Source organism: Clostridium sp. MB05 (assembly GCF_046581255.1).
GTDB lineage: Bacteria > Bacillota > Clostridia > Clostridiales > Clostridiaceae > Clostridium.
In genome coordinates this window covers 823,186-880,856 of sequence record NZ_CP174370.1, presented here as the reverse complement: position 1 = coordinate 880,856, position 57,671 = coordinate 823,186, and the positions used below count along the sequence as shown (strand labels likewise).

The following is a 57,671-nucleotide window of genomic DNA, read 5'->3' as shown; positions in this document are numbered from 1 at the left end:
ATATAGTTCTTGTTGTCTATTGAAATATCTCCATATTCTTTACTAGTTGTATTAAAAGGTTCTATAGTGTTACCATTTAACAGCAATCTACTTTCACTTGCCCTTATAGCATCTCTAGCTTCATCTGTTCTTGCTGTGTAGGTTTCACTTAGAAGTCTAATTATAACTTCACTATTAGTCTTTACATTTATATCTAATTCTATAACTTTAGGATCTAAATTTGCTAAGTCTTTTAGTTCATCTATACTTGGAAGAGAATCTCCTATAAACACTGATTTGTTTCCTAGTGAAAATAAGTGATTAGCAGCATCCCTTACCCCTACTCCTCTATGATCTTCAAGAGTTGGTAAGCCATCTTTTAATGGACTTCTTTTTCTATTATTTGACTGTACAAATGCACAAGGTTTTATTCCTCTTTTGCTAAGAATACTATTCTTATCTACCATACACTCTTCAGAAATGCCTGTTCCAATTCTTGGATAAAAGTTATGCAATGCATCTACATTACTGTAATTTGGAGAATATTTATCAAGTTCATAAAAAAATTCTTCAGTTATAGTTGATGCATTTAATTGAATTTTAATTCCATATTTATTATTACTCATTTTAGCTATTTCTTCTTCACTGTAGCCAAAGTCTATCCTTATAGTTTTAACTCCCAGACCCCTTAGTCCTTTTAAGTCCATATCTTCCAAATCTAAAAATTTAAAAGTGTTAGGTGATATATCACTTATTATATCCATGTCATAGTTTTTAGCTATATCGAAAAATTCTTTAACTTCTTTTTTTAAAACCTCATAATTAGCTTCTGGTATATGAAGAGATGTAAATATTCTAGTAAATCCAAGTTCATGTGCATCTTTTAATAATTGAATATTTTCTTCTTTAGTATTATCAAGTCCAAAATAAACTGAAAATCCATAACTCATATTAATCCTCTCCTTAATTAACTTATTTTTATAATTAATGTTATTTTTTAATGTAAATATCTCTTAAAATTAACTTATAAAAAATCAGGCATATTAAGAAACCTATCCTAATATGCCTACTATTTTATATAAATACAAACATTTTATTTATTAAAATTATTGCTTATATCCTTTAGCACTTTAGGATACATTTCTCGCCATGTTGGCCAAGAGTGAGTTCCTTGATTTTGTAGCTCATATTTAACATCAAATCCAGAATCTCTAGCATAAGAAACAAAATTTTCAATATTATCATAAGATATTACTTGATCATCTTCTCCATGATATAAAAAAATATTTATATCCTTTGATTCAACTTCTCTAATTAAGTTTTTATAAGAATTTTCATAATACTTTTCTACTAATGGACTTCCATAAATGATATTATTTTCTTCTATAGTATCCCAAATAGCTGGTGACATTAATCCAACTGAATCAAATTTATTACTATTGCTTAATGCTATATTTAATGATCCAAAACCTCCCATAGAAATCCCAGCTATCGCTCTATTACTCTTATTATTTAACGTTCTATATTTAGAATCTATTAATGGAATTAAATCATTGACTATTGCACTTTTCATTTTGAATGTTGGCCCATCTACATAAAAACTATTAAATCCATCTACAAACACAACTATCATAGGTTTAATCTCTTTATTAGTTATTAAATTATCTAATATTGATTTTGAATCTATTCTAGTTTCATCAATTGTATTAGTAACATTTCCACCCCATCCATGTAAAACATAAAGTACAGGATACTTTTTATCTAAATTTTCCACATATTCTTCAGGAAGGTAAACTCCATAGTTCCAATGTACTTTCATTGTATTAGACCATTGAGTATCTGCTATTACCTGAGATGTCTTATCCTCAACTTTTATTTGATCTGCTTCTTTTACTTGTTCTTCGGCTTTTAGATTATTATTCATTTCACACCTTCCTTTTCACTTTTCTTAAAGTAAAGTGTAGAAATTAAGTAATACCCAATTACCCTTAGTAACTAAGACTCACATAATATCTACACTTATTGTTTAATTATTTATATATTATTCTACTGGATCTTCAAACCCAAGCATTTCTGTAAATAAATATCCTGCTACATATGATGTAATTACTCCAATTAAGAATACAAACATTTTTCCATCTGCTATTAATAATGCTAGAGGTAATCCTGATACTCCCATAGCCACTGCTCCAACCTTGAAGATTGCCATTACTGCTCCACCAACTCCAGCTCCTAAACAAGCTCCTAAGAATGGTTTTCCTAGTGGTAATGTTACACCATATATTAATGGTTCCCCAATTCCTAAGAATCCTGGAACTAGTCCATTTTTAGCAGTTTTCTTTAATCTTTCATTTTTTGTTCTTCTAAGAACTGCTATAGTTGCTCCAACTTGAGCCATACCTGCTGTTGCTAATATAGGAAGTAATACTGTATATCCTGCAGTAGCTATTAAATCTGCATGTATTGGAGTTAATGCTTGGTGCATTCCTGTCATAACTAATGGTAAGAATAATGCCCCTGAAACTGCTCCTGAAATAACTGAAACAAATGTATTATCTGATGCTATTGTTTGTGCAACTACCATACCAATTGTATCTGAAATAAATCCACCTACTGGTTGAAGTATAAATAATGCTGCTAACACTGATAATGTTAAAGTTACTAAAGGTGTTACAAATAAATCTAATACATCTGGTACAACCTTTCTACAAGCTTTTTCAATGAAAACAGCTAGTAAAACTACTAATATAACTGAAATAACTCCTCCACGACCTGGTGTTAAAGCTTTTCCAAATAAATTAATATTTGCTAGTGCTCCTGATGAAAGAATACCACCTAGTACTCCACCCATCATAGGCATTTGTGAGCCAAATTCTTTAGCTGCATTTACACCAACTAAAACTGATAATACTGAGAATACTCCACCACCTATAAGTCCAATTATTTGAGATGCTGTAGTTGTTTTATAAACATCACCAAAATAAACATTACAAATATTATTAACTGCAAGAACTAAACCGCATGCTACGAATAAAGGTATTAATGGAATAAATATATTTCCAAGCTTTCTAAGCCCATTTTTAAAACCTGTATTATTTTTTTCTTTTAATTTTGCTTTTGTAGCTTTAAGTGCATCTTCGCCTAAAAGTATAGGCTTTCCAACAATTTTACTTACTTCATCAGTTACTTTATTAACTTTTCCTGGTCCATATATTACTTGTAGTTGACCGTCTGCTTTAACTACTCCTAAAGATCCTTCTAACTTTTTAATTTTTTCTATATCAGCCTTTGAATAATCTTTAAGTTCTAATCTACAACGAGTCATACAATTAGCTACAGACTGTATATTGTCTTTTCCACCTACTAATTCTACCAAATTTTGAGCAATTTCTTGATTTGTCATTCTCAATTCCTCCCACATTTTTTAATTTTAACTTATTCTTCTAAATACCCTTTAATTGTTGTTCTAAATACCCTTTAATTATTGCTTTAAATACCCTTTAATGCTTCAGCTATATATCCGTTTTTATCATCCAATATATTCTTAGCTTGGTTTTTATCAAGCTTTGATAATATCATAAATATTGAAAGTTTAACATCAAAATCCGTTTCATTTAATATTTTTTCTACTGCTTCCCTATCTTCCCCAGTAGCTTCACAAACTATTCTCTTTGATCTTTCAACTAGTTTTTCATTAGTAGCTTTTACATCTACCATTAAGTTACCGTAAACTTTTCCAAGTTTTATCATGGCTCCTGTAGATAACATATTTAAAACTAACTTTTGAGCTGTTCCAGATTTTAATCTAGTTGAACCTGTAATTACTTCAGGTCCTACTACTGGTGCTATTGAAATCTTAGCTGCTTTTGAAACTTCTGAATTTGCATTACATGTAACTGATACTGTTAAAGCACCTATTTCATTTGCATAATTTAATCCACCTATTACATAAGGTGTTCTACCTGATGCAGCTAGTCCAACTACTGTATCATTTTCGTTTAGTTTCTTTAACTTTAAATCCTCAACAGCTAATTCCTTAGAATCTTCTGCTCCTTCTTTTGCTCTAAATATAGCTTCTGTTCCCCCTGCTATAATCCCTTGAACTACTTCTTCTGAAACTCCATATGTTGGAGGACATTCAGACGCATCTAATATTCCAAGTCTTCCTGAGGTTCCAGCTCCTATATAAATTAATCTTCCTCCTTTATGCATTCCTTCTACTATTCCATTTATAGCTTCTGCTATTTTAGGTAATTCCTTTTCAACAGCTTCTGCAACTTTTTTATCTTCATCGTTAATCTTTTTAAGCATTTCTAAGGTTGAAACCTTGTCTATGTCTATGGTATTTGGGTTTCTACTCTCTGTTGTTAAATTTTCTAAGTCTATTTTATTCATATAAATACCTCCAAAATAAAGTATGCCTACCAGTCCATTTGACTACGTTTTCACTTTAATATTATATTACCATATTTGAAACAATATTTCAACGCCTTTATTCAAATTCCTTATTTCATTTCATTGGATTTGTTTTATTCTTATTAGTTATTTCATTAATTCAATATTTCTATGTTAAATTTATAACTTATTACTTTATATCTTTAATTTGCAAATAATTTTGAACAGTAAAAGAGACTGTTCAAAATCAACTAACCAAGTCAATTTTATAACAGTCTCTTTTATTCTTATTATAAAATTTAAATATCTATTCTTTTACTACATAAGTATCTGCAATAGTACACTTGCTACTATTAACATCAAAGCTCCACATATACGAGTTGCTATTTGTGCAAATGGTATTAATTCCATTCTATTAGCTGCTGATAGTACTGCTACGTCTCCTGTACCTCCCATATTAGTTGTACAAAGACCTGCAGTTAGTGATGATTCTATTGGATAGAATCCAACTAGCTTTCCACCTACTCCTGCTCCTATAGTTACACCTGCAATAACTACAAATACAAGAACTAAATATAAAGGACTTATTGATTCAGCAACAGCTTTTAAATCTATCATTGAAATACCTATTCCAACTAGAAGAGCACTTGTTAAATTTGTCATTACAAATTGTCCCCATTGCTGAGCTGCTTGCTCAAATTTCTTTGGCAATATTCCAAGTATCTTAGCTGCCGCAACACCTATTATCATCCAAGCATATGCATGAATTGAAGGAATTAACTTACCAACCATTGTACCAAAAGTAAAGAAAGTCATTGCTAATAATAATCCCATTCCTAACATTTTAAGATCTAGTTTATTCTCTGTCTTTTCTTCTAAATCTCCTGAATCACTTTTCATTAGTTTTCCATTACCAGTCCAATTTGGTTTTACTGTAGCTACTCTTCCTAATACACCAGCCATTATTATAGCCATAACATTTCCTAATGTTGATGCAGGTATCATTACAGAAAGCATCTGTGAAACATCAGTTCCTAATGCTTGTGAATACATATTAGATAAAGGTATAACACCAGCACCCATTCCGCCACCCATCATAGGTATTGCAATAAACATTATAGCTTCTTTAAATCCATATCCTAAAAGTGCTCCAGCTGTTCCAACTAATAATAATGCAACTGTTATAGAAGCTACTGCTACTGGTAAGAATCTAACAGATGCCTTTATTAATAGTTTTCTTCCCATTCCTAATATACTACCTGTTATTAAGGCAGCTATATAAAAATTTAAAAATCCAAAATCATTCATAAAACTGTTTACATTTGATATAACGCTTTCAGGTATTAGGTTAAAAGTTACTAATGCAGCTGATGCAAATATAGCAACTATTGCACCTCCACCTAAATAAGTCCTAACAATAGGAGTCCTATTTCCTATTTCATTGAATAGAGCACCTAAAACCATCATTATAGATAGAGCTCCAACTATTCCACTTGGTAAGTACCCCATAACTGTAGCCCCTAGTATTACTGTTGCTACCCCTAAAAATGCTAGTAATGGCATTCCCATTATTTCTATTTTCTTTTTTTCAGTAGCTTGACTTGAGTTTTTATTTAATATGCCTTGCATAATATATCCCCCTAATTGTTGTTATATTCTAGCTATTCCTGTTTCTTTAGCAACTCTAGCAACCTCTTTTGCCACAACTTCAGCTACTCTACTATCAAAAGCTCCTGGAATTATATACTCTTCATTTAGCTCTTCATCAGTTATAATGCTTGCTATAGCCTTTGCAGCTGCTATTTTCATTTCTTCTGTTATATCTGTAGCTCTAACATCTAAAGCTCCTCTAAATATTCCTGGAAATACAAGAACATTATTAATTTGATTAGGGAAATCTGATCTTCCTGTTGCTATTACTCTAGCTCCACCTTTTTTAGCTTCTTCTGGCATAATTTCTGGAATTGGATTTGCCATAGCAAATACTATTGCATCTTTATTCATTGTTGAAACCATTTCTGCATCCATAACATTTGGTGCTGAAACTCCTATAAATACATCTTTCCCCTTTATTATTTCCTTTAATGGTCCTTTTTCATTATTCTTATTTGTAACTAAAGCCATTTGAGCTTGTGCTTCATTCATCCATTCTTCTCCAACAGCAACGGCTCCTTGAATATTTACAAGAACAGCATTACCTACTCCTAATTGTAGAAGTAATTTACATATAGATATACCTGCTGAACCTGCACCATTTATAACTACTTCTGTATCTTTAATATCTTTTCCTACAAGCTTTAAAGCATTTATTAATCCTGCAGCTACTACTATTGCAGTTCCATGCTGATCATCATGAAAAACTGGTATATCTAATTCTTCCTTTAATCTTCTTTCTATTTCAAAACACCTTGGTGCTGATATATCTTCTAAATTTATTCCTCCAAATGTAGGTGCTAAATATTTAACTGTCTTAATTATTTCTTCTACATCCTTTGTATCTAAACAAATAGGAAAAGCATCAACCCCAGCAAATTCTTTGAATAATATAGCTTTACCTTCCATAACTGGCATTGCCGCTTCTGGTCCAATATCTCCTAAGCCTAAAACTGCTGTTCCATCTGAAACTACTGCAACTAAATTTCCTTTTGCTGTATATCTATATACATCTTCTTTATTTGCACTTATCTTTCTACATGGCTCTGCAACTCCTGGTGTATAAGCCGTACTTAACTCTTCTCTATTAGTTACTCTTACCTTTGAAAGTACACCCACCTTACCTTTGTTATTTTCATGCATTTCTAAACTTAATTTGTTATAATCCATAATATTCATCTCCTAAAGGTTAATTTGTTTTCTTGATATTATTCTACTGCTAACGTTTTCAAATTTATACTTTTAATAAGTATTGAAAACCTTTTGTAAGTAAAGTACATGTTAAAGATTTAACTAAAATTTATAGATTTTGAAATAATTTTACTATTTTTTATATAATAAATGAACTTGTTAACATTAATTATGTTTTCACTTTAACAATAATATATGTATCTAAAATATATTTTTTTAATTTTTTAAGTTATAATAACTAAATTATTGCCCTTATGGAAACTAAAAAGAGTGGATTATTACACCACTCTAATAAATCATCCTACATATTCCACTTATACTTTATACTAGGTCTTCCCCCTGTTTCGTAGTCTATTTCACTAGTTATTTCTTTTATTTCCATCATGTAATTCATATACCTTCTTATTGTAACTCTTGATAATCCTAAGCTATCAGCTATTTCCTCACTGGTATATAGTTTATTTTTATTATTCTCCATAAAGCTTCTAACATTTTTTAATGTTTTTTCTTGAAGTCCTTTTTTTATATTACAACTGTTTAAATTTATACTATTGCCAATAATTTTATCTATTTCCCCTTGATTTAATTTATTATTGGTATTAAACATTTTATACTTTTCAAGAAACTTATTTATTGCTTCAATAAATCTGTTATATTCAAATGGCTTTATTAAGTAATCTATAATTCCTAGTCTTAAAACTTCATCTATATTTTTGCTTTCATGTTCTGCTGTAACCATTATTACTTCTGTATTAATTTCTCTTCTTCTTATTTCTTTTAATAACTCTATGCCTGTTAATTTTGGCATATAAACATCTAGAATAACAAGATCTATATTATTTCTATTTAAAATTTCTAGTGCGTCTTTTCCGTTATTACATATCCTTGCAACTGTAAGCTCTTGAAAGTCTTGTATATATCTTTTATTAATATCAGCAACCATTGGATCATCTTCTACTATCAAAACCTTAATCATATTATTTCTCCCCACCTATTCTTATAGTAAAACAAGTTCCTACTCCTTCTTCAGTTTCTAAATTTATTTCTCCACCAACACTATCTACTATTTCTTTTATTAAATACATACCTATTCCAGTATTTCTTTTCTTTGTAGAGAATCCTCTTTTATATAAAGATAGTTTATGTTCTTCTTTAATCCCCATACCTGTATCATCAACCATTATTATTAATGATTTAGCATCTTCTGAAATAAGTAAATTTATTTCTTTTATTTCATCATCTTTTTCATTTATTGAGTCTATAGAATTTTCTAGTAAATTTCCTATTATAGTCACTAATGAATTACGATTTAAAAGCTTATTATCTCTATTTAAGCAACTATTATTATACAGTCTTAGCTTTATTCCTAGTTCTTTAGCTCTACTCATTTTTCCTAGTATTAATGCTGCTACTGTAGGCTCTTCTATTTGGTTCATAACAAGGCTTACTACTTCTCTCTGATCTTCTGTTATATCAACTATGTATCTTTTCGCATCTTCTATTCTATCTATTTGTATAAGTCCTAATATTATATGAAGCTTATTCATAAATTCATGAGTATTAGCTCTTAAAGCATCTATTATTTGATTTACTCCTGTTAGTTGTTCTGCAAGCCTAGTTACCTCAGTTTTATTTCTAAATATAGCTACAGCTCCCATAACTTTATCATTTTCTCTTATTAATATTCTATTACTTATAATTACCTTGTCATTTATTATCATATCCTTATTGTATTGACTTTCCTTATCTTTAATAACGTTTATTAACTCTGTCTTAGGAAATACATCAATTATATATTTTCCTTCTGGATTCTTTTCTTCTATATCTAGCATGTTAATAGCAGCACTATTAAAAAGCGTTACTATTCCTTCATGATTAATTGCTATTATCCCTTCTTCTAGGGTAGATAAAACTTCTTCTCTTTGTAAATACATTTTAGCAAATTCCTCTGGCTCGTGACCAAGTAATGACATCTTTATATTTCTAGAAAGATACATAGATACTATTATAGTTATACTGCATAAAAACCCAGCTACCATTATATATATACTAAGTATATCTATCTTAAGCTTATTTAAATTTTTAAGAAGAGTACTAGTCATAACAAAGCCTATTTGATTACCATTTTTATCTTTTATTGGAGCGAAAGCTCTTTTTTGATTTCCTAAAGTCCCTTTAGCTTCAGATATATAACTTTCCCCATTAGTTAATACTCTCTCCTCATCACCTCCAGTAAATGACTGCCCTATCTTTTCTTTATCTGGGTGATAATATCGTTTACCATTATTATCTGCAATAACAATAATATCAACATCATTTAACTTTGGTATTAAATCATCTATATATGTAATCAAATTATCCTTTACTTCATTATTTATTAAAGAATCTCTAACCATGTCTGATTTAGAAAGCATTTCAGAAACATTTTTTATATTGCTTGTAATATTTCTTTCTAATATGTTTACACTTAACATCAATGTTATGATTACTGTTACTGTTATTGCAATAGTTATTAATGTAACATTTATAAATGTTATTTTTCCTTTAAGAGATGCACTTTTCTTCTTATTTATTTGCATATTCTCCCCTCTTTAACATATTTTATTTCATTTTAAATACCCTATGATGTAGACTTTACTATAGTATTGTCTAAATTCATAGGGTAACTTTTAAATATTAATATCTATCATTATTCTTAATTTCGATATTAAATATTAAAGAATTCTGTAAATAATTTTATAGTGTAGTAGTTATCTTCTACTGCTGCTAATTCTCTTATTGAATGCATTGAAAGTAATGGTGCGCCCATATCCATAACTGGAATAGTTAAGTTAGCTGAAGTTATTGGACCTATAGTTGTTCCACCTCTTATGTCAGATCTATTAAAGAACTTTTGATATGGAACTTCTGCAGATGCACAAAGGCCTTCAAAAATAGCTGCATTATAGCTATCTGTACTATAGCTTCCAGATGCTGCACTCTTTAATACTGGGCCTCCTCCTAAAACTGGTCTGTTAGTTGGGTCATGCTTTTCTTCTGCATTTGGATGAACTGCATGAGCTAGATCTGCTGATATCATTATTGAGTTTGATAAAGCTCTATGGAATCCTTGTCTATCTTTTCCTAATGCTAGAGTTATTCTTTCTAAAATATTTAATAATAGCATTGAATTAGCTCCTTGAGCTGTAAGACTTCCTGTTTCTTCATTATCTATACAAACCATAACTTTAGTAAAGTTATTTACTTTACTATCTATTAACGCTTGAATACCTGTATAAACCATCCACATATCATCAAGTCTTCCTGAGGATATGAATTCTTCATTTAATCCTGTTAAGCATCCCTTTTCAATTTCATATAACCCTAAATCAAATCCTAATATTTCTTCTGAAGAAACATTTAGCTCTTCTGCTAAGAGCTTAACTAAATATCCATTTTTCTCAAACTTTTCATTTATTAAGCTTAATAATGGCAATGTATCCTTTTGTCTATTTATATTAAAGCCTTCGTTTACTGTTCTATTCATATGAATTGCAACACTTGGTATTATAAGAATTGGTTTATTAATATTTACAAGCTTTGTCTCTGGCTTAATAGCCGATTTTCCTTTTACTGTTACTTTTCCTGCTAATCCTAAAGGTCTATCAAACCATGTATAAAGAATTGGTCCACCGTAAACTTCAGTATTTAACTTTAAATACTTTCCTTCTGAAACCATCTCTGGATTTGCTTTTATTCTAAATCCTGGTGAATCAGTATGTGCTCCTATTAATCTAAATCCGTCTTTATCAATCTCTCCATTACCAGCTGTAAAAGCAATAAGAGCAGAATCATTTTTTATAACATAATACTTACCTTCTTTTTGTAAGTTCCATTCTTCACTTTCTTTTATTTCACTAAAACCATTTAAATCTAATCTTTCTTTAATAGTTTTAACTGAATGATATGCTGTTGGACTTTTATATAAAAAGTCTATTAAATCTAATGCTAATTCTTTTTTCATTTCAATTCCTCCTAAATTAAGACTATTAATATTATACCATATTTTTTAAATTTTCTTATGATTTATAAAATTAATTATAATTGAATTTAGTAAATTTTAGTATATAATAGTGATTATATCTATTTTGAATAGATCAATACTTTCCATGAAACAATATTAAATAGATAGGAGTGATACGGTGATTGCTAATTTTTTAGTTAAATCTTTCATAAAAAATAATGAAGATACAAAAAATCAAAAAGTTCGTAATGCTTATGGAACCTTAGGTGGAATTATAGGAGTTATAATAAACGTTATTTTATTTTTAATTAAATTTTCAGTAGGTATGTTGGTTGGATCAATTGCTGTTTCAGCTGATGCATTTAACAATTTATCTGATGCAGCTTCTTCAATAATAACCATAGTTGGATTTAAAATGGCAAGTAAACCTGCTGATGCTGAACATCCTTTTGGACATGGTAGAATAGAATATTTATCTGCACTATTAGTTGCCTTCATGGTAATGCTTGTTGGATTACAGTTTATAAAATCTTCAATAGAAAGAATTTTAAACCCTCAAGCAATAACCTTTGAAATAGTTCCATTTATACTACTTTTAGTATCAATTGGATTTAAAATATGGTTATCATCTTTTAATAAATTTATAGGTAATAAAATAAATTCTTCTGCTTTAAAAGCTTCTGCTGCAGATGCAATGGGTGATGTTTTCACATCTAGTACAGTTGTAATATCATTTTTAATTGCTAAATTTACAACACTTCCTATAGATGGATATATAGGTGTGTTTGTTGCATTAGCAATCTTATATGCAGGTTTTCAAATAGTAAAAGAAACATTAAATCCATTGCTTGGAGAGGCTCCAGATCCTGAACTTGTAAATGAGATATGTGAAAAAGTATTATCTTATCCTAATATTTCAGGAGTACACGATCTTATAGTTCATAATTATGGTCCCGGTAGAATAATTGCTTCTTTACATGCTGAAATCCCTTCAGATATAGATATAATGGAAATTCATAATGTAATAGATAAAGCTGAAAGAGAAATTTCTAAAGATCTTAATTTACATTTAGTAATACACATGGATCCTATTTGTGTTATTACAGATGAAATTAAAGAAACTTGGGACTTCGTAGAAAAAGTTCTTAGAAAATATCCAGAAATAAAATCAATGCATGATTTTAGAATAGTTGGTGAAGGTGAGATTAAAAACCTAATATTTGATATAGTTTTATCTTCAGCTGATTCTGGTAATAAAAAAGATCAAGAAAAAATGCTATCAAGCATTAAATCTTCTATAAAGAAAGAACATCCACAATATAACTGTGTTATAACAGTTGATTATGACTTTATGTAATACAATAAATTTTAAAGAGTTAAAGAATTAAAGAATTTGATAAATTCTTTTATAATTCTTTAACTCTTTCATTTTTTAACCCTTTAACTATTCTTCCTCATGTTTTCTATAAACTCTTCTGTTTTTTCATTTCCTGACTTTATAAATGCTAGTAGGCAAGCTCCTAAGTCTGGTGATAATTGTGGTTCCACTAGTTTAACATTGTATCCCTTTAATATGTTTCTCAATGGATTAAGTATTAAATCCCCACAATTAAATACTCCACCTGTATAAGAAACTTTTATCTCATCTTTTTTATCATAGTTCTTTAATAAGGCTTTTATCATTTCTCCAATTTCTATTGCTGCTTCATTAAATATTGCTATTGCTCCTTCATCCCCGCTTTGGGCTGCATCTGAGCATAATTTAGCGAGCTTAGCTATCCCGCCTCTATCACCTTTTATCTTTTCATTTACATAAGAAACTATTTCATAATCACTATTTAAGCTTAAATTAGTTTTAAATATTTCATATAAAGGAGCCTTATCTAACCTTCCATCACTTTCTTTGCTAAATAATGCTAGTGACTTTTTACCTATCCAATAAGCAGATCCTTCATCCCCTATTGAATATCCCCATCCACCGCATCTTAACACTTTCTCATCTTTTAAAGCCAACACTATGGATCCTGTTCCTGAAACAACATTTATTCCATCTTCTCCAACTAAAGCTCCTGCTATTGCAACTCTTACATCATTATTTAGAATATAATCCATTCCAGCAAATACTTTAGAAACAACTTCACTTATTTTATCTGCAATTTCTTTAACTATCCCATATCCAGCTAGCCCTAAATAACTTTTTGAAATTTGCTCTTTAGAAATATTACTAGACTCTATTATTTCTTTTAGTCCATTTCTTAATAATATTTCCAAATTATCAAAGCCTATTTGAGTTGGGTGAGAGGTTCCTTTTATAACTCTACTAATAACATTTCCATCTTTATTTATTAAAGTGAAACAGGTTTTAGTCCCTCCTCCATCTATCCCTAAAAAATACATAAATTGTCCTCCAATTATTTAATTAAGTTGAAGTTGAATTTTTGCCATGGTTTTATATAGTCTAGAATAAATATTTCCTCTTCCTTAATATGTCCTACTACATTTGATTTGCCACTGTTAACCATATCTGATAAAGCAATTTGTAGTTCTCCAGCATAATGTCCATATTCACTACTTTCTATTACTATATCACCTTTCTTAATTATTTCTGGTGCATTAAATAATTTAAAGTCATGTCCCTTATACTTAACTCTACTTTGAGTAGATCTAATTAAATTATCTGAGAAATCTCCACGATTAAAGTGTCTTTCTTCAAATAATATTTTTCTCTCTATTTCTGGAGTTGATTCTTCAAGATAAATATCGAAAGTAACCATATCTTTTCTCATAGAACCTAGCTTTTTCATTTCTTCTTCTGTTGGATAACAATTTGATATTATTATATCGTTTATATTGCCTAATGCTATTAAGTGCTTAGCTTGAACTTCTATTGGTAAATTACGGTGTAATTCTAAAGTTGGAAGTCCATCTGCAACAGGCCATGGACCAAATGTTCCTTCATTTTGACTTGTTATAAATGCTGCTGTTCTTAAACCATGCTTATTAAATTTTTCTGTACATTTCATAAAATGATCAAAATTTAATCCACTATATCTATGAGGATAAAAATTATGACAAGCAATTAAGTTATCTTTATTAGGCATAAAATCCATTATTGTATCTATATAATGAGTATTAATACTCATATTGATTTCAATTTTAAGATTTTCATCATTAAATGTCATTAATGATTCTTCTGAACCTGTGAATCCCATATCTAGTCTTAAGCCATCTGCTCCAATTTCCTTAAAGAAACTTAGGTCTTTATAACTTATACCTAACTCATTAAAGACTCTTGGACTAACATCAACTATTATTTCAAAGCCCTTTGATTTTGCGTATTCATTTGTCTTTCTAAATTTATTAGCTATATTTTCTTTAGTATCATTTACTGAAAGTAGACAGGAAAATATTCTGCTAAATCCGTTTTCACTTGCTGTATCTATATATTTATATATTTCTTCCTCTGTAGTTTTTTCTTGATAAATTGATATTCCTAATTTCCCCATAATATTCACCTCTAACTTTAGTTTAAAATAAAGTGGTGAATTTCTTCACCACTCTAAAAATTATTAATTTTATTAAGCTTGTTCACCTTGTTCTTCTTGTAATAATTTCTTATCATACATCATAGCAAATGGATAGTACATTGCTATTGATATTAAAATACAAATTATATTTAATACTGCAGCTCTCCAGTCTCCTCCTGTAGCTAGATAAGCTCCAATTGGTCCTGGTAACGTCCAAGGGGCAATCAATTGAACTCTATTGACTAATCCCCATGATGTAGCAAACCATGCTAAAGTACCTGTTACTAAAGGTGTAGTTATAAATGGTATAATTAATGTTGGATTTAATACTATTGGAGCACCAAATACTATTGGTTCATTTATATTAAATATACCTGGTACTAAAGCAGCTCTACCTATTGTCTTACCATAAGTAGATTTACTAAATATTGATAAAACTGTAATTAAACCTATAGTACATCCTGAACCCCCAATATATAAGAACCATTGGAAGAAAGGTTCTGCTGCTATTGCTGTTAAAGGAGCTCCAGCAGCTGCTGCAGCTGAGTTTTGTTCCAATAAAATTAACCATATTGGTCTTGCAATAGATCCAACTACTGATGCACCGTGAATACCAAATGACCAGAAGAAATCTTGTAAAATTGCTAATATCCAAACACTTGGTAAACTATCACTTGCAGATACAAGTGGAGCAACTATTTTTCCAATAAATCCATGCCAATCGAAATGAAGGTAATATGTTATAGATCCTATTAATAAAACTATAATTGCAGCTGGTGTTAAAGCTTCAAAACTTCTTGCAACAGATGCTGGAACTTGTTCAGGCATTGTAATCTTAAATCCACTCTTATTAGTAAATCTAAATATTTCAACTGCTAGTATTGATACTATAATACCAACGAACATTCCGCCTCCACCCATGTTTGCCATAGGCATTTGGAAACCTTGTGGTACTCCTTGATACCATTTTAAAAGATCTGCATTTCCTTTAACTATTTCCATTAATTCTGGAGTTAATGCAGCTGCACTCTTAGGAACAAGAGTTAAGAAAAATGCTGCTGCTGATAATGTACCACCAGTAACTCCATCAAGTTTATATGATCTAGCTAAACTATATCCTATACCCCAACATGCATATATTGTCATTATATACATTGTCATTCTAAACGGAAGCACTATAGTTGCCGCATTAGCTTTAAGAGTTTTGTAAATCCCCCAACTTTGTGGTAATGGTGGATTTGCAAGTATTAAGAAAAATGATCCTACAATAATTAATGGTAATGTAGCTATAATACCATCACGCACAGCACGTAAATGACGTTGCTCTGCCAATTTTGCCATTGGAGTAGATAACTTCTTGTCCAAGAAATCAGCAAAATGATTCATAATTTAATTCCCCCTTAGATAATAAAATAAAAAATAATTATTATTTCAAACTTACATTTAGTTTAAATTAACTTTCTGCAAGTTCTTTAACTTGTTTAAGTAGTTTTGGACCACCTAGTGGACTATATGCTTGAGGTTGTATTAAAGCACATGGAACCTTTGCTTCATCTGCATATGCTTTTAAATAATCAAAACGGTGTCTTACTTGAGGAGCAACCATTGCTACATCATATCCAGCTTTAACTTCTTCCTCAAACTCTTGTGTACTTACAGCTTTTACTTCCATATCTACACCATTTTTTTCAGCTTCTTTTTTAAGTGCATTTACTGCTATAGCACTTGACATACCTTGTGAACATACAAATAATACTTTCATCATAAATAATACCTCCAATTTTTTATTAATAATTTCAACAATCATTAATATTTTTTTATAATATCTTTCTTAATTAATATTATAAATCGTTTTCAAGAAATATTCAATGTTTTCTTTCATTTTTTTTAAAATTTTATGAAATATAATTTCATTTTTATATGAAAAACTTTAAATACAGCCATAGATAAGACATAATTCCCAATGAAAATGCAAAGAAAGCATAGCTTAACCAAAAAGACTTACAATATCCTTTTTTTGTTTCTATAAAATATCTTGAGTATGCAATAACAAAACTTGTTATAAATGTATTTCCTATTAACACCCCAAAATTAGTATTTACACCAAATATACTTAAAAACATTGGAAATATTATAGTTCCAACTACTCCACCTAAAAGTATCACTAAAGCACTTTTAAATCCAAAGGTTGGTATATTATAATCTGTTTTCTTAGCTCGCAACTCACTTGTAACAGAATTTCTTTTCATAAGCTTTAATACCTCCTTTTACTATAGACTTCATATATTTAAATTAATTACTTATCTGCTATCTTCTTATGTAACTTTATAATATGTTCTATTAATGTCTTAGCTTCAATAGCTGTCATTAAATGATCTTGAGCATGTACAAATAATACTGATACTTCAGTTTTTTCTCCTCTTGCTTCTGCTTGGATTATATCTGTTTGAATTTTATGAGCCTCTCCTAAACATACATCAGCTTCTTTTAATAATTCTTCTGCCTTTTCAAAATCACCATTTTCAGCTGCCATTAAAGCTTCATATGCTAATCCCTTAGCTGTACCACCTTGACTTATTATTTCGAAAATTATTAGTTCCATATTTTGTGCCATATATATTACCTCCTAATATAAGTTTTACGTTTACACTTAATCTTTTTCTTAGTATAATTATATTATACACTATTATTTTTTTATTTCAATATTTTTTTTATTTTTTGAAATTTTATTTTACAAAATAGGTATATTAATAAAAGAGTATAGAAATTCTACACTCTTTTATTCAAATTAATTATCAATACCATAGTACACTAATTTTTCTTTATACTTGTATAACTCTATTAAGTTTTTACTGTTTTTTTCAGCTTCCTCATAGTATGAGATTATATCTCTTACCCCCTCATAAAATCCTAAATGCACACTTTTTTTTAGCTTCCTTAATCCTTCATTTATAGTTTCTTCATTATTATCTATTTTTCCCTCTATAATTTCAATTTTTCCTTTTATAAATACACTTTTACCCTGTTCTAACAAATAATTTTTTCCGCATATATTATCTATTAAATTTTTAAATTCACTTATATCTCTTCCTCTTTTATATAGATAATACTCTAAATTAGAATAAGCTTTAATATATCCTGTAGAAATTGACTTTAAATAATATTCAACTGCCTCTTCTTCATTTTTATTAATTAGACCTTCTTCTGCTAATTCACCTAATAAATTAAGAGCTTTACCTTTATTTAATACTAACAATTCTTCTATATATTTGTTTACAGTTTCATTACACACTTCTACACCAATTCCCTTAGCATGATAATATGCTAACTTTATGTTTCCTTCAACTATGTTAATATCTCTTAATAAATAAGCTCCTTCTAAAGCTTTTTTATAATCTTTATCTATTCCTATTCCTTTTTCATGAATTTCTATTATATTTAACAACGCTTCTGTATTATACTTTTCAGCAGCTTTCCTATACCAAATTATAGCTTCTTTTGAATTTGCTTTAACAAATACCCCATGCTTGTACCAGTTTCCTAGCTTTATCATCGCCTTTTCAGATCCCTTTTCTGCAGCTTTTATGAAATATTTGAATGCTTCTTCATTGTTCTTTTCTACACACACTCCATAAACATGGAGCAATCCATAATAATATATTGCTTCTGTAACTTCATTATCCATAGCTTTAGTTATATATTGTAATAATTCTTCTTCATTTATATCTTTTTCATTTAATAAATCTAATAAATATTCACTTGCAAGAGCTTCTGCTGCATAATGAGATCCCTTTCTATAAGCTTTCTTCAAGTACTCTAAACCTTTTTCTCTATTCTCATTTAAATATGCAACCCCTATAACATATAAAGAATGTGGATCTTCTCCTTCTGTAGCTAACTTCATATAGTATAATGCTTTTTTCTTATCCATCTCTACTCCTTCACCATTATAGTAGATTATACCTAGCCTTTGAGTAGATTTTAAATCCCCGTTATTATGACCTTTTAAATAATTCAATAATGCCATTTCAAAATTATTATCTTCTTCATATAATTTTCCTACTTTATAATACAGTGCTATATTTCCTTCTTCTATGCTTTTAAAGTATAGTGAAAATGCCTTTTCTTTATCTTCATCTACATATAAACCCCAATAATACATATCTCCTAGACTGTCTAAACAATTTAGATCATTTTTTTCTGTTCCCTTTGATAAATAAAAGAAAGCTTTCTTATAGTCAGTTTCTATATGAGTTCCTTCTAAATATGATTGTCCTAAAACATAATAAGCGTCCTCAAAATCATTTTCTGCTGACTCCTCTAGCCAATAGTACGCTTTAAATATATTTTTTTCGCAACCCTCTCCGTTTTTATATAAATATGAAAGAGCATACTGAGCTGGTGCAAACCCATTTTCTGCGGCCTCTTTATACCACTTAAATGAACATTCTAAATTTTGCTCTACCTCTTCCCCTGAAAAGTACATATATCCTAAAGAATATTGAGAAAATGGATTTCCTTTTAAAGCTGCTTTTTTATACCAATATAGTGCCTTGTCTATATCCTTATCTCCACCATATCCTTTTTCAAAAAATAGTCCTAAATAACTTTCTGCATATTCACTTCCCTCTTCTGCTGCCTTTTCGAAATATTCTTTTGCTTTATAATAGTTCTTTCTAACATTTCTACCTAAATAATATAGTTCTCCAGCTAACAAATACTCTTCAGCTGAACTAGTTTCTTCTTCGCAACTTCCTTCTTCATATTCAGCTTCATCTAATAAATTTAATTCATCAAAATCGTCTACATGCTCTTCAACTTCATTATAATTTAAATATTTATCAAATATCTTTCTTTCATATTCACCTAGCCTATCATAAAATAATGAATAGTCTTCTTCACCACAATTTATAACTAACCAAACAGAAGCCTCATAAATTGCCTTTTGATCATATAATAATTCTGATAAATCTTTCTTTTTATCAACGTTTATTTCATAATCATTTAGCATATCTCCAATATAATATAAATCTTCTACATAATTTACTAGGTATTTCATAAGTTCATATGGAATTACGTCTTTTCTTGAAAGATATTTAATATTTTCTACTAATGAATTTTCACTGTTGTAAAATAACTTATTATTTAAATGTATTGTTATTATTATTTCCTTTATTGTTTTAATTAGTTTTAAGCATATATCTTCTAGATTTGTTTCTTCGTTTATTTTGTTTAAAATATAATATAAATCTTTAAATTCAAGTAATAAAAAACTAAAGTCAAATTTAAGTTTCATCATTCCCCCACAAACTCTATCTATTTAATTTCTTATTACTATTTTATTTAATTGAAATTTATATAGAACATTTAATTAACTATAAAATTCCTAAAAATGAAAGTGCTATCGCCATTATAAAGGTTATAAATATTAGCACTACTGGACTTATTTTTTTGTTTTTTATTAAGAAATACATTAATAGTGTGTACCCTAAAAAATAAAACCGGTCTTACTATAAAGCAAAACTGGTTTTATTTTTATAATTTCATTCCTTCAGTTTTCAAGTGGACATATGTAGGTTTGCGTTGACTTGGAGCAAAGCGACGAAATAAGCAAACTTACATATGTCCAATTTTTATTAAAGCACCTTAGATAAGAAATCTATAGTTCTTGGATTTTTAGAATTCGTAAATACTTCTTCAGGAGTTCCTTGTTCTACTATATTTCCTCCATCCATAAATAATATTCTATCTCCAACTTCCTTAGCAAAACCCATTTCATGAGTTACTACAACCATAGTCATTCCTTCTTTTGCTAAACTTTTCATAACATTTAATACTTCCCCGACCATTTCTGGATCTAATGCTGATGTAGGTTCATCAAACAACATAACATCTGGCTCCATAGCTAAAGCTCTTGCTATTGCTATTCTTTGTTTTTGTCCTCCAGATAAAGAAGCTGGATAAGCATCAGCTTTTTCTAATAGTCCTACTTTTGTTAATAAATCCTTTGCCTTTTTTTCTGCTTCATTCTTGGACATATTTTTAACTTTAATAGGTGCTATTGTTAGGTTTTCTAAGACAGTTTTGTGTGGGAATAAATTAAATTGTTGAAACACCATTCCCATTTTTTCTCTTATCTTATTTATATCAGTTTTTTTATCTGTAATACTTTTGCCTTCAAAAATTATTTCCCCATCAGTTGGTTCTTCTAATAAATTTAAGCATCTTAGAAAAGTACTTTTACCTGATCCTGAAGGTCCTATAACAACTACAACTTCACCCTTTTGTATATTTTCATTAATTCCCTTTAATACTTCATTGTTCCCAAAATATTTGTGTAAATTATTAACGTGAATCACCGGCCTTCATTCTCCTTTCTATATAATTCATAAGTCTTCCTAGTGAAAATGTCATAATAAAATAGAATACTGCTGCAACTATTAATGGTTCAAATCCTCTAAAAGTTACTCCTCTAACTACTTGTGCACCATACATAAGTTCACTAACACCTATTACAGATGCCATTGAAGACTCTTTAATTACAGTAACAAATTCATTACCTATTGCAGGTAATATATTTCTAACTGCTTGTGGCATTATTATAAGCTTCATTGCCGTAAATTGACTCATTCCTAAGCTTCTTGCAGCTTCTAACTGCCCCTTATCAACAGCTTCAATACCAGCTCTTATTATTTCTGAAACATAAGCTGCTGAATTTATAGATACTGCTATTATACCGGCTGTTAAAGCTGGTATATTAACACCTAAAAGTTCATCAAATCCATAATAAACTATCATGATTTGTAGAAGCATCGGAGTTCCTCTAATTATTTCAATATATATAGTTGCAATAGCGTTTAAAGGATTGATTTTCCATATTTGAAATTTTGATCTTTTCATAAAACATAATAAAGATCCTAAAATAACACCCATAAGTACGCTTATTAATGATATCAATAAAGTCCATTTAACACCATTTACAAAATATGGCATATATTCAGATAAGAAACTAAAATCTAAAGTCAAATTTTACACCCTTTCTCTTAACTTAAATTTAAAATTGACAATTGATAATTATTTTTACAATTCCATAAATTAAATTGCTTAACTTAATAAGAATATAATTCGTAATTGAAACATTATCAATTGTCAATAATTAATTAGTTTGCTTGCCCTGCTAAATCATTAGCATCTATTATAAATTTATCTAATAATTTTTCTTCTTTTATTCTTTTTATTGTGCTATTTAATTGTTCTGCAAATTCTGGTGAATCTTTCTTAATAGCAATAGCTGATCCACCTTCTGTATCTTTTAATTTTTCTTGTCCTACAACTAATTCTGGATTATTTTTAACTAGCATTTCAGCTACTGGTAATTCAACAACTAAAGCATCTATTTTTCCTGATTTCAATTCAAGAATTAAATCATTAACATTTGATAGTAATTGCATTTGAGCATCTGAAATTTTTTCTTTAGCTAAATCGGCTTGAATTGATCCCATTTGAGCTCCAACTTTTTTACCTTTTAGATCTTCAAATGTCTTATATTTATCTTTATCTTCAGCTCTTACCACCATTCCATGTTCTGCAACATAGTATATATCTGAAAAGTCTACAGCTTTTTTTCTTTCTTCAGTAGGACTCATTCCTGATATAACCATATCTATTTTCCCTGCTGGAACAGCTGCTACTAAAGAATCAAATTTCATATCTTTTATTTCTAATTCAACTCCCATATCTTTAGCTATTTCTTTAGCTATCTCGACATCAAAGCCTACTATTTCATCTTTTCCATCTTTCATAATATGAAACTCATATGGAGCGTAATCCGCACTTAGTCCAACAACTAATTTTCCTTTTTCCTTAACTTCTTCTAGCTTATTTGCAGATTTAGAATTTTTTCCCCCACAGCTTATTAAACCAAATGACATAACCCCAACTACAGTTACAGCTAATATTTTTTTTATTATTCCCTTTTTCATTTTTTAATCCCCCTCTTTATGATTAAATATGCAAATTGTCTTTCAAATAAACTAGCATAATTATACACCATATTTTTATTTTTATGCAATACTTTTTTTAAAATTTTTTTATATTTTTCATGAACCATGTTATTTCAGTAAACCCTCCTTACTTCTATACTTTTCTTATTAATAAAAATAAATTTCATAATATTTATTATTTTTCAAAACCTGAAAATTCATGTATTTTTATAAGTTGTTAGTTGTAAATTATACATAATATATAAGTTTGTAACACTTAATTACTGAAGCTATAGAAAATTGTATCTACTTTAACTAAATGAATGCACTTTATTAGAACCTATATATAAATTCAAATTTATTGTTTCACTTTTTTAATATAAGCATACATTATTATTGGAACTTAAATAAAAGAAGCAATAATTAGGAGTGATATAGTTGATTTACCAAAAAGAAAGGCATCTTTTTCCAGGGGGTAATACTTATAAAGGCTTTTACTCTTTTTATAAGTATATATTGACACAAGAAGATGCAAATAGAATTATATGCATAAAAGGTGGGCCTGGAACAGGGAAATCTTTTTTGATGAAAAAGGTTGGAGCTCATTTTAAGAATATGGGTTATTCAATCGAATATCACCACTGCTCTTCTGATAACAATTCCCTAGATGGAGTTGTTATAAAAGAACTTGGCCTTGCAATTCTAGATGGTACATCACCTCATATGGTTGATCCTATTCACCCAGGTGCTGTAGATGAAATTCTTAATATGGGGGATGCCCTTAACATTGATGCTCTTTCTTTAAACAAGAGAGAAATTATCGATGTTTGTAAGATTATTAGCAATAACTTTAAAAGGGCTTATACATTCTTAGCTTCAGCTAAGTATATCCATGATGATTGGAGTAGATTAAATTCTGAGGCTTTAGATTATAGTAAAATAGTAACAATTTCTGAGAGTTTAAAAGAAGAAATATTTACTAAGCAAAAGTCTGGTTTTGGTGATGAGAGACATTTATTTGCAACGGCATTTACACCTAATGGAATAATCACCTTTGCTAAAGATCTCACTTCTGAACTTAAGCGCAAATTCATATTAAAAGGCGGTCCTGGATTTAGCAAAAGCACTATTTTATTAGAAATAGGTAAGCTTGCTCAAAAGAAAGGCTACTTCGTGGAATATATGCATGATCCTTTTATACCCGAAAGAATTGAACACATTTTAATACCTGAAATATCTACTTGTGTATTAACTGAAAATGAAATTAGCCAAGCTTCTTTTAATGGTAAGACTTATAATATTGAAGATTTCTGTAATGCATCTATACTTTCAAGTAATAAAAGTGATGTAGATTATGATAAGCAAATTTTCTATGAGCTTACAAACAAAGCTTTATCTTACATCTCTGAGGCTCATAGAATTCATGATGAATTAGAAGCTTATTATATAAATGCTTTAGATTTTAATATGCTAGATAATATTTATGCTAATGTAATTAAAAAATTTGAAAAGTATATACCTCTATAAAATTTATAAATTAACTATATAGTAAAAGGAGTAGAACTGTAAAAACCCTACTCCTTTACTAATATATACTATTTCACTAAATTTACTATAAAAAATAAACTTATAATTGATATTATTATACATATTAATGAATACATATACTTTTCTCTACCTATCCTATAAAGAAAAAATCTTATTGCCCATAGCATCATAGTTACGCATATACCTATTTGTAATGGTAAGTATGAATTAAACATATGCATATTAATGAAATGGTATGTTGTTAAGAATGTAAGAACTATAATCACACTAGTTGCTATTGAAGCTAAAGTACATATTAGTGTAAAAAAATCCTTAAATCTAAATTTACTCATTTCTAATTACTCCTTTATTATCCCCTCAAAGTCCTCTTCACTTAGAACCTTTACTCCAAATTCAATTGCTTTATCTAACTTTGATCCTGCTTCTTCACCAGCTATTACAAAATCAGTTTTTTTGCTTACACTTCCTGAAACCTTAGCACCTAATAGTTCTAGTTTTGCTTTTATTTCTCCTCTAGAGTAATTTTTTAAAGTTCCTGTTACAACAACTGTTTTACCTTCAAAAGGACTGGCTATTATTTCTTGTTCTTCAAAACTTGTAGATACGCCAATCTCTAAAAGCTCATTTATTGTATTTAATGTCTTTTCTTCCTTAAAAAATTCTAAAACACATTTAGCAACTATTCCACCTACATCTTGAACAGATACTAAATCATCAAAGCTAGCATTTTTTAATCCTTCCAAAGATTTAAATTTATTAACTAAATCCTTAGCAGTTTTTACTCCAACATTAGGAATGCCTAATGAATATATAAATCTGTATAATTCACAATCTTTACTTTTTTCAACTGCCTCTAATAAATTTTGTGCTTTTTTAGGTCCAAACTTTTCTAACTGTACAAGCTCCTCTTTTTTAAGATTATATAAATCTGCAATTGATTTAATATCTAGCTTTTCAAATAACTGTTCAGCTGTCTTTTCTGAGAAACCTTCTATATTCATAGCATCTCTTGATGCAAAATGAACTATCGTTTTAACCATTTGAGGTTTGCATGAAAGAGTGTTTTCACAGAAATAATGAACTCCATTTTGTACTAAATGAGCTCCACAAGCTGGGCAAATTTCAGGAACATTTATTTCTTCTGTACTTTCTAAGGATTCTTCTACTACTCCCATTATTTCAGGAATAACATCATTAGATCTTCTTACAAAAACTTCTGCTCCTATTCTTACACCTTTTCTTCTTATATCATCTATATTATTTAAAGTTGCTCTTTTTACAGTTACTCCAGCAAGTTCTATAGGTTCTAAAATAGCTGTAGGACCAACCCTGCCACTTCTACCAACATTCCATTCTACATCTAAAAGCTTTGTTGTGGCTTCTTGTGCTTCAAATTTATAAGCTATTGCCCACTTAGGAAATTTCACTGTATATCCGATAAGCTCTCTTGTTCTTATATCATCTATTGCAATAACAACACCATCAATATCATAATTTAAGTCAAATCTACTATCATTTATATAGTTAATTTCCTTTTCTATTTCTTCAACTGTAGTACAGTATTTAACATAGCTATCCATAGGTAAGCCTTTTCCCTTTATGAAATTTAACATTTCTTCATAAGTCTTAAAGGGTTCCCCTTCTTTATAACCTACATCATAGAAAAAAGCTGAAAGATTTCTCTTAGCGGTTTCTTTTAAATTAAGGTTTCTTAAAGCTCCTGCAGCACCATTTCTTAAATTCTTAAGAGGAACATCAGCATTTTTATTGTAATTTTCAAAGGCCTCTGTAGTCATTATAGCTTCACCATGAACTTCAAACAAATCCTCTGAGGATATTTTTAATGGTACTGATTTTATAGTTTTAACTTGAGCTGAAACCTCTTCTCCAACTTCTCCATTACCTCTTGTAGCAGCAGATACTAATATTCCATTTTCATCATAAGTTAAGTTAACTGTTAATCCATCAAATTTCTTTGTTAATACATATCTTGGTTCTGGTAAATTTTCACCTCTAGAATTCATTTCTTTTATAAATTTAAGATTTCTATTATGCCAATCTTTTAATTCTTCTAAACTTTGAGCCTTATCTAAGCTCCAAAGCCTTGATTTATGAGTGTATTTATTAAATCCTTCTAATATTCTATCTCCAACTCTTAAAGTAGGTGAATATGAAAGAATATAGTTTGTTTCTTCCTCTAGTTTTCTAAGTTCATCATACTTTTTGTCATAATCTTTATCAGATATTGATGAATTGTCTAAGGAATAATACTCATAAGCATATCTATTTAATTCTTCTACTAATTCCTCTATTCTTTGCTTTTTATCCAAATAGAACACCCCTTTTTATAAAATTTCCAATTTAATACATATAATTAATGAGGCTAATTCATCATTTAATAATTTTAAGTGAAGAAATATAAGTTGGCGAAGATAAATAGAATATGTGAAATAAGCCTAGTACTTCTTCGCACAGCTATTTAGCTTATGGAACATATCTATTTATCGTAGCCTTTATATTCACAATTTATTACATTAGTTCTAGGTTTGCTAATGATAACATTAATATCTTTATTCCTTGATTATCAAAAGCTATTGTAAGCTTTTTATCATTTCCTGTATTAGCTATTGATACTACTGTTCCAATTCCAAACTTGCTATGTTTTACTTTTCTTCCTATAGTTATCTCATCATCTGAAAGAGATGATTCTATATTTTGTGACTTAGGTTTTGTCATTTGTACTGAATTACCTCTTAAGCTATGTGGATTATTATATCTATTATCTCTTGGAAACATTGTAGCTCTAGCTGTTTGTGCTGAATTATTTCCTGAAACATATTCCTTTAAATCGCCTTTTATTTCTGCTATAAAATCTGATTGAGGGTAGGCAACTGTTCTACCAAATTGTCTTCTAACCTCTGCTGAAGTCATAAATAGTTGTTCTTTTGCTCTTGTTATCCCAACATAACATAATCTTCTTGATTCTTCCATTTCTGCTTCACTTTCAAAGGATGCATTACCTGGGAATATTCCATTTTCCATTCCAACCATGAAAACTACTGGAAACTCTAGCCCCTTAGCACTATGAACAGTCATTAAAACTATAGTGTCATCTTCCGCTTCTAGCTTATCTGTGTCTTGAACCAAGGAAACTTTTTCTAAGTATGCTGACAAACTCTTATCTTCACTACTTCTTTCAAAATCAACAGCATCAGAAACTAATTCTTTTAAGTTTTCTATTCTACTTTTATCTTCTATTTCCTTTGATTTTTCTAGCTCTAATATATACCCTGTTTCCTTCAATATAGTTTCTATTAAAGTAGATACAGGCATTACTTCGCTCATTTCCATTAATTTATCCATCATTTCCATAAACACTTCTATTCCTCCGCAATTTCTTGCAGTTAATGTAGGAATATTTCTTACGGTACTTAAAGCATCCCATAATGGCAATTCATAATCATCAGCGAAATCTACAACTTTATTTACTGTAGCATCTCCAATCCCTCTCTTTGGAACATTTATAATTCTTCTTAAGCTTACACTGTCAGTTGGATTAACTAGAACTTTTAAATATGAAAGCATATCCTTAATTTCTTTTCTATCATAGAATCTAGTTCCACCTAAAATTTTATAAGGGATTTCTTTTCTTCTTAGGCCTTCTTCAAATATACGTGACTGAGCGTTAGTTCTATAGAGAATTGCAAAATCCTTATATTTCTTATCTTCAGCTTCTTTTATTTTATTTATTTGGGTTGCAACAAAATCACCTTCATCACTATCTGAATAGGCTCTATATACCTTAATTTTGTTTCCTGATTCTTGCTCTGTTCTTAATACCTTACTTTTTCTATTTGCATTATTTACTATAACTACATTAGCAGCATCTAATATATTACCTTTTGAACGATAATTTTGCTCAAGCTTAATTACTTTAGCATCAGGATAATCTTTTTCAAAGTCTAATATATTTCTTATATCTGCTCCTCTCCACTGATAAATACATTGATCATCATCTCCAACAACACATATGTTCTTATATTTATCTGCTAGAAGTCTAATCAACTCATATTGAACCTTATTAGTATCTTGATACTCATCTACCATAATATATTGGAATTTTCTTTGATAAAACTCCAATGTTTCTTTATCATTTTTAAATAACTCTACAGTTTTAAATATTAAATCATCAAAATCTAAAGCGTTATTTTCCTTTAATCTCTTTTGATACATTTCATAAACATCTGCTATTTTCTTTTCTCTAAAATTACTTTCATTCTCTCTCATAAAACTTGCAGGGCTTTGCATATTATCCTTAGCCTTACCTATTTTACTCATGATTTCTTGTTCAGTTATATCTTTATCATTTATATTTAAAGCTTTCATACACTCTTTTATAAGTGTCTTTTGATCTGAAGTATCATATATTGTAAAACTCTTTTTATATCCAAGCTTTTCTATTTCTCTTCTAAGTATTCTTACACAAGTTGAGTGGAATGTAGAAATCCACATATCCTCTGCTCTTTCTCCTATTAAAGCCTTGACTCTATCCTTCATTTCCTTTGCTGCTTTATTAGTAAAAGTAATAGCTAGTATCTTATATGGTAAAACTCCTAAATCTTCTATCATATGGGCCATTCTGTGTGTCAAAACTCTGGTTTTTCCTGAACCAGCTCCTGCTAATATTAGCACTTGACCATCTATAGTAGTAGCCCCTTCATATTGTTCTTTGTTAAGTAATGACTTTAAATCCATCTATACAGACTCCTTTCATATTACCAACATATTATAACATACATATCATTTATATTGTTGCCTAAAAGCACTAAATAGATTATATCAAATATATTATCCTAATCATAAAAAATAGATATACCATTTAAAAATCACAGTATATCTACTTTACTATTTATTTAATTTATAAACACTTTAATTTCATAATAAAATCTATATATAATTTCTAATAACTAAGAAATTATAGCATTTACACTTTTTATTTTTTCTTGATTTAATTTATTAAACCACCATATAGTATATACTACACCAAATACTAAGTTTAATATACCTATTATAGGAATTATACTTTCATTTCTCCATGCTTCTGAACCCATTATAGGTGCAAACACATCTCCAAATGTTCCTCTTATAAACATATGAATTGCTAATGTGTAAATTCTTGCATGCAACCATAAATCTGACCTTTTTCTAATTAAAGAATAAATTTCTGGAACTATTAATATACAAATAGAGCTTGCAAAGAATCCTGTATTTTCTGCATAAACGAATCCAGCATTCCAAGTAGTATAGAATAAGCACCACATTAATGGAAGATCACTAATAAGTTCTGCAAAGCCTTCTTTAGATCCAAATCTCCAATGCTTTGGTGGAAATGGTATTGTTATGGCACATAGAATACCTGCTCCAAAGTTAAAATAATTTCCTAATGTAAGGTCTTTAATAGAAGCCTCTAATATGTTTAGAAAAAGTACTACATAAAAAAACCATAATACCCAATTCTTTTTTAAAAAACTTAAACCTTTGTCTTTATATTTATTACTCATTCTACAAATATTAACAAAGCATGTTGGAATAATAACTATTAATACTTTACCTAATCTAAACCAATCATTTCCGAAGGTCTTAATCCAAAAAGGAAAAGCTAATATTGCTAGAACACCTACAACTGTAGTAGTTTTAAGATACTTTCTAGCTAATTCTACTAATAAGTATAAAACAGCAATATATGCAGTCATAGAAATTAAATATTGCCACCATGGTATAATTTTCATAATAATCCTCCATAAGTTTATTATTGTATATTTTTCCTATTTAATTATACTACGTTTAACTAGCTAGTCAATAAATTTTAAATGTGATTCCAAACTTGCAATTATGATAGATCTAGGAATTTTATATTTCATATATTTTTTTAAAATATATACATATTGCAATTTTTTTGGTTTCATAAACTCATTTTCCATCTTATTATACATTTTCATTCAAATTTTATTATGATTTAACACTTAAATTTTAATCGTTTTCTATTATTAAAATAGTAAATCCTCCACATCAGTAAGCGATTTCATCTGTTTTTTTCCAAACAAAAAACGCAACCCTTGGGGCCAGGTTGCGCTTTAGCAATAAGCAATAAATAAAAAGGGGGCTATTTATTCCTTTTATTTATCCTTGCAGAATTATTATAGTGTATCTTTTTCTAAAATGCAAGATATTTTGAAAATATTACTGTAAACCCGATTCATTTATGAATGTTTAAGCTTCATTTTAATTAAATATTCGCTAAAAACTCTTTAAAATAGAGACTTCTTCTTCTGTTAACTCTCTATATTCGCCTTCTTCCAGATCATCATCCAGCTTTAAAGTTCCAAATTCAACCCTTTGTAGATAGGTAACACTTTTATCGACAGCTTCAAACATTCTCTTTACTTGATGATACTTTCCTTCTTGAATAGTAATCATAACCTCTGAACCTTCTTCAGATGCTTCTATAATTTCAAGCTTAGCTTCTTTACAAGTGTATCCATCATCTAAAGTTATACCACTTTTAAATTTCTTTATATCTTCATCAGTAACTTTTTTATTTATCTTAGCATAATAAATCTTGTCAACTTTCCATTTTGGAGATATTAATCTATGATTCAGATCACCATCATTAGTTAATAGTAGCAATCCTACAGTATCTTTATCTAATCTTCCAACTGGAAAAGGATTAAATACTTGATGTTCTATTTCTAATAAATCAATAACTGTTTCATCTCTATTATCATGAGTTGCAGAGACTACTCCATCTGGCTTATTCATCATTAAATATATGTATTTTCTATAAAATATTTCTTCTCCATTAACACAAATCTTATCTTTCTCTGGATCTACTTGCATTCCATTATCTTTAACTAATTCCCCATTTACCTCTATAAGACCTTTTCTTATCGCTTGCTTAAGTTCTTTTCTTGTTCCATATCCTAAATTAGCTAAAACTTTATCTAATCTTTCCATTTAAGCACCTTCCTTCTCAATTAATATGTTGAGCCTTTACGATTTATTTTATTACTTTAATAGGAGATAAACAAGTGGAAATAGTCAAAATTAAAAAAAGTAGATAAACTTATAAGAATTTATCTACTTTCTTCCTTTATACTTTAAGTAATCTTAATTATTTAATAAGGACCTAACGTTTTGTTAGGTCCTTATTACTTAAAATTAATTTAATTTAATAAATCCATAACTAAGTATTGTTTATTAGTCATATCTTACTTCTTTTATTCATTACTACTATAATGTCTATAATTATCTAATATTTTCGGAACATAGTTTTGAGTTTCTTGTGGCATCTTATATAAATCACTAGGTGACTTTACTCCTCTTCTTTCCATTGTTCCTGGCCCACCATTATATGCCATAAGAGCCATCTCTAAATTTCCACCGAACATATCTAAGTATTCTTTAATGTGTCTTACTCCAGCTTCTACATTTTGATTTATATCAAATGGGTTTGTTACTCCATAAGCTTCTGAGTTAAAGTCCATTAATTGCATAAGTCCTTTTGCTCCTGCATATGAAACTGCATTAGGATTAAAGTTTGATTCTTGCTTTATTATTGAAAGAACTAAAGCTCTATCCACTCCATATTTACTGCAATATTTATCAACAGCTTCATATATTTTTTCCACATCATTTCCTGATTCTTTACTTATATCTTTACTTAACTCATTAAAGCTTATGTTAGAACTTGTATTATTATTTCCTACTCCTTCTAACAATTCTTCTTCTTTTTGTACTGTCTCAGACCTAAATCTAAGGGGTATTTCTTCAAGCTTCTGTCCTGCCCCTGTAGGTGTATAACTTCTTGTATTTTCTTCATTATCACTAGCTGAAGCCTTAGCTTCATTATTCTTTAATAAAGCTTCATATACTATCTCAAATTCCGGGCCATCACCCATAGCTTTTTTTAAAACTTCTTTACTAATCATGTTTCCCATAAATTCTTCTACTTTAGGAATATTCACTTTTGTTCCCTCCGAAATTACACTTTTGCTATTAATATCGTACAATTTTTAATATACTTAAGGCTCAACTTCAAATTCTATACTTGTATAATCTTCATAATTAACCTTTTTGTAATAGCTTTTACTTAAAACTAATACTCTATAGTTACCGGGCGAAAATGGTACAAATGTATAGTAGTTCTTTCTACTATAAGCTTGTACTCTTATCCAATTTCTTTTTTCCATGATATAAAATTCATAGCAAACTTCTTTTCCACCTTCACTACTTGCTTCGAAAGTTATTTCACTATTCACCTGAAGATTTTCATTTTTAACTCTAATTTTTGTATTCGTAACTGGTGTAGCTTCATTTACATAAAGAGATACTTCCTTTTTCGCATCATAGTCCTCAGTACATAATACATTTTTCCCATAAATCTCAAAAGTATATTTTCCTGAACACTTAGGCTTAAACCTAATTCTTTTGCTTTCTATATAACCTGTATCTTCTATTTCACGTCCATTTATTTTTGTTATATATCTTAGTAAAACGTTTTTAGTATTTTGTACTATAGTTTCTAAATCTATTATATCTCCTACTAAATAAATTTCATTTTGAGATAATAATACATAATCTATTTCTGCTTCTTGATAATCTTTAACTTTAAAATATATAAAGCTATGGGAATCATATTCTTTAGATGAGTACTTATCTAAAACTCTTACCTCAACCTCATACTCCCCACTTTCTTCTGGAGTAAAGTTTATCCAATTAGTAATTCCATAACTACTTCTTTCCTTTTCCTTTTTGTCTTTATAGACTATAAATGAATATTTAAGTTCTGTTCCACCCTCTGCTTTAACCTTTATGTTTATAGGCTCATTTTTTATACAACCTCTTGTTTTGCTTGCTAAAACATCTATTATCTTTACTGGCTTTTCACCTTTTTTATCTATTTTAAAGTCTAGTTCCCTTATATCCTCATAATCTCCATCAAAAGAAATATCCTTTGTTTTAAGGATTATTTTATATTCACCTTCAATTTTTGTTTCCCAATTAAAGTTTCTTGATCTTATATAACCTGTATCTTCTGCAACTGGACCTTCAACTATATATCTATACAAAATTTCTTTTCCACCTATAACAAATGATTTAAAGTTTATATTAGTTCCAGAAACTTGAGGCGAATTTAAATCTGATGAAAAATTCCTTATTTTTATTTCATTATAAGGATTAATAGAATAAATCATGCATGCTCTATCATCATATTGCTTGTTGGAAAATATATCTCTTACATAACATAAAAGCTTATAATCTCCCTTTTTCTTTTCATAAAGTGATACTATATTTTTAGTTGAATAGTCTTGAATACATGTTATTCTTCCATTAGTATCTACTCTTAAAAATTTATATAGTATAGTTCTACTATTATCGTAATTTACACCAACTTTAAATATTAACTCTTCATTTACTAAAAGATTTTCTGATAAACACTTAAATGAATTTATCTCTATAAGTGGTTGTTCTTTTACTTTAAATATTACAGTTATAAAATCTTCAACATTTTCTTGGGATGATGGTCTTTTACACTCAATAAGCAATTCACCATCTACAGCTTTTGTAGTAGTATATGTTAACTTATTTTCTGTACTGTAATCTTTAAGAGGCTCCCATCCTTGTGTTCCTTTTATCCAAAATCTATATAATAAAATTTCTTCATCTTCTGCTGCTAGTACTTCTATATTTAGTTTTTCCCCTATAATTAAAGAAGTCTTATCTATTATTACATCCTTGATTAACTTACTACTTCTATGATTTAGTTCTAATGCATCACTTTCTTCTATCCCTTTAATTTCATAATTTGCTTTGGCATTGCCTTGCTTATTTGAATCTTTATGTTTATATTGAACCATTATCATATATTCTCCAGATTTATTAGGCCTCCACAGACACTCATTCTTAGGTGAATAATCTTGAATTGGTTTCCAAGTCAAATGCCTCTCCACTGGAATCCCTTCTAAGAACTTATATTCCATACAATCATTACCATATGAAATTGCTTTTATATTTATTTTCTCATCTATTAATGATGGACTTTCTTTATCAAAAGTTATTAATAATTCGCTCATACCCTCACACCCTATTTTTTCTCAATTCTACCTAATATTATTATACAGTTTACATAATGAAATATAAAACGAAATTTGTCACCAAAATAAAAAAATAAGAATAAACTATATTTGATATTTCTACAGTTTATTCTTTAAAATTACATTCTATCGTCCTTATTAAGTTTTTTTCTAAGCGTAAATCATCTTCTGCAGTTCTTTTTTTAGGATTAGATGTTCTTCCACCAGCTCTTCTGATTTTTTGAGAAATATGTCTTTCCTCTAGCATTCTATCTATATTTTCTTCTGTGTACAAATATCCTTTTGGATTCAATATATGAGCTTTTTTTCCTAAACAAATTGCTGCAACTCCGTAATCTTGACTAATTACTACATCATTTGACTTACAAGTATTTACTACATACATATCCACACTTTGAAATCCGCTATCCACAACTTTAACTTCACCATAATCTAAACTTATAAAATGATGAATATCGCAAAAAACTATTAGCTCTAATTTATACTTTTTGGCTATACTTTTAATAATAGAGATGCCTGGACAGGCATCTCCATCTACTATAATTCTCATTATTTTAATTTAGCTTCTAGTTTAGCTTTTAATTCTTCATATCCAGGCTTTCCAAGTAAAGCAAACATATTTTTCTTGTAAGCTTCAACACCTGGTTGATCAAATGGATTAACTCCTAAAATATATCCACTTATTGCACAAGCTTTTTCAAAGAAATAAACCATATATCCAAAGTAGTATGGGCTAAGCTCCGGAATATTTAATACCATATTTGGAACTCCACCATCATTATGAGCTAATAAAGTTCCGTTAAATGCTTGCTTATTAACGAAATCCATAGTTTTTCCAGCTAAGAAGTTTAATCCATCTAAATCACCCTTAGCTTCTTCTATAACAACTTCTCTCTTTGCTTTTTCTACATTAAGAACTGTTTCAAATAAGCTTCTTCTTCCTTCTTGAATGTATTGTCCCATTGAGTGTAAGTCTGTTGAAAAATCAACTGCCGCTGTGAATATTCCCTTTTGATCTTTTCCTTCTGACTCCCCAAATAATTGCTTCCACCATTCATTGAAATAGTGTAGACCTGGTTCGTAGTTAACTAATATTTCTATTTCTTTTCCTTTATTATATAACGCATTTCTCATTGCAGCATACTTGTAGCAATCATTATTCTTAAAATCTGGAGTTGAATATGCTTCTCTTGCATCTGCAGCTCCTTGCATCATTTCATCTATACTAATTCCAGCAACAGCTATTGGTAATAAACCAACTGCAGTTAAAACAGAGAATCTTCCTCCAACGTCATCTGGAATTACAAACGTTTCATATCCCATTTCATCAGCTAGTGATTTTAATGCTCCTCTACTCTTATCAGTAGTTGCAAAAATTCTTTCTTTAGCTCCATCTACACCATATTTATTTTCCATGTAATCTTTAAATACTCTAAATGCTATTGCAGGTTCTGTTGTAGTTCCTGACTTTGAAATAACATTTACACTTATATCAATTCCTTCAATTGCATCTAAAAGATCAGCTAAATATGTTGAACTTATGTTGTTTCCAACAAAGAACACCTTTGGAGTGTTTCTCTTATCATTGCCTAACACATTATAAAAATTACTATTTAGCATTTCTATAGCAGCTCTAGGTCCTAGGTATGAACCACCAATTCCTATAACTATTAATGCTTCTGAATTCTTTTTAATTTTTTCAGCTGCATTCTTTATTCTTGAAAATTCTTCTTTATCATAGTTAACAGGTAAATCTAACCACCCTAAAAAGTCATTACCTGCGCCACTTTTATTATGAAGAGTTTCATGAGCTCCTTTTACCATTGCTTCCATGTAGTCTAATTCATGTAGTTTCGCATATGGTTCTACCTTAGATAAGTCTAATCTTAAACCTTTATTCATAATCATACCTCCGAATCTTTCTGGGAATTTTTGCTGATTTAATCAACATCTATTATAACATATTTTAAATTATATGACTTAAATTTTTTATAACGCCATTTTATTTTGTTATTTTATATAAAAATTCATATATTATTTTTTGTTATTATTTTAATAATATGTGCTTAATTCTTAATTTAAAATTAAACATTGAAAATTTAGGTTAAATCTTTTCCTAATTTTCTTATATAGAAATAGGTAGTTAAATTTTTTAAATTTAACTACCCTTCTTTTAATAATTCAACATGTTTGAATTATTTTCCCCAATTTTAAGTTTTAAATTCTAAACTTAATTTTTATTATGCTAACTTTAAATCTTTAAGATATACCCAACTTGTTATCTCTTCTAGCAATGCTTTATTATCAGTTATTTTGCTAACTGTGTACACATTAGCCTTAACCCAATCTGGAATTATTTCTCCTGTAGCATAGTTAGTACCTATAACTTTTACTTTTGAACCTACTACTATAGATACAGGATATACTTTAACTCCACTACTATTAAATACACTATAGCCTGGATTTTGATCTGCGCAAATCTTAGCATTTTCTAGGCTACTAAAGGCTCCTATCTGTGAAGCTGCATCTTCCCAGGTTTTTCTCACTCTATACAATTCTGTTGGTGGATTTAAGTTATCTAATTCTGCTTTAATCATATCTAAAAATCTTTGCCATCCCATATCTAAAGTTCTATGAGGGCAATATTTCCCACTAAAGTCTTGATGCTTTCTAATTTGTGCAATTCCCCATCCGTATTGTTTTAATAATGCTGCAACTTCTTTGGCAGCTCTTTTTTCTGCATTTATAAATCTAGTTCCACCTGATTTTGAATAACAAATTTCAACTGCTATATAATTTCTGTTACCATCACCAGTTGATCCATCTCCTGCATGCCAAGCATTACGATTAAATGGTATTGCCTGAATTGCTTCCACATCGTCTATTGCAATGTGGTAGGATACACTGTTAGTGTTAGAAACCATATAAGATATTTCATTATTTGCACTTGCATCATTATATGTGTTATGAATGCAAATCCCCTTTGGTGTCATAGAATATGGACATTTTATACTGTATTTGTCTGAAGATATAAGTCTTTGTACTAAAGCCATTTTAAAAATCCTCCCTTTTAATTTATTTTTTATTATTTTTTGAAGCTAGCTCCTTACAACTATTACATATGCACTAATTATAGTTTTTTAAAATTTTTTCAAAATTTTTTTAAAAATTTTATTTATTTAGTTGAAAATAATAAATAATGCTAAACCCTTAAAAGAAACTACTGATGGATATTTTATTGAAAAAGATTCTAGAGATAGCTTTAGTACTAAAGAAACTGTAAGATATGGTGAGGAAAAGATGCTGACGATTTATGAAAGGTTAATCCTTGGAAAGCTCAGAACAGAAATAGGTTTATTTACAAACATAGAAAGAATGAAAAATAGAGGATTTATTGAATAAATAAAATTTGTAATCAACTAAAAAAATAAAATAATTAAGGTAGTTATGATTCTATTTCTACTTTTATAAAAATCATAACTACCTATTAACTCTATTTTTTAGTTAATTAACTTTAACATTTCTTAATTTTTCCTATAGGATTTTCTATTAAAGTTGCAACTATAAATGCATGCCTATGACCATCGCTCTCTTCTGTACATGCATAAACAAAATGAACATGTCTTCCAGCACCTACTGGTATTGCTGGTCCTGTAATTACATTAATTTCATGAAAGTGATCATTAAAGAAATCTGTTCTTGTACATAGACGGTGTACATGTCCACAACCTGATGGAATAACTTGTCCAGAAACTCCTGCAAAACGGTGATTATGAGGATCTTCCCCAAGTTCAGCTAACCTTACACTTCCAACAAATTCATGAACGTGAGTTTGTTTTTTTTCATTACATGACATTGACATAACTTAAATTCCTCCTCTTTTGTTTCATAATATATAGTATTGAAGATAGGTTAATTTTGTTACTATATATGTATATATGTTTAAAATTCTTTATTTTTGAATTAAAGTTAAGTCTATTAAGTTTTATCTGTATATTATTAAACTCTAACTAAATTTTTCATAAATAATTAAGTAATATAGTATTATATGAAAGCAACGATTTGTTGTTTCTAAAAACTTTATTGAAGAAGTCACAAATATTCCAAAATCAGAGTTTTCTATTATTATCGGTTCTGAATATGCTGGAATGTTTTGAAGTAAATTTCACCTATTAATTCTTTATGTTTATAAATAGCTAGGTTTTGGACAATTAAAGACAGGTATAAGTCTATTTACAAATATGGAAAGAATGAAAAATAGAGGTTTTGTAAAATAATATTATTGAAAGTTATAAATTATAATACAAAAAGAACCTATAAATAATATTAATATTATTTATAGGTTCTTTTAAATCCTAAAATTACACTACCTTAACCATGATAAATATTAACTAAATATATTTATAAATAATGTAATTATTGCGGAATTTATAAAGTCAATAAATAATCCACCTACAATTGGAACTACAAGATAAGGAGTTTGACTAAATCCATACTTATTCGTAAGTGCATCCATATTTGCTATTGCATTTGCTGTTGAACCCATACCAAATCCACACATGGCTGATGAGAAAACTGCTGCTTCATAATTTCTTCCCATAGTTCTAAATACAACTATATATGCAAAAACCCCCATAAGAATTGTTTGTGAAACAAGCATAACAATCATAGGAAGTGCTAAGTAAAATAACTCCCATAACTTTAATCCCATTAATGCTAATGAAAGATAGAAAGAAAGACTAATTCCTCCTATAGTTTCTATTTCTTTATCTTCAATCTCGAAATTCTTATAATCACTTATATTTTTAATAATAGCTGCTGAAATCATCGCACCTATATATGATGGAAAAGTTAGTCCTAAACTTTGTATATAATTAGTTATAATTGACCCAATCCCCATTGCAATAAAAATCCAGGAAGCAGCCTTCATAAGCCTATTATAATTTAGTATTGCAGACTCATCATGATGAAAATCACTTAAAGGAATATCTTTGTCATGATACTCCTTGATAGTCTTAATATTATTCCTTTCTATTAATGACTTTGCAAGAAATCCCCCTAAAATACTTCCCATTACTAATCCAAAAGTTGCTGATGCAAAAGAAACCGTTGTAGCTCCCTTAACCCCAATGTTCTCCAATAAAGGACCAAAGGATCCTGATGTTCCATGTCCTCCTACTAAGGGAATTGAGCCTGTTGCTAATCCTAATAATGGATCAAGATTAAATAATTTAGCTAGTGATACTCCAATTAAATCTTGGAATGTTACTAGTAGTATTGATAGTGTTAAAAAAAATGCTACTTTTACTCCTCCATTTTTTAATACTTTAATACTAGCTGTATATCCTATACTAGTAAAAAATGCAGTCATAAAAACATTTTGAAGTGTTGTATCTAATGTTATTGTTGCTACATTAGTTATTTTTAAAATTAGCATTATTAATGCAAAAGTCATTCCCCCAACTACAGCCGACGGTATACAATATTTGTCTAATATTTTTACCTTTTTTCTTAAGTATACTCCAAAGTAAAATACAGCTGTCGCTAATGCCATTGTTTGAAATATATCTAATTTAAATTCCATGTATTCACTTCTCTCCTCTTTAGTTTATATTTAATAGTATGATACATTATTTTAATTTTTATTAAAATGTAAAATTACTATAAAATATTCATTTTGTCAACACACTATTATTTTCCATATCTTCTTACGATGAATGCAGCAGTTTAAACATCTTTTAATCCTTCTTCTTTAACTAAATCATTTATTTTATCTTTCTCTGTAATATTACCATACTAAATTTTCACCTTTTTCAATAACATTTTCATTTTCTTAACAATGCAATCTTTTATACATTTTTATAATAGTAATATATTACTATGATGATTTTTATAATGATAAAGATAAGTACGGTAACGATTATTATAAGAAACCTTGTAAAAAGCATGATGATGACTATTATGATAATAAAGATAACTTTAATGACTATTATTCTTATGAAAAGCATTCTAGCTGGTATAAATCTGAGCATGAGCGCCCTAAAAAGTGCAGATAAAATATACGTTATGAACTATGGTATTTAGTTTAAAAATTTAGGAGTAACTTTTATTTAGTTACTCCTTTTATAAGCTTAAATTTTAAGAAATATATTATAAATGATTTAAGTTACATACATAGATAAATATAGTATATTACTAAACTTATAATACTTACCGCATTAAATTTCTTACTTTAAATCAATTTACACCTAATTTTTTGAATGTTTGTTCGTAAATTGATAAACCAACATTTTGCTTAATAATTTTAATTAAACTTCCAATCCCTTTTAAATGAATATGTAGCTTAATCCTTGTTGTTTTTGATTTTAAAATTATTTCCTTCGAAGACGTATTAAAGGATATAGCTTCAACTTGATTCCATGCTATTTCTTTTCTTTTACCGGTAAGTCCAACATATACAATCTTATCAGAAGTTGCTTCAACCATTGTATTCCTTGTATATAATACTAATAATAATCCAAGCAAAAAAAAGAACGCAATCATTCCCACAGCATAAATTACGTCATCCCCAAGGAAAGAGCCCCTTGAAAATGCTAAAATAGTAATTATCAAAGAAATAACCACTGATAAAGTTCCTATAATTCCATATACTTTACTCATTTTTAATACTATCTTTCCATCTTCTGAAGGATTAATCTCTTGATTTATACCGTTATCCAATATCTTCATTAATTTTCTTATTAAAAAACCCATAATCTCCCCCCATTCATTTTATATAATTTAATTATACGTATTAAATACCTTTATACAAAATATACCATTTATTGTAATTATTATATTATTTAAAATAGACCTTGTCTATATAAAACTGATATTTTAGAAATTCATATCTTAGTTGATATGGGATTTCTTAGTTCATCATATAAGAAATATATTAATTAGAACTCCAGTTCAAATGAATATATCAATATTTTATTTAGCCGAATTTTCAAGAATGTATCTACTAAATATGATATGTATTCTGTTTCTAAAAGAATTAGAGTATCTCCAAGCCTAGTAATATAAAATACTTCGTTCACATAAAAAAACAATACCAATTATTTTTTTGAACCTTATCACCCGAGCTAAAGTAGTCTCTCATTATTTCTTAATCCTTCAAAATCATATCAAAGTTCTATTTTATCAATTTACTTTATTCATATTACAATATATGGTGTATCATTAAAATGTACTCTAGAAACATTTTAGAAGTTGAGGAAAATGGATTTGTTTGATATTATTGAACTCCAAATATAAAAATAAAGTAGTGTATGACATTCAACTTTTTAGTTAAAAATCATACACTACTCTAAATTTACAAATGCCTTAAACCTTTGATTTTTCTATTCAAACTCTATAGTTGCTGGTGGTTTTCCTGTGCAATCATACATTACACGGTTAACACCTTTAACTTCATTTACAATTCTAGTTGTTACTTTTCCAAGTACTTCCCATGGAAGATCTGCTGATTCTGCTGTCATAAAGTCACTTGTAGTTACTGCACGAAGCACTACTGCATAGTCATAAGTTCTTTCATCTCCCATTACACCTACTGAACGCATATTAGTCAGTGCTGCAAAGTATTGACCTAATTCCTTATCAACTCCAGCCTTTGCAATTTCTTCTCTATAAATTGCATCTGCCTCTTGAACTATTTTAACTTTTTCAGCTGTTACTTCACCTATGATACGTATTCCAAGACCTGGTCCTGGGAATGGCTGTCTGTAAACTAACTTCTTAGGAATACCAAGTTCTAAACCTGCTTTACGTACCTCATCTTTAAATAATAATCTTAATGGTTCTATTATTTCTTTAAAATCTACATAATCTGGAAGTCCTCCAACATTATGATGTGATTTTATAACTGCAGATTTTCCAAGTCCGCTTTCAATTACATCCGGATAAATAGTTCCTTGTACTAAGAAATCCACTGCACCTATCTTTTTAGCTTCCTCTTCAAATACTCTAATAAACTCTTCACCGATTATTTTTCTCTTTTGCTCTGGCTCTTCTACTCCTGCTAATTTTTCATAGAATCTTTCTTGAGCATTTACACGAATAAAGTTTAAGTTGTATTGTCCATTAGGTCCAAATACTTCTTCAACTTCATCTCCTTCATTTTTACGAAGTAAACCATGATCAACAAATACACATGTTAATTGGTTTCCAACAGCTTTTGAAAGTAATACTGCTGCTACAGATGAATCAACACCACCTGATAATGCACATAATACTTTACCATTTCCAACTTTTTCACGGATTTCTTCAATTGTTTTTTCTACAAACGAATCCATTTTCCAGTCACCGGAGCATTCACAAACATTATATAAGAAGTTTGATATCATCTTTGTTCCTTCTTGTGTATGCATAACTTCTGGATGGAATTGAACTGCATATAAATTCTTTTCTGAACATTCCATAGCAGCAACTGGACATACTGGAGTATTGGCTACTGTTTTGAATCCTTCTGGTGCTTTTTCTATGTAATCTGTATGGCTCATCCAACAAATAGTAGATGATGATATTCCCTCAAAGATTTTTGAATCTGAATTTACATCAACTTTTGTCTTTCCATATTCACTTACAGGAGCAGTAGCAACCTTACCTCCAAGCATATGAGCCATTAATTGCGAACCATAACAAATTCCAAGTATAGGTATTCCAGCTTCAAATAACGTTTTATCACATAAAGGAGAATCTTCACCATAAACACTGTTTGGTCCTCCTGTAAATATTATTCCCTTTGGATTCATTTCTTTTATTTCATCAACACTTAAAGTATGTGGGTGAACTTCACAATAAACACCACATTCTCTAACTCTTCTAGCTATTAATTGGTTATATTGCCCACCGAAGTCAACAACTAAAACTAATTCTTTATTCATGAACTACCTCCAACTTTCGTTAATATAAGTTTCTAATTTAGGTATAGTTTAGTATATCATAATTTATAATTAGTAGTTAAGAGTTAAAAAGTTATTAAATTAATTTGAAACTCTTAACTTTTTTTACTTTTTAAATCTTCTATTTAATAAACTATATAATAGCTTATTAGTTAATTCTATATTGTTTTTTATTTACTGTAGTTTGGTGCTTCCTTAGTTATATTAACATCATGTGGATGACTTTCTCTTATTCCTGATGATGTTTGAACTACGAATTTCGCAGTTTCATATAATGTATCTAAATCAGCTGACCCTAGGTATCCCATTCCTGATCTTATTCCACCCAGTAATTGGTATATTGTATCTGCAACATATCCTTTGTAAGCAACTCTTCCTTCAACACCTTCTGGTACAAACTTCTTAGTTCCATTTTGGAAGTATCTATCACTTGATCCCTTTTCCATAGCTCCAAGTGATCCCATTCCTCTATAAACCTTATAGCTTCTTCCTTGATATATCTCCATTTCTCCTGGTGCTTCTTCACAACCTGCAAACATTGATCCCATCATTGCAACAGATGCTCCACCTGCTAATGCTTTTACTATATCTCCTGAATATTTTAATCCACCATCTGCTATTACTGGAACTCCATATTTTCTACCTTCTTCTGCACAATCCATAACTGCAGTTAATTGAGGTACTCCAACTCCTGCTACTATTCTTGTTGTACATATTGATCCTGGTCCTATCCCAATCTTAACACAATCTGCCCCTGCTTCTATTAAATCTCTTGTAGCTTCTGCTGTTGCAATGTTACCAGCTATTATTTGAAGGTCTGGATACTTAGCTTTTATTTTTCTTACTCCATCCATAACGCCTTTTGAATGTCCATGTGCTGTATCCAGTGTTATAACATCAACATTAGCTTTAACTAAAGCATCTACTCTATCCATCATATCTTTAGTTATACCAACTGAAGCTCCACATAACAATCTACCTTTTTCATCTTTTGCTGCATTTGGGAAAGCCTTTGCTTTTTCAATATCTTTAATAGTTATTAATCCCTTTAAGTTATTATCACTATCTACTAAAGGAAGTTTTTCTATTTTATGCTTCTTTAATATTTCAAGTGCTTCTTCTAATGTAGTTCCTTCTGCTGATGTTATTAATGGACTTTTTGTCATAACTTCTGATACTAATCTATCATAGTTTGTTTCAAACACTATATCTCTATTAGTTATTATACCAACTAATTTATTTCCTCTTGTTATTGGAACTCCTGATATTCTATATTGAGCCATAAGTTCTTGAGCCTGTCTTATTGTGTGATTTTCTGATAAAAATATTGGATCTGTTATTACTCCATTTTCTTGTCTTTTTACTCTATCAACTTCTTTTGCTTGCTCTTCTATTGTCATGTTCTTATGTATTATTCCTATTCCGCCCTCTCTAGCCATTGCAATAGCCATTTTGGATTCTGTTACAGTATCCATACTCGCACTCATTAATGGAATATTTAAAGTTATCTTTTTTGTTAATTTAGTTTTTAAGCTAACCTCATTAGGTAAAATCTCTGATTTATTAGGTACTAATAATACATCATCAAAAGTATAAGCAGTTTTAATTATTGTTGCCATTTGTCTTCCCCCTTGAAAAATGATTTTTCTCTTGCATATTTATTATATTATGATGTTATTTATTCTTTTTTCTTTCTATTTTTGAGTATAAAAAAAGACATACTAATCTTCTAAGTGAAGTTAATATGCCTAAAACCCTATATAAATAACTATAGGTGTAGTATATCAAAATCACTCATAGTCGGAAATTTAAGGTTTCCGGTAGATACTCCCTGCCATATTCAGGGGATATACGAGTACTAGACGTATGACTAATTTAAATTTATAGTTATTATATATCTATGCCTTATACTTGTCAATAAGTTTGCAATTTATAATTCAAATATTTTTTATATTTTGATTTATATCATTCTCCTAAATCAATTTTATAAATTCCACTATTATATAATGAAGTTCTCTTTAAATTATTTTCAACAGTATTTCTTGTAATTAGCTACTCATTATCACCATCTTGTATTCTAACAAGTCTATATCCCACTCCTATATGAGTTTGTATATAACTACTTTTAGTTCTATTTTTTTCTATCTTTTTTCTTAATGTAGCCATAAATACCCTTAAAGAAGGTATATCTCCCTCATAGGTGGCTCCCCATATTTCTTTTAAAATGTAGGTATGAGTTAAAACTTTACCAACATTTTTAGCTAATAAACAAAGTAATTTGTATTCTATAGGAGTTAAGTGTATTTCTTCTCCATCTATAAAGGCACACCCTGAGATGTAATCTATTTTTAGTCCACCATTTATAAATTCAGTGCTTTCTTCTTTTTTGCTATTATCATAGTTCATTTTACGAATAGCAACTCTTATTCTAGCTAAAAGCTCATCTACACTAAATGGCTTTGTAAGATAATCATCTGCGCCAGAATCTAATGCCTCTATTTTATCTCTATCTTCACTTCTTGCACTAACAACTATTATTGGGCAATTAGACCACATTCTTATTTTTTTTATTATTTCTATACCTACTATATCAGGTAATCCTAAATCTAATATAATTATGTCTGGTCTATGAGATGTTGCAAACAAAATTGCTTGCTCTCCATTTTCTGCTGTAAAGCAACTATATGAATGAACTTCTAAAGTAGCAGATATAAAATTTCTTATCGCTTTATCATCTTCAACTACTAAAATTGACACTGCCATTATTTACCTCCACTTGTAATAAAGTAAATCCGATCACTGTTCCATGAGGTTTGTTATTTCTAACATAAATTTCTCCTCCATGAGCATTTATTATTGATTTGCATAGTGCAAGCCCTAATCCAAGACCTCTTCTGCTGTCTCCCTTATTATCATTTGCTGTAAAGAACATATCAAAAATACACTCTTGATTACTCTTATTAATTCCAATCCCATTATCAGCTATTTCTACTATTACCTTTTTCCCTTTCGTAAATACATTTATTTGAATTTCCGTTCCTTGTTTTGTATATTTTATTGCGTTATCTAATATATTTATCATTACTTGAACTATTAGCCTTACATCTACATCAACCATTAAAAGTTCATTTCTTAAATTAACTTTTACTTTATATTCTGAAATTTTACGATTAACATGTTCAAGAGCTTCATTAATTATCTCATCTATTAATTGTGGCTCTGTATTTAACTTTACATTACCATTATCTAATCTAGATACTGACAATAAATTCTCCACTAGATTTATTAACCAAAGAGAATCATCATATATATCTAATATTAGTTTTCTCTTTACTTCTTCATCAAACTCATTATTTAATATCGAACTAGCACTTCCTGAAATACTTGTAAGTGGTGTTCTAAGATCATGCGAAACTGCTCTTAAAAGGTTAGCCCTAAACCTTTCATTCTCAGCTTGCATCAAAGCATTCTTTTTAGACTCATTTAATAAATACTTTTCTATTGCAAATGAAATTTGACTTAGCATTGCCTCTAGTAAAGATTTTTCACTACTATCTATGCTTTCATTTTCTCTCATTACTATTCCTATTACAACCATAACATTATTTTGCCCTATTAATGGTATATACATTGCCTTTGAGCCTGGAAGTGTATCAGTACTAACACCTGCCCTTTTCTTATTTCTTATTACCCAGCTTACTACTGCCTTTTCTTCCTCACTTATATACTTTTTATCTATCTCACTTCCATCATCAAATTTATAATTATATACACTTTTTATATTTTCATCTATGGCTTCATACACTATAATAGGCTTTTTTAAAAACTTATATAACTGTATTTGTGCAGTAAATATAATATCTTCTAAATTACTTGTTCTCTCTAAATCCCTACTTGATTCTAATAAAATATTGGTTCTATTTGCAGTTACAGCTGATAAATTTGCTTGATATTTAACCTTATTAGTTAATGTGCTTGTAACTAATGCAGATGTAAGCATTGTAATAAATGTGACCAAATATCCAGGATCATAAAAATTCAGTGAAAACCTTGGTACTGTAAAAAAGAAATTAAAAATCAATACACTTGCTAATGATGATATCGCCCCATAAACCATACCTTCAGTATTATTAGAAATAAGTAACACTCCTAATATAAATACAGTTATTATATTAGCTTCACTAAATCCAAGAGTATATAAAAGACCACTTATTACTAAAGACAATAGCAATATTAAGATTGTCTTAGCTATGTCTTTAGATGAAAGCTGTATATTTTTTACTGGATATTTCCTTTTAGCAACAATATCTTCATTATCTGGTATAACATAAAGATCTATTTCTGGAGCAAGCTCTACTATTCTATCTACATATCCAATTTTATACCAAAGAAGAACCTTTCTTCTTTTTGTTCTTCCAATAATTATTTTTGATATACCACTTAATTTTGCAAACTCTGCTACTTGGTATGGTATATCATCTCCATAAACAGTTTCTACATTTGCTCCTAAATCTTCAGCAAGCTTTAAATTTTCTCTTAGTTTATCAATACTTTTTTCACTTAAATCTTTTGAAGATATAGTTTCAACAAAAAGTGCTGTAAATTCAGCATGAAAAGCTTCTGCCATCCTTGCTGCTGCTCTTATCACCTTTGCATTAGATGGTGATGAGCTTAAGCAAACTAAAATGTGTTCATTTGTATGGTACATACCTTTGCTATAACTTTTATTAATTGCGACTTCTTTATTTACCCTATCTGCAGTTTCTCTTAAGGCTATTTCACGTAATGCTACTAGATTTTCTCTTATAAAAAAATTATTTAAAGCTTTTTTAGCTTGTTTTTCTTTATATATTTTACCTGAATTCAGCCTATCCATAAGATCTGATGGTTCAATATCTATTATTTCTACTTGAGATGCCTCATTAAAGAATCTATCCGGAACTCGCTCTTTTACTACAACATTAGTAATTGATGCAATTATATCATTTAAACTTTCTATATGCTGAACATTTACTGTAGTATAAACATCGATTCCAGCATTTAATAATTCTTCTATATCACTATATCTTTTCTTATGCCTTAAACCTATTGCATTTGTATGAGCTAATTCATCTACAATTATAAGCTCTGGCTTCCTTTTTAAAGCCCCATCCAAATCGAATTCATTTAATGTTATTCCTTTATATTTAACTTCAAGTTTTGGTAAAAGTTCTAATCCATCTAAAAGAGCTAAAGTTTCTGGTCTTGTATGAGGTTCTATATACCCTACCACTACATCTACTCCTGCCTTTTTTGCGGCATGAGCAGCATCTAGCATAGCGTAGGTTTTACCTACGCCTGCTGCATAACCAAAAAATATTTTAAGCTTACCTTTTTTATTCTCTTTTTCTTCATCTTTTATTTTTTTCAGTAACTCTTCTGGATTAGGACGAGTTTCATTCATTTTGACACCTCATTATTTTAATATTCCATCTAAAGCAAGGTTAACTTGTAATACATTTACCCTTTCTTCTCCAAAGACTCCAAAAGTTCTTCCTTCAGTGTATTTTTCTATTACTTTTTCTACTTCATCAGTACTCATATTACGTGCTTTTGCAATTCTATCTACTTGATAATTTGCTGCTGCCACTGATATATGAGGATCAAGGCCACTTCCTGATGATGTAACTAAATCTACTGGAATAGGCTCATCCTTTTTGTCTTGATTTGCTGCTTTAATCTTATCCACTCTTTCACTTACTATCTTTTCATATTCCTCACTTGCAGGACTTAAGTTTGAAGGAGATGCATACATTAATACTTTCCCATTGTCGTCTTTAAATGTATCTGTATCTATATTCATTATACGTCCCCATAAATAATCATTTCCTGTAAATTCTTGAGCAAGTAATACGCTACCGTACTTCTTTCCATCAATTTCTATAATACTACCATTTGCCTTATCTTTAAATAGTAATTGGGAAATACCTGTTATAAAAACTGGATATACTAATCCACATATTATTGTAAATATTAGTATAAATTTAAATGCCTTATTTATAACTTTCATAATTTATACCTCCTAAACTAATCCTATTGCTGTTATTAGTATATCTATAATCTTTATTGCTATAAATGGAGCTATTATACCTCCAAGTCCATATACTAAAAGATTTCTTGACAATAACTTACTAGCTGGAACTTCTCTATATTTTACACCTTTTAATGCTAATGGAATAAGTGCTACTATAATTAAGGCATTATATATAACAGCTGAATATATTGCACTTTCTGGGCTCCTTAAACCCATTATATTTAACTTTGATAATTCTGGATAAAGCCCTATAAATAATGGTGGTATTATAGCAAAATACTTTGCTATATCATTTGCGATGCTAAAAGTTGTTAATGCACCTCTCGTCATTAAAAGTTGCTTACCTATACGAACAATTTCTATAAGCTTTGTTGGTGATGAATCTAAATCTACCATATTACCAGCTTCTTTAGCTGCTTGAGTTCCTGTGTTCATAGCAACTGCTACATCTGCTTGAGCTAAGGCTGGAGCATCATTTGTTCCATCACCTGTCATAGCTACTAAATGACCCTTCTTTTGAAAATCTCTAATCATATCTAGCTTTCCTTCTGGAGTTGCCTCTGCAAGAAAATCATCTACACCAGCTTCTGCTGCAATAGCTGCTGCTGTAAGTGGATTATCTCCAGTTATCATTATTGTTTTAATTCCCATTTTTCTAAGGTCTGCAAATTTTTCCTTTACACCTTTTTTAACTATATCTTTTAAGTGTATTACTCCAAGTACTCTGCCGTTTTTGGCTACAACTAATGGGGTTCCCCCTAGGTTGGCTACTGATTTTACTTTTTCTTCACATTCATTAGAAAAAACTCCACCTTTTTCTACAACATATTTCTTTACAGCATCTGCTGCGCCCTTTCTTATTTCATTTCCTTTAAAGTCTACCCCACTCATTCTCGTTTTAGCTGTAAATTCTATAAAAGTTGCATTTAAGCTTCCCATATCTCTTCCTCTAATGCCAAATTGCTCTTTAGCTAAAACTACTATACTTCTTCCTTCAGGAGTTTCATCTGCAAGTGAAGATAATTGAGCTGCATCTGCAAGTTCTTTTATATCTACTCCATCTACAGGAATAAATTCACTAGCTTGACGATTTCCAAGTGTTATTGTACCTGTCTTATCTAGCATTAATATATCAACATCCCCTGCTGCCTCTATAGCTCTACCACTCATAGCAAGTACATTTGCTTGATTTAATCTACTCATACCAGCTATCCCTATAGATGATAAAAGAGCTCCTATAGTTGTTGGTGCTAAGCAAACTAATAATGCTATTAATGAAGTTATTGATGTGCTATTTACCATACCTGCTTCATTAGAAATAAACTCTGAATAAGTGTATAAAGAAACTGTTACTATAAGAAATATTATTGTCAGTGAAACCAATAATATTTCAAGTGCTTTTTCATTTGGTGTTTTCTTTCTAGCTGCACCTTCTACCATTGCTATCATCTTATCCATAAAGCTTTCACCGGGATCATTACTTACTTTAATTATAAGCCAATCTGAAATTACTGTTGTACCACCTGTTACTGCACTTCTGTCTCCACCACTTTCACGAATAACTGGCGCTGATTCCCCAGTTATAGCACTTTCATCTACTGATGCTGCACCTTCTATTACATCCCCATCTGCTGGAATTTGTTCTCCTGCAGAAACAATAACTATATCACCTTTTCTAAGCTCTGTAGAACTTACTTTTATCAATTTATCTTTTTCTTCTAAAGAATTTATTTTATTCGCCATAACATCTTTTTTAGCAGAACGTAATGCATCGGCTTGAGCTTTACCACGTCCCTCTGCTATTGCTTCTGCAAAGTTTGCAAATAGAACTGTGAACCATAATAAAATAGTTATACCTAATATAAAGCTTGATGAATTATCTTTTATTCCAAATAAAGATATAAAATATAGAATAGTTGTTATAATTGAAGCTATATATACTATAAACATTACAGGATTCTCTTTTTGTGTTTTAGGATTTAATTTTATAAAAGAATCCTTTACTGCTCTTTTTACCATTTTTTTATCAGATAGAAAACTACTATTACCCTTCATATATTATTCCCCCTATCCTATCATTTTAAGAAACTCAGCTATTGGTCCTAATGCAAGTGCTGGGAAAAAGCTTAATGCTCCAACTAAAAGTATTACAAATACTAAAAGCCCTATAAACAAAGCATTATGTGTTGGCAGTGTTCCTGCACTTACTGCTACTTTTTTCTTTTGAACTAATGATCCTGCAATAGCAAGTGTAGCCATCATAGGAACAAACCTAGCAAATAACATTACTAACCCTATGCTTATATTTATAAATGGTTTATTTGCTGCAAAACCTGCAAAGGCTGATCCATTATTTCCACCTGCTGAAGAATATGCATAAAGCATTTCTGAAAATCCATGTGCTCCTGGATTAGCAATGCTTTCCGCTACACTTGGTACTAAGGCTGCTATAGCACTTCCGACTAATGTAGCTATTGGTGTTGCAAGACATACTAACATTGCCATCTTCATTTCAAATGGTTCTATTTTCTTTCCTAAATATTCTGGCGTTCTTCCTACCATTAATCCTGCAATAAATACTGCTATTATTGCAAATGCAATCATTCCATATAATCCACATCCAACTCCACCAAATATAACTTCACCTAATTGCATTAATAACATTGGAATCATACCACCTAAAGGAGTATAACTACTATGCATTGAGTTTACTGAACCATTAGATGCTGCTGTTGTAAATGCTGCCCATGTAGAAGATGCTGCAATACCAAATCTTGCTTCTTTTCCTTCCATATTTCCACCAGCCTGATGGATAGTTGATATATCTACAGCTCCATTTTGAGCAAGTTGTGGAGTAGCATTTGCTTCATTTACTGCTATTATTGCAAGAGCTATAAGTAAAATACTAAACATTGCAATAAATATAGCTCGTCCTTGTTTTTTATCTTTTATATTTCTACCAAATGTAAAACATAATGCTGCTGGTATTATTAATATTGAAAGCATTTCTACTGTATTTGTAAAAGGTGTAGGATTTTCTAGTGGATAAGCTGAGTTAACTCCAAAGAATCCTCCTCCATTAGTACCTAATTGTTTTATTGCTATTTGGCTTGCTGCTGGTCCTTGTGGTACCACTTGTTTTGTTATGACAGTTCCATCTTCAAGAGTTATTGGCTCTAAAAGCTCAACTTCTTGATAAGATGAAAAGTTTTGCACAACTCCTTGAGATGCTATTAATATTGATACTACTATTGAAAGAGGTATTAATACATAAACTATACTTCTTGTAGCATCTACCCAAAAACTACCTACTGTCTTTTCTTTAACTCTTGTAAAACCTCTTATAAGTGCAAATAAAACTGCAATTCCTGCAGCTGCTGATACAAAGTTTTGAACTGTAAGCCCTAACATTTGTGTTAAATAACTTAATTGGCTTTCACCTGAATAAGCTTGCCAATTTGTATTGGTTACAAAACTTGAAGTTGTATTAAAACTTAAATCTAGACTTACACCTTTAACTCCTTCTGGATTTAAAGGTAATACACCTTGTACAATTTGTAATAAAAATAAAATTACGAATCCTATAATACTAAAAACAGCTACTGATAAGGCGTATTTTTTCCAATTCATTTCCTCATTTTTATCTATCTTTAATACTTTATATATAAAGTTTTCAACTGGACTTAATATTTTAGTTAAGAAAACTTTTTCTCCATTCATTACTTTGCCAATATACTTCCCCAAAGGAATAGCTAGTACAACTAAAATTATCAAGTATAATGAGTACTGTATTATTGAGTTAATCATTCATTATCACCTCTTAGTAAAATGTAACTTAAATAAACAAATAGCACTAAGGCTACTAAACCAATAAGACTTATAATAACTGACATTATTTTCTTCCCCCTTCTATCTAAAATTATATAAAATTACATATAAAGATAGTGTTAGGATTATATATGTAGACATTAAGATTGTATAAAGATTTTATATTTTCCTTACACAATAAAAAAGCAGGAGCTTTTAGGTTTAAGCTCCTGCTTTTTATATAATTTAAATTTAATTTTAGAATAGGTCTGGTAATTCTCCATTCCTTGAGTTATGAGTAAAAATGCTTACCTTTGATGAAGCATTTGTAAACTGAATGGTGTTTTCAAACCTTTCATTTTTACTATCTTCTTTAATCTTTCCTTTATATACAACAACCACTTCATTTTCTAATACTGAACTACCATTATTTTCATTTAAGTTTTCTAACTTTATATTAAAGTTATTATTATTTGGTGATGTTTTTGTTTTAATTACATCTAATAGTTCAACTAAAGAAATATTCTCACCATTCTTAACAACTTTATAAATCTTTATGTCATCATTATTTAATTGCTCAAATTTAGAATCTATATTTAAATTAAATTCTGATTTATTACTTGTTAAAGTAAACTTACCTCCAAAGGTCACTGTTGATCCTGTAGCTATTTCGAATCCATTAGCATTAGTTTGAATATCTACTAAGTTATTTCTAATTCCATTATACAGGCCATGAGTTAAGCTTTTTATTTCCTCTCTTACTGTAACTTTTGGTGTTTCTAGTAAAACTTCTGCAATTCCACCTTTTAACTTATTATAGATCATTATGTTTTTCTTAGCTTCACCGAAATTTAGTTCTCCTATCTTTCCCTCTTTCACTGATATAGTAAACTCCACTAAAACCTTATCTGATGAATATTTTCCATCTCTTACAGGATTATAAGTAATTTCTGGTACTGCTATTGTTGCTACTCCTCCATTTACACTTTGTATTCCGCTTATAGCATTAAAATTCTCACCTAAATTTATCTTTAATGATGGTTTAAACCTATAAGATTTATACTTAGTGGTAGAAATTATTCTATCAGCTATAAGATTCATTAGAGTTTCTTCTATACTACTATAATTATTATTATCTACATTAAAATAGTCTTCATCTTTTCCTGATAAATCTTTATGCAACCTATATAAGCTATTATTATCCTTACTATTATCCATAGACAAACTTAATATATTATATCCTTGTTTTTTTAACAATTCTAAGGAATCAGTATTATATGATACTTTTCCCATGGATATAAATATTATATTTTTTCTTGCTTCTCGTCTACCTCTTGATAAAATATCTACTGCTTCATCAAAAGCCTGTCCTATATTACTAGCATTAGAATTATCAAACTCTATATTTTTTATATATTCTTCATTAAGATTAGCTATATTCTTAGTTAAATCAACCTTTTGTTTTGCTTGACTACTAAATGTTACTAATCCATATTGTGTTTGACTACTTATTAAAGTATCATTATTTAAAAGCTTACTCCATAGTGAGTTTTTTATTGGTATTAATTTGTCCTTCATATCTTTAGACACATCTAAAACAATAACAAAATCATTTGATACTGTATTTGTTACATCTTTAAAAATAAAGTCATCTGGCTTAATTTCATACTGAAGTTTAAATTCTTCATTTTTATTAACCTGAACTTCCTTAGAGCTAATAAGTTTCGCTTCTATAGATGGTAGCTCATTATCCTTTATTGTTATAGATATATTATTTATAGGATTTATTGTAATAGTATCATTTTTCCATGGGAATTTAATATCTATTTTATTATAGATTTTTTGAACACCTGGTATTCTTCCCTTTACCGTAAATTTAAATGATTGTGGATTAGCTTCATACCTTGCCTTACCATTACTTTCTGAAACTTTCTTATAAATAACATTATCTAATCTTACAGTATTTCCTCCTGCATTTAATGTAAAACCTTCTGTAAAGTTTATATTTAAATCTATATTATTAACAGGATAACTATCTAATATTTTATCTGCAATTTTATTAAAAACACTATCTATTGCATTATCACTTGTTGGAAAGAATCCTTTTGCTTCATCCGTAGTACTTTGGTCATTCATATTTAACCCGGTCATAGCTCCTTGTATTTCTCTCATTTTGCTATTTCCTGTATCGTTCATACCATATCCTATTGAAAAGGCATTATATCCTTTACTATTAATAATTTTACCGATTTCTTTTGCATATTCTGTATTTAAGCTACCATCATCTGAACTACCTGCGCCACCAATACGGGCATCCCTAGGATTTTCAATACTAGTATCCCTATAATAATCCCAATATCGACCATAGTTCCAGTATTCATAAATTGTTCTATAAGTTGGAATTCCATCAGACATTACTACTATGGATTTATTAGCATTTGAATTACTTTCACCACTGCTATCTAATAAATAAGTTGCCTTTCTCATTCCTTCTCCTGTATTAGTTCCTCCATCAGGTCTTAATCCATCTATTATTGAGTTTAACTTATAAATTTCATTTGAAGGTATTAATGCAACATCCTTATTATTAATTCTAACTCTTCTAATATCTGCACTTGTAGAGTACGTAACAATACCAATCTTAAGATTAGGTACATTTTTCATTTTCTCAACAAAATTTTTTGCAGCCTTTTTTAGCTCATACATTTTTGTTGTATAATGCCTATTATATGAATTATGCTCTTCACAATATCCTGTATTATTACATATAACTCCTCTAATTTGATCTTTCATACTTCCAGACACATCTAAAACTAATACTATTTCCTTTGGAGGTATTTCTGTTTCAAATGGCTTTGGTATTATTTTCCCACTAACTACTATATCCTCACCTACCATGGCTGGGTTTGGAGAAGCTGAAATTTCCATATCAAAATCTGGTCTATCTGGAACTTTTGCCTTTACATCTAAACTTTTAAGGGATATTAAGGTTCCTATAACAAAAAATATTGTTATTAAACTTATTATTTTAAATTTATTTTTCTTAATCATTTTATCCCCCTTTTTTAAATATTAGTTTTATTTCTAAATTTAACTATTACACTTACAGGAATAGTTACATCTGAATAGCCCTTTTTCTTATTTAGAACTAATGAAATTTCTAATCCTGGAGCATCTTTAAAATTTCCTGTTGGGTTCATCCTATAATCTAAAGGTCTAACTTTAAATTCAGAAACATTATTTGATAACTCTTTTGGTAAATTTAACTTTGAGTCTATAACTTCTCTATCTTCTTCATTTACTTTTCTTATAGTTAACGTATTATTAATTTCGTTGTATAAAAACGTAAAATAATCTGCCTCAACTTTTAGCTTTATTTCTGTAACATCAAATTTTCCATCGCTAGCTGCTATAGATCTATACTCCATGTCCTTAGGAGTTATTAACTCTACTCCATTAATTTTACTTATTCCCTCAGCTTGAGTTCCATACATTAACAAATCTTTTTGAATTGCTTCAGCTTCTAATTGCAGGTCAGAATTAATTTCTGTGGTAGTTAAGGTTTTGCTATTACTAAAGAAAAATGTATAAACTACTCCTAAAACTAAAACTGTTAAGCTTAAGGTTATTATAAGTTCTAGTAAAGTAAATCCTTTTGCTTTTGTTTTCAATAATTCCACCTCTTTTATTTAACAATTCTCCATAAAGATTTTTTTAGAAAACTATCTGTATTATATAACTCTGAAGATGTATTAACTTTTATCTCCTCACCCTTACTTATACTTTCTTTAGTTTTAAATATATCCTTTAAAACATCATAATTACTAGATAGTACATTTCTTATAATTTGAGGACTATAAGTAATTTTCTTAGTTCCATTGTCTTTAAAATTAATATTTCCTGTAGTTATTATGTTTCCAGTGAAATCAAATTCACCTTCTATGGTTATATCTCCATTTGTTACTATTAAACCTTTGTTTATTTTTTGTGATGCTTGTCCATTTATTTTATTATTTTCTATTACGAGATTTTGTTTATCTCCTATTAAAATAACTAATCCTTCCTTTTCATCAAATGCATTATTTTGAATATCTCTTACTTTATTAAAATCTATTTGATTACTAACAGTTCTAACAACGGTTTGCCCGTCATATAAATCCTTAAAACCTGTAGAATCCCCCATAGCAAATACATTTCTTGCAAACTCACTTTTTTGATTATTTATTACTTCTAAATCTTCTTTACTTATATTTGCTTTTTGAATAGTACCATCCATCTTAATGCTTGCCCCTACTGAATGTATATTTCCATTAAGATTTACTCCCCCTTGTTTTAAAGAATAATCATTAGACTTAGAATAATAGTCTTCAAAATATTTAGCCTTCATATTTGCTGACTTATCTCCATTGATACTTTC

Annotated in this window: 45 protein-coding genes, 1 pseudogene and 1 riboswitch (2 of these 47 only partly in view); of the genes and pseudogenes, 3 read left to right on the top strand and 43 right to left on the bottom strand. The window is 29.2% G+C overall.

Going from position 1 to position 57,671, the window contains the following annotated elements; genetic code table 11:
* The 9 genes from ACH36K_RS04310 to ACH36K_RS04270 all read right to left on the bottom strand — a co-directional run.
* A protein-coding gene (locus tag ACH36K_RS04310) for a MupG family TIM beta-alpha barrel fold protein (RefSeq protein ID WP_411169727.1) crosses the window boundary here: on the bottom strand, positions 1 to 929 show its 5' portion. Its footprint begins 151 nt before the window's first position; the window shows 929 of its 1,080 coding nt (coding positions 1–929); its start codon is at positions 927 to 929; the stop codon falls past the left edge of the window.
* A gap of 143 nt (positions 930 to 1,072) precedes the next feature.
* On the bottom strand, positions 1,073 to 1,903 hold the full coding sequence (locus ACH36K_RS04305; RefSeq protein ID WP_411169726.1) for an alpha/beta hydrolase: 831 nt from the start codon (positions 1,901 to 1,903) through the stop codon (positions 1,073 to 1,075).
* Positions 1,904 to 2,020: 117 nt separating this feature from the next.
* Positions 2,021 to 3,382: a PTS transporter subunit EIIC gene (locus ACH36K_RS04300; protein WP_411169725.1), complete on the bottom strand. Its 1,362-nt coding sequence runs from the start codon at positions 3,380 to 3,382 to the stop codon at positions 2,021 to 2,023.
* A gap of 86 nt (positions 3,383 to 3,468) precedes the next feature.
* Positions 3,469 to 4,374, bottom strand: coding sequence for an N-acetylmuramic acid 6-phosphate etherase (murQ, locus tag ACH36K_RS04295; RefSeq protein ID WP_411169724.1), 906 nt, complete (start codon positions 4,372 to 4,374; stop codon positions 3,469 to 3,471).
* A gap of 318 nt (positions 4,375 to 4,692) precedes the next feature.
* Positions 4,693 to 6,003, bottom strand: a complete 1,311-nt coding sequence (locus tag ACH36K_RS04290; protein WP_411169723.1) for a 2-hydroxycarboxylate transporter family protein — start codon at positions 6,001 to 6,003, stop codon at positions 4,693 to 4,695.
* Between the two features lie 21 nt (positions 6,004 to 6,024).
* Positions 6,025 to 7,197: an NADP-dependent malic enzyme gene (locus ACH36K_RS04285; RefSeq protein ID WP_411169722.1), complete on the bottom strand. Its 1,173-nt coding sequence runs from the start codon at positions 7,195 to 7,197 to the stop codon at positions 6,025 to 6,027.
* A 322-nt stretch (positions 7,198 to 7,519) separates the two neighbouring features.
* The gene (locus ACH36K_RS04280; protein ID WP_411169721.1) at positions 7,520 to 8,194 is read right to left on the bottom strand and encodes a response regulator; all 675 of its coding nucleotides are present in this window, start codon (positions 8,192 to 8,194) and stop codon (positions 7,520 to 7,522) included.
* Position 8,195: 1 nt separating this feature from the next.
* Positions 8,196 to 9,797: an ATP-binding protein gene (locus tag ACH36K_RS04275; RefSeq protein WP_411169720.1), complete on the bottom strand. Its 1,602-nt coding sequence runs from the start codon at positions 9,795 to 9,797 to the stop codon at positions 8,196 to 8,198.
* A 128-nt stretch (positions 9,798 to 9,925) separates the two neighbouring features.
* Entirely contained in the window at positions 9,926 to 11,221 is a 1,296-nt protein-coding gene (locus tag ACH36K_RS04270; RefSeq protein WP_411169719.1) for a M18 family aminopeptidase, read from the bottom strand.
* 178 nt (positions 11,222 to 11,399) lie between these two features.
* On the opposite strand from ACH36K_RS04270, the gene ACH36K_RS04265 reads away from it, so the two are divergent.
* Entirely contained in the window at positions 11,400 to 12,578 is a 1,179-nt protein-coding gene (locus ACH36K_RS04265; RefSeq protein WP_411169718.1) for a cation diffusion facilitator family transporter, read from the top strand.
* 83 nt (positions 12,579 to 12,661) lie between these two features.
* On the opposite strand, the gene ACH36K_RS04260 is transcribed toward ACH36K_RS04265, so the two are convergent.
* From ACH36K_RS04260 to ACH36K_RS04210, 11 genes and pseudogenes are all read right to left on the bottom strand, one after another.
* Entirely contained in the window at positions 12,662 to 13,618 is a 957-nt protein-coding gene (locus ACH36K_RS04260) for an N-acetylglucosamine kinase (RefSeq protein WP_411169717.1), read from the bottom strand.
* A gap of 14 nt (positions 13,619 to 13,632) precedes the next feature.
* Positions 13,633 to 14,727: a DUF871 domain-containing protein gene (locus tag ACH36K_RS04255; RefSeq protein ID WP_411169716.1), complete on the bottom strand. Its 1,095-nt coding sequence runs from the start codon at positions 14,725 to 14,727 to the stop codon at positions 13,633 to 13,635.
* A gap of 72 nt (positions 14,728 to 14,799) precedes the next feature.
* Positions 14,800 to 16,134 (bottom strand): PTS sugar transporter subunit IIC, encoded by a 1,335-nt coding sequence (locus tag ACH36K_RS04250; protein ID WP_411169715.1) that lies wholly within the window; start codon positions 16,132 to 16,134, stop codon positions 14,800 to 14,802.
* A gap of 67 nt (positions 16,135 to 16,201) precedes the next feature.
* Positions 16,202 to 16,510, bottom strand: a complete 309-nt coding sequence (locus tag ACH36K_RS04245) for a PTS sugar transporter subunit IIB (RefSeq protein WP_322412841.1) — start codon at positions 16,508 to 16,510, stop codon at positions 16,202 to 16,204.
* A 154-nt stretch (positions 16,511 to 16,664) separates the two neighbouring features.
* Positions 16,665 to 16,997, bottom strand: coding sequence for a hypothetical protein (locus ACH36K_RS04240; RefSeq protein WP_411169714.1), 333 nt, complete (start codon positions 16,995 to 16,997; stop codon positions 16,665 to 16,667).
* 47 nt (positions 16,998 to 17,044) lie between these two features.
* Positions 17,045 to 17,362, bottom strand: a complete 318-nt coding sequence (locus ACH36K_RS04235; RefSeq protein WP_322388348.1) for a PTS lactose/cellobiose transporter subunit IIA — start codon at positions 17,360 to 17,362, stop codon at positions 17,045 to 17,047.
* 174 nt (positions 17,363 to 17,536) lie between these two features.
* Positions 17,537 to 20,044 carry a tetratricopeptide repeat protein gene (locus tag ACH36K_RS04230; protein ID WP_411169713.1) on the bottom strand — a complete coding sequence of 836 codons (2,508 nt, stop codon included), beginning with the start codon at positions 20,042 to 20,044 and terminating at the stop codon, positions 17,537 to 17,539.
* A gap of 79 nt (positions 20,045 to 20,123) precedes the next feature.
* A pseudogene (locus tag ACH36K_RS04225) lies at positions 20,124 to 20,228 on the bottom strand (PTS N-acetylgalactosamine transporter subunit IID); the annotation flags it as partial.
* Positions 20,229 to 20,384: 156 nt separating this feature from the next.
* Complete coding sequence (locus ACH36K_RS04220) at positions 20,385 to 21,107, bottom strand: amino acid ABC transporter ATP-binding protein (protein ID WP_411169712.1); 723 nt, start codon at positions 21,105 to 21,107, stop codon at positions 20,385 to 20,387.
* Positions 21,094 to 21,741 carry an amino acid ABC transporter permease gene (locus tag ACH36K_RS04215; RefSeq protein WP_411170652.1) on the bottom strand — a complete coding sequence of 216 codons (648 nt, stop codon included), beginning with the start codon at positions 21,739 to 21,741 and terminating at the stop codon, positions 21,094 to 21,096. Before ACH36K_RS04215 ends, ACH36K_RS04220 begins: the two co-directional genes overlap by 14 nt.
* A gap of 167 nt (positions 21,742 to 21,908) precedes the next feature.
* Complete coding sequence (locus ACH36K_RS04210; RefSeq protein ID WP_411169711.1) at positions 21,909 to 22,730, bottom strand: ABC transporter substrate-binding protein; 822 nt, start codon at positions 22,728 to 22,730, stop codon at positions 21,909 to 21,911.
* A gap of 438 nt (positions 22,731 to 23,168) precedes the next feature.
* On the opposite strand from ACH36K_RS04210, the gene ACH36K_RS04205 reads away from it, so the two are divergent.
* Positions 23,169 to 24,257 (top strand): PRK06851 family protein, encoded by a 1,089-nt coding sequence (locus ACH36K_RS04205; protein ID WP_411169710.1) that lies wholly within the window; start codon positions 23,169 to 23,171, stop codon positions 24,255 to 24,257.
* Positions 24,258 to 24,325: 68 nt separating this feature from the next.
* Here the strand turns inward: ACH36K_RS04205 and ACH36K_RS04200 are convergent, their stop codons facing one another.
* From ACH36K_RS04200 to ACH36K_RS04155, 10 genes are all read right to left on the bottom strand, one after another.
* Positions 24,326 to 24,610, bottom strand: coding sequence for a hypothetical protein (locus ACH36K_RS04200; RefSeq protein WP_411169709.1), 285 nt, complete (start codon positions 24,608 to 24,610; stop codon positions 24,326 to 24,328).
* A 6-nt stretch (positions 24,611 to 24,616) separates the two neighbouring features.
* Positions 24,617 to 26,608 carry an NAD-dependent DNA ligase LigA gene (ligA, locus tag ACH36K_RS04195; protein ID WP_411169708.1) on the bottom strand — a complete coding sequence of 664 codons (1,992 nt, stop codon included), beginning with the start codon at positions 26,606 to 26,608 and terminating at the stop codon, positions 24,617 to 24,619.
* A gap of 199 nt (positions 26,609 to 26,807) precedes the next feature.
* Positions 26,808 to 29,033, bottom strand: a complete 2,226-nt coding sequence (gene pcrA / locus ACH36K_RS04190) for a DNA helicase PcrA (protein ID WP_411169707.1) — start codon at positions 29,031 to 29,033, stop codon at positions 26,808 to 26,810.
* 212 nt (positions 29,034 to 29,245) lie between these two features.
* Complete coding sequence (locus ACH36K_RS04185) at positions 29,246 to 30,067, bottom strand: DUF5692 family protein (RefSeq protein ID WP_411169706.1); 822 nt, start codon at positions 30,065 to 30,067, stop codon at positions 29,246 to 29,248.
* Positions 30,068 to 30,575: 508 nt separating this feature from the next.
* A complete protein-coding gene (locus ACH36K_RS04180; protein ID WP_411169705.1) occupies positions 30,576 to 31,292 on the bottom strand; it encodes a pseudouridine synthase in 717 nt (238 codons plus the stop codon).
* A gap of 263 nt (positions 31,293 to 31,555) precedes the next feature.
* On the bottom strand, positions 31,556 to 32,302 hold the full coding sequence (locus tag ACH36K_RS04175) for a lytic transglycosylase domain-containing protein (protein ID WP_411169704.1): 747 nt from the start codon (positions 32,300 to 32,302) through the stop codon (positions 31,556 to 31,558).
* Positions 32,303 to 32,359: 57 nt separating this feature from the next.
* On the bottom strand, positions 32,360 to 34,411 hold the full coding sequence (locus tag ACH36K_RS04170) for a triple tyrosine motif-containing protein (protein ID WP_411169703.1): 2,052 nt from the start codon (positions 34,409 to 34,411) through the stop codon (positions 32,360 to 32,362).
* A gap of 127 nt (positions 34,412 to 34,538) precedes the next feature.
* On the bottom strand, positions 34,539 to 34,982 hold the full coding sequence (locus ACH36K_RS04165; protein WP_411169702.1) for a YaiI/YqxD family protein: 444 nt from the start codon (positions 34,980 to 34,982) through the stop codon (positions 34,539 to 34,541).
* The gene (locus ACH36K_RS04160; protein ID WP_411169701.1) at positions 34,982 to 36,334 is read right to left on the bottom strand and encodes a glucose-6-phosphate isomerase; all 1,353 of its coding nucleotides are present in this window, start codon (positions 36,332 to 36,334) and stop codon (positions 34,982 to 34,984) included. The genes ACH36K_RS04165 and ACH36K_RS04160 overlap by 1 nt, the downstream gene beginning before the upstream one ends.
* A 338-nt stretch (positions 36,335 to 36,672) precedes the next feature.
* Positions 36,673 to 37,485, bottom strand: a complete 813-nt coding sequence (locus ACH36K_RS04155) for an N-acetylmuramoyl-L-alanine amidase family protein (RefSeq protein WP_411169700.1) — start codon at positions 37,483 to 37,485, stop codon at positions 36,673 to 36,675.
* Between the two features lie 130 nt (positions 37,486 to 37,615).
* On the opposite strand from ACH36K_RS04155, the gene ACH36K_RS04150 reads away from it, so the two are divergent.
* Positions 37,616 to 37,834, top strand: a complete 219-nt coding sequence (locus ACH36K_RS04150; protein WP_411169699.1) for a hypothetical protein — start codon at positions 37,616 to 37,618, stop codon at positions 37,832 to 37,834.
* Positions 37,835 to 37,946: 112 nt separating this feature from the next.
* Here the strand turns inward: ACH36K_RS04150 and ACH36K_RS04145 are convergent, their stop codons facing one another.
* The 13 genes from ACH36K_RS04145 to ACH36K_RS04085 all read right to left on the bottom strand — a co-directional run.
* A complete protein-coding gene (locus tag ACH36K_RS04145; RefSeq protein ID WP_411170651.1) occupies positions 37,947 to 38,288 on the bottom strand; it encodes a YmaF family protein in 342 nt (113 codons plus the stop codon).
* 531 nt (positions 38,289 to 38,819) lie between these two features.
* Positions 38,820 to 40,016 carry a sodium/glutamate symporter gene (gltS, locus tag ACH36K_RS04140; protein WP_411169698.1) on the bottom strand — a complete coding sequence of 399 codons (1,197 nt, stop codon included), beginning with the start codon at positions 40,014 to 40,016 and terminating at the stop codon, positions 38,820 to 38,822.
* 653 nt (positions 40,017 to 40,669) lie between these two features.
* The gene (locus ACH36K_RS04135) at positions 40,670 to 41,185 is read right to left on the bottom strand and encodes a hypothetical protein (protein WP_411169697.1); all 516 of its coding nucleotides are present in this window, start codon (positions 41,183 to 41,185) and stop codon (positions 40,670 to 40,672) included.
* 629 nt (positions 41,186 to 41,814) lie between these two features.
* Complete coding sequence (guaA, locus tag ACH36K_RS04130; protein WP_411169696.1) at positions 41,815 to 43,356, bottom strand: glutamine-hydrolyzing GMP synthase; 1,542 nt, start codon at positions 43,354 to 43,356, stop codon at positions 41,815 to 41,817.
* 188 nt (positions 43,357 to 43,544) lie between these two features.
* Positions 43,545 to 44,993 (bottom strand): IMP dehydrogenase, encoded by a 1,449-nt coding sequence (gene guaB, locus ACH36K_RS04125; protein ID WP_411169695.1) that lies wholly within the window; start codon positions 44,991 to 44,993, stop codon positions 43,545 to 43,547.
* 158 nt (positions 44,994 to 45,151) lie between these two features.
* Positions 45,152 to 45,249: riboswitch (purine riboswitch) on the bottom strand.
* Positions 45,250 to 45,426: 177 nt separating this feature from the next.
* Positions 45,427 to 46,137, bottom strand: a complete 711-nt coding sequence (locus ACH36K_RS04120; RefSeq protein ID WP_411169694.1) for a response regulator — start codon at positions 46,135 to 46,137, stop codon at positions 45,427 to 45,429.
* Positions 46,112 to 48,817, bottom strand: a complete 2,706-nt coding sequence (locus tag ACH36K_RS04115) for a DUF4118 domain-containing protein (protein WP_411169693.1) — start codon at positions 48,815 to 48,817, stop codon at positions 46,112 to 46,114. The genes ACH36K_RS04120 and ACH36K_RS04115 overlap by 26 nt, the downstream gene beginning before the upstream one ends.
* A 12-nt stretch (positions 48,818 to 48,829) precedes the next feature.
* On the bottom strand, positions 48,830 to 49,423 hold the full coding sequence (gene kdpC / locus ACH36K_RS04110; protein ID WP_411169692.1) for a potassium-transporting ATPase subunit KdpC: 594 nt from the start codon (positions 49,421 to 49,423) through the stop codon (positions 48,830 to 48,832).
* 12 nt (positions 49,424 to 49,435) lie between these two features.
* Positions 49,436 to 51,502 carry a potassium-transporting ATPase subunit KdpB gene (kdpB, locus tag ACH36K_RS04105; RefSeq protein ID WP_411169691.1) on the bottom strand — a complete coding sequence of 689 codons (2,067 nt, stop codon included), beginning with the start codon at positions 51,500 to 51,502 and terminating at the stop codon, positions 49,436 to 49,438.
* Between the two features lie 12 nt (positions 51,503 to 51,514).
* Complete coding sequence (gene kdpA, locus ACH36K_RS04100) at positions 51,515 to 53,254, bottom strand: potassium-transporting ATPase subunit KdpA (RefSeq protein WP_411169690.1); 1,740 nt, start codon at positions 53,252 to 53,254, stop codon at positions 51,515 to 51,517.
* Positions 53,255 to 53,512: 258 nt separating this feature from the next.
* Positions 53,513 to 56,305 carry a VWA domain-containing protein gene (locus ACH36K_RS04095; RefSeq protein ID WP_411169689.1) on the bottom strand — a complete coding sequence of 931 codons (2,793 nt, stop codon included), beginning with the start codon at positions 56,303 to 56,305 and terminating at the stop codon, positions 53,513 to 53,515.
* A 14-nt stretch (positions 56,306 to 56,319) separates the two neighbouring features.
* A complete protein-coding gene (locus tag ACH36K_RS04090; RefSeq protein WP_411169688.1) occupies positions 56,320 to 56,925 on the bottom strand; it encodes a PilW family protein in 606 nt (201 codons plus the stop codon).
* Positions 56,926 to 56,939: 14 nt separating this feature from the next.
* On the bottom strand, positions 56,940 to 57,671 hold the end of the coding sequence (locus ACH36K_RS04085; protein WP_411169687.1) for a hypothetical protein. Its footprint extends 1,332 nt past the window's final position; only the last 732 of its 2,064 coding nucleotides appear in the window; its start codon lies off the right edge, out of view; its stop codon occupies positions 56,940 to 56,942.

What these genes read in the sequence shown, in the direction of transcription:
- ACH36K_RS04305 (WP_411169726.1), bottom strand. Translation starts at nt 1,903, where the DNA reads ATGAATAATAATCTAAAAGCCGAAGAACAAGTAAAAGAAGCAGATCAA.
- ACH36K_RS04300 (WP_411169725.1), bottom strand. Translation starts at nt 3,382, where the DNA reads ATGACAAATCAAGAAATTGCTCAAAATTTGGTAGAATTAGTAGGTGGA.
- murQ (WP_411169724.1), bottom strand. Translation starts at nt 4,374, where the DNA reads ATGAATAAAATAGACTTAGAAAATTTAACAACAGAGAGTAGAAACCCA.
- ACH36K_RS04290 (WP_411169723.1), bottom strand. Translation starts at nt 6,003, where the DNA reads ATGCAAGGCATATTAAATAAAAACTCAAGTCAAGCTACTGAAAAAAAG.
- ACH36K_RS04285 (WP_411169722.1), bottom strand. Translation starts at nt 7,197, where the DNA reads ATGGATTATAACAAATTAAGTTTAGAAATGCATGAAAATAACAAAGGT.
- ACH36K_RS04280 (WP_411169721.1), bottom strand. Translation starts at nt 8,194, where the DNA reads ATGATTAAGGTTTTGATAGTAGAAGATGATCCAATGGTTGCTGATATT.
- ACH36K_RS04275 (WP_411169720.1), bottom strand. Translation starts at nt 9,797, where the DNA reads ATGCAAATAAATAAGAAGAAAAGTGCATCTCTTAAAGGAAAAATAACA.
- ACH36K_RS04270 (WP_411169719.1), bottom strand. Translation starts at nt 11,221, where the DNA reads ATGAAAAAAGAATTAGCATTAGATTTAATAGACTTTTTATATAAAAGT.
- ACH36K_RS04260 (WP_411169717.1), bottom strand. Translation starts at nt 13,618, where the DNA reads ATGTATTTTTTAGGGATAGATGGAGGAGGGACTAAAACCTGTTTCACT.
- ACH36K_RS04255 (WP_411169716.1), bottom strand. Translation starts at nt 14,727, where the DNA reads ATGGGGAAATTAGGAATATCAATTTATCAAGAAAAAACTACAGAGGAA.
- ACH36K_RS04250 (WP_411169715.1), bottom strand. Translation starts at nt 16,134, where the DNA reads ATGAATCATTTTGCTGATTTCTTGGACAAGAAGTTATCTACTCCAATG.
- ACH36K_RS04245 (WP_322412841.1), bottom strand. Translation starts at nt 16,510, where the DNA reads ATGAAAGTATTATTTGTATGTTCACAAGGTATGTCAAGTGCTATAGCA.
- ACH36K_RS04240 (WP_411169714.1), bottom strand. Translation starts at nt 16,997, where the DNA reads ATGAAAAGAAATTCTGTTACAAGTGAGTTGCGAGCTAAGAAAACAGAT.
- ACH36K_RS04235 (WP_322388348.1), bottom strand. Translation starts at nt 17,362, where the DNA reads ATGGCACAAAATATGGAACTAATAATTTTCGAAATAATAAGTCAAGGT.
- ACH36K_RS04230 (WP_411169713.1), bottom strand. Translation starts at nt 20,044, where the DNA reads ATGAAACTTAAATTTGACTTTAGTTTTTTATTACTTGAATTTAAAGAT.
- ACH36K_RS04215 (WP_411170652.1), bottom strand. Translation starts at nt 21,741, where the DNA reads ATGCCATATTTTGTAAATGGTGTTAAATGGACTTTATTGATATCATTA.
- ACH36K_RS04210 (WP_411169711.1), bottom strand. Translation starts at nt 22,730, where the DNA reads ATGAAAAAGGGAATAATAAAAAAAATATTAGCTGTAACTGTAGTTGGG.
- ACH36K_RS04200 (WP_411169709.1), bottom strand. Translation starts at nt 24,610, where the DNA reads ATGAGTAAATTTAGATTTAAGGATTTTTTTACACTAATATGTACTTTA.
- pcrA (WP_411169707.1), bottom strand. Translation starts at nt 29,033, where the DNA reads ATGGATTTAAAGTCATTACTTAACAAAGAACAATATGAAGGGGCTACT.
- ACH36K_RS04185 (WP_411169706.1), bottom strand. Translation starts at nt 30,067, where the DNA reads ATGAAAATTATACCATGGTGGCAATATTTAATTTCTATGACTGCATAT.
- ACH36K_RS04180 (WP_411169705.1), bottom strand. Translation starts at nt 31,292, where the DNA reads ATGGAAAGATTAGATAAAGTTTTAGCTAATTTAGGATATGGAACAAGA.
- ACH36K_RS04170 (WP_411169703.1), bottom strand. Translation starts at nt 34,411, where the DNA reads ATGAGCGAATTATTAATAACTTTTGATAAAGAAAGTCCATCATTAATA.
- ACH36K_RS04165 (WP_411169702.1), bottom strand. Translation starts at nt 34,982, where the DNA reads ATGAGAATTATAGTAGATGGAGATGCCTGTCCAGGCATCTCTATTATT.
- ACH36K_RS04160 (WP_411169701.1), bottom strand. Translation starts at nt 36,334, where the DNA reads ATGAATAAAGGTTTAAGATTAGACTTATCTAAGGTAGAACCATATGCG.
- ACH36K_RS04155 (WP_411169700.1), bottom strand. Translation starts at nt 37,485, where the DNA reads ATGGCTTTAGTACAAAGACTTATATCTTCAGACAAATACAGTATAAAA.
- ACH36K_RS04145 (WP_411170651.1), bottom strand. Translation starts at nt 38,288, where the DNA reads ATGTCATGTAATGAAAAAAAACAAACTCACGTTCATGAATTTGTTGGA.
- gltS (WP_411169698.1), bottom strand. Translation starts at nt 40,016, where the DNA reads ATGGAATTTAAATTAGATATATTTCAAACAATGGCATTAGCGACAGCT.
- ACH36K_RS04135 (WP_411169697.1), bottom strand. Translation starts at nt 41,185, where the DNA reads ATGGGTTTTTTAATAAGAAAATTAATGAAGATATTGGATAACGGTATA.
- guaA (WP_411169696.1), bottom strand. Translation starts at nt 43,356, where the DNA reads ATGAATAAAGAATTAGTTTTAGTTGTTGACTTCGGTGGGCAATATAAC.
- guaB (WP_411169695.1), bottom strand. Translation starts at nt 44,993, where the DNA reads ATGGCAACAATAATTAAAACTGCTTATACTTTTGATGATGTATTATTA.
- ACH36K_RS04120 (WP_411169694.1), bottom strand. Translation starts at nt 46,137, where the DNA reads ATGGCAGTGTCAATTTTAGTAGTTGAAGATGATAAAGCGATAAGAAAT.
- ACH36K_RS04115 (WP_411169693.1), bottom strand. Translation starts at nt 48,817, where the DNA reads ATGAATGAAACTCGTCCTAATCCAGAAGAGTTACTGAAAAAAATAAAA.
- kdpC (WP_411169692.1), bottom strand. Translation starts at nt 49,423, where the DNA reads ATGAAAGTTATAAATAAGGCATTTAAATTTATACTAATATTTACAATA.
- kdpB (WP_411169691.1), bottom strand. Translation starts at nt 51,502, where the DNA reads ATGAAGGGTAATAGTAGTTTTCTATCTGATAAAAAAATGGTAAAAAGA.
- kdpA (WP_411169690.1), bottom strand. Translation starts at nt 53,254, where the DNA reads ATGATTAACTCAATAATACAGTACTCATTATACTTGATAATTTTAGTT.
- ACH36K_RS04095 (WP_411169689.1), bottom strand. Translation starts at nt 56,305, where the DNA reads ATGATTAAGAAAAATAAATTTAAAATAATAAGTTTAATAACAATATTT.